The following is a 47,242-nucleotide window of genomic DNA, read 5'->3' as shown; positions in this document are numbered from 1 at the left end:
CGTATCGGTGCCATATTAGATAGTTATGGAGACGGACTATTTAATATTGAGTTTAGTCTAGATCAAATGTTAAGATAATATTGTCCGGGTACTTATATAGTTGTAATGTGCCACCAAGACATCAGACATTAGACCGATTACGACATTACTTTCAATTTAGTTTGATGTCGGCGGCGAACCACCGGCATCAGTCTTTCTATGTTTCCAACTAATTTAATTGAAAAGGCGCCTTACACATCTAAGAGTATTAGCATATTAAAGTCACACAGCAAGGTTCTACTTCCATCGCCCTCCTAACAAATAATCTCTCCGCCTGGCCAGCAAGCTGTCCGACTTCTACCTAATCGTAAATCCATACGTAAAGGGCGCCCGCTCCCACGTCAACAAGTGCTCGTCGTAAGGCGCCGCACTTTCCGTCCAACTATTATCACCACCCACCCCGATTTGTCCGTAATCAAGGTTCAGGGTTAGGTACTTAGCCAGCGTCAGTTCATTCGTGTGTTGCGCGGCTTCGAGGGTGGCCTGCGTGTAGGGCCAGACGCTGAAGTTGAAAGTATCGTAGCGGCCTTCGATCTTCAGCGTATCACCCGTCGCGCTGATTAAGCTTAGCCTTTCCACGCCCATCCGGTTACCGGTTTCAGCCGGTTTGATGTAGGGTTCGTTCATCTCCGCAACGTCGAGCGTGTACCGACCGACGCGCGCGGCCCGGAACTTATCGGCGTACGACTCAAAAGGACCCCGGCCGTAATAACTCACGGTCCGGTAATCAGCCGCGACGGTCGTTTGGTGTCCGTACCGGAACACCCCGGGCACTTCGTCGGCCGCGCCGGGCTTTTGGATCTCATTGAGAAAGTGAATGCCACCGCTCGCGCCGGCCGAGATGACGACGGTCTCGGTAATTTTGCCCGCCAGGTAGGTGCGGTGGAGGTGGAGTTTGTTGTTCACGTATTCGTAGCTGGCTAGGGTGGGGCTGGCGTCTTTCCAGGGCGCGTACCGTGCCGCCAATCCCGCTGGCTTATCGTTGTCCGTAGGTGCCCGCCAGAAGTTGGGTTTGAGTGGGGACTCCAGTAGATCCTCCTCATCCCTCATGATCTTTTCCACGATTCCGGTAGCAGGATTTACGTACACCGCAAACGCGCCGCTAATGAACACCAGGCTCGTTGGAGATTCCTGAAAACTAGTTTCGGCCTTCCACGCGGTATTATCGTACGTGTCGTTGAAAATGGTTAAAGTCTGAAATTGATCGAAAGCGACTTCGTGTCCGGCGGGCTTACCGAATGCGGGCGTTCGCTGCAGGAACGCAACCTCGAAGTAGCTGATGCTCCCGACCTTTTCCCCGGGAAGAACATCGTCCTCCATCAGCATTTCTACGATGTTGATCGCAGCGGTCGCGCCTGGCGCAAGGCTGGGGGCGGTGGCGCGGTACAGCTCTTCCGTCCCCGCGTCGGTCACGTGCCGGATGACGAGGTCGAGCGCGTCCAGATTGGTGTGGCTAAACCAGTTGCGCACGCTCACGGAGTCAACCGTTCCGGTCAGTTGCACCGGTTGGTAGGCGTGTTTGACTTCGTACAGCGACGGTTGCGGCGTCCGGTCCGAATATACCAGTCCGTTCGCGAGAAAGTTATTGTCGTTCAGGTCTTCGCCGAAGTCCCCGCCGTACTTATAGTATTTGGTTCCGGTCGAATCCGTCGCTTCCAAGCCCTGGTCGATCCAGTCCCAGATGAAACCCCCGACGAACCGGGGGTAGTCGCGGAACATGTCGACGAAGGTATCCATGTGCCCCGAAGAATTACCCATCGCGTGGGCGTACTCGGCGTACATCACCGGGCGGTCGTCGGCGGGGTCGGTCGCGATGGCACGCATGGTTTCTTTGTGTGCGTACATGCGGCTGCGGACGTCGACGTACGCGGTTTCGGCGTTCAGTTTGCCGTTCGGGGGGATGTCGTAATCGCCGTCCGACGCGCCTTCGTTGTGGAGAAAGCGGCTGCCGTCGCGGTTTTTAATCCAGGCGGCCATGGCGGCGTGGTTCGGCCCCGTCCCGGCTTCGTTACCGAGCGACCAGCTGATGATGCTGGCGTGGTTCTTGTCGCGCTCCACCATCCGGATGGCACGGTCCAGCATCGCGTTCGCGAACATCGGCATCCCGCTGATCATGCTGCCGACCTTGTGGGTTTCGACGTTGGTCTCGTCCATCACGTACACGCCGACGGAATCAGCTAGTTCGTAGAGGTAGGGATCGTTGGGGTAGTGGCTCGTCCGAATGGCGTTGATGTTGAAGGCCTTCATGAGTCGCAGGTCTTCCCGGATCTCGGCGCGGGTGACCGCCTTACCGTTGGTGGCGCTGTGGTCGTGACGGTTGACGCCGTAGAGGATGACTTCTTTGCCGTTCACTTGCAGGCCCTCGCCGCCCCAGGTGACGTTGCGGAAACCGACGTGCAAACTTACGTGGTCGACCGCGGTCCCCGTGGCGTCCAGTACGCTGACGACCAGGCGGTAAAGGTGGGGCGTCTCGCCGGTCCACTGCCGGACGTCCGGTACTTCCATCTCCAGGTTGTAGAACTGGTGCACGCCGTACGGATTGTGGTACGCCCCGCGCTCGAAGTACTCCGTCACGGGGTTCAGCGACTTGCCGACGGTTTGCCCAATCTGCTCGTTACCGGCCCCGTACAACCGCATCTCCACGCGCCAGTCACGGATAGCCGCCGGGTCACGGTATTCGACACGGGGCTCGATACGGAGGTGGCCGGTCGTGCCGTCGGCCATGATCGTGGGCTTGGCGAATAGGTCGGACAGGTAATTCTGCGGCGTACTCTGCACATACACTTGTCGGTGCAGTCCGCTCATCCGCCAGTGGTCCTGGTCCTCCAGGTAGGAGCCCGCGGAGTAGCGGTACACTTCGGCGTAGACTTCGTTCTCGCCATCAGTAGCTAAGTCGGTAATATCGAACTCGGCGGGCGTACGGCTGCCCTGGTTGAAGCCCACGTAGGTTCCGTTCACCCACACGTGAAACGCCGAGCTCACCGCGCCGAAGTGCAGCACCTGCCGGTCGCCCGCCCGGTAATCGTCGATCGTAAAGGTCCGGTAGTACTGGCCCAGCGGGTTGCTATCGTGTTCGGTCGGCCCCGCGCTGCTTGGTACGTAAGGGAGCGCGACGGGCCGCCACGGGTATTCCCAGTTTAAGTAAATCGGCATCCCGAACCCCTGCATTTCCCAGTTGCCCGGGACCCGGATGTCCGACCAAGCCCGCGCATCCACCGACCTCTGCACCCGCGGCCGCGCATTATCCCCGTGGGCCTTGAATTGGAACTTCCAGGTGCCGTTCAGGTCCGTCCGCCCCGCCAGTTCGCCGTTATTTGCCGCGTCGTCGAGCCCGTCATAATGGTAAAGCGTCGCGTGGGCCGGCAGCCGGTTCACACCGAACGTCCCCGGGTTCTGCACGTAATGTTGCTGGGCGCGGACGCTGGTGAAGGGGAGATTCAGTAAGAGCAAAAGTAACGTGGCGAGCGGAAGACGCATGGGTAGAAATTTATTGTCGAAAATATACCGGGGCACAATTGGTTAGTTCCGCCAAGTTAGTGGCTTGGCCCGGCTTACCGGTCAGGTTGTGAGGTGCAGTGGCTTCCCCACCGCGAAATCAATCAATTTCTATTCTCTTACCGCCGGCCCGGCCGCCGATTGATGTCGTCGGCTACGTACACCCGCGCGCCGGCGCTCCGGTTGCGGAAGCAGCTACGAAGTAGCAGGGGCTGGGGGAAAAGGATTTAGTGCGTCGGGGATGTGCTGTCAACCAAAATATTTCAAAAAGGGGGGTAGTCAGCTGCGGTGGTAATTTATCCCGAACGATTAATTTATGCGTCGGTAGCCCAATCCTCGCAACCGATTGCCAACCATTTCGGAACGTCGCTCGGTAGCTCCGGGCATCACTACTGAGAAAAAGATTGCAACCGATTGTATTTTACCCCTTTTGCGGGTAAAATGTGGATGTTTGGTAGTAATTTGTCCCACGGAAGCCGTGACCACCTCCCTGGATTACACTTGAGAAAACGCCCCGGGTCAGACACTGACGGCAGGGTAGCTGCGCCAGTGCACGAGGAGGTTAGTTTTTGCCGTATTTACCCCCCGGTCATCTGGTTCGTAGTTTTTCACATTAGGTCACGCAATTTCTCCCGTACCACATGGAATTATTAGATAAAATTACGATCGACCGGCACGCGCCACAACCCAAGTACCGGCAGCTCGTCGACAGTATTTCCGAAAATATTTCGGTGGGGAATTTTCAGCTCAACGCAAAACTACCTTCCATTAACAAGCTCTCGGAGCAGTTTATGCTCTCCCGCGATACCGTGGAGAAGGCTTATAAAGTTCTCAAGGACAAACGCATTATCATATCCGTCAAGGGTAAAGGGTTTTACATTAGTAGTACGCCGTTGGACAGTCAACTCAAGGTGCTTTTCTTACTCAATAAATTGAGTGCGTACAAAATGCGGATGTACCATTCTTTCCTGGCTGCGGTCGGTCCGGAGTTTCACGTCGATTTACAAGTTTATCACTGCGATGAAGGCTTATTTCTGGACATACTCAAGAAGAATCAAAAGACGTACGATCATTACGTAATCATGCCGCACTTCGCGAATGCCCGCCAGCGGCACACCAGTGCTACCGAACCGGTGCTGAACGCCATGCGGCGTATCCCCGACAACAAACTCATCATCCTGGATAATTACCTGGAGGCACTAGCGGAGAACCACGCGGGGGTGTACCAAGATTTTGAGAACGATCTTTACGAAGCCCTGAAAATGAGTCGGGAGAAAATCGCTCGCTACCAGAAGTTCGTCATCACCTTTCCCTCGCGTTCCGTCTACCCCTACCCGAAGCGAATCGTACGTGGGTTCAACCGCTTCTGCGTCGAAGCCAAAATTCAGTTTCAGGTTATTGAGGAAATAGAAGAGCATATGACGCTCGAACCCGGTACGCTTTACCTCACCATCCCGGAAACGGACCTCGTTAACCTCGTCAAGGCCGCCCGGGACCAGGGGTTCACCCTGGGGGAAGACATCGGGGTTATTTCGTACAACGAAACGCCGCTCAAGGATTTGTTGGGCATAACGACCGTCTCCACCGACTTTGACGAGATGGGGCGGCTTGCCGCCGATCTCCTCAGGCAGCGCGGAAAAGAGAAGACCAAGAACCGTTTCGTGTTTACCGATCGGAATTCTCACTAATACCTGACCCTGCGCAACCTGATTTCACTACATTGCGCGAAGTACTACCAAGCTAACTACGGCGTACGAATTACCGAGAGGCAAACCACAAAGGCGCGGGTAATACACGTCTCGACGTAGTTGCAAAGCGTTTCTCTGTGTTTTTTAGCTAAAAATCCGCGTTACGTTATTTAATACTGATTTCATTGGGGCCTGGTCTTCGGGTTCCTACTCACTGAAGGCGGGGTCGCTCAGCTTTCACCTAAGTAAGAGCATGTTGGGACTTCAGCTTCCGGCCTTGTTTTGGCCACTTTTGCGGTGGTTAGTCAGTAGTCTAGGACCCTTTACCCAGACTACTGAAGAGCAAAATCCTCATTCCCCGATAGCTATCGGGGCGGCTAAACTCCGGTTTACCTTCGGTGCTACTTCGTGGTTGCTGCCTTAACCATCACAAAACTGCCTTAAAACCGGCCAGGAACCCAAGGTCCCAACATGCTCTTAGGTATATTTATAAAATATTATTGTATCGTTTATGAGATTACTTCCGCTCGCTCCCCTGTTCCTCCTTTGCACCTGCGACCGCGCCGCCGATACCCCACCACCCGCCGCGGAAATGCCCAACGTAGTTTTCATCCTCGCCGACGACTTCGGAATAACCGACGCGCAGGGCTACGCGGAGAAATTCACGGGCTCCACCAACGCCGAAACCTTTTACGAAACCCCCAACCTGAACCGCCTCATGGCCGGTGGCGTCTCCTTCAGCCAGGCCTACGCGACCCAGCTCTGTTCGCCCACGCGCGCCGGCATCCTGAGCGGTAAATACGCGCCCCGCGTCGGCTTCATGACCGCCATGCCCCCGCGCGAAACCTACTACAACCAGGCGCTCCCCGTGCCGGCAGGCTACTACGCCCACGACGTGCTCGACCACCACGACGACATCAAAATCGAGCAAGCCTGGACCAACGCGACGTCCAACTCGGCGCTACCAACCGGCGCGCCCGACGACGACGGACGAGACATGCTGAGCATCGCGGAAGCCATGCCGGGCCACCATTCCGCCTTCATCGGCAAGTGGCACCTGGGCGGCTTCGGCGCGGCCGGCCACCAGCCCGCGGATCAGGGTTTCGCAACCCTCGCCTGGTTCGACGCGGGCGGCTCTACCTACTTCAACTGGCGCGCGCCCTGGAATAACAACGCGAAGAACCAATTCCCCGACATTCCGCAAGCGCAGATGGAAATGGGTAACGCCGGCCCGGAAACCGGCGAAGACTACCTGACCGACGACCTCACCGCGCAGGCCCTCAACTTCCTGGACGAACGAGCCGCGGCGGACGACGGGAAGCCTTTCTTCCTATACTTTTCCCACTTCGCGGTCCATTCCCCCTACCAGGGAAAACCGGACGAAGTTGCCTACTTCGAGGACCGACCCACCCGTGGCGCGAATGGCCACAAGGACCCGATTTATGCGTCCATGGTCAAGAGTATGGACCGCTCCGTCGGGGCCGTGCTCAATAAACTGGATAGCTTGGGAATAGCGGAAAATACCCTCGTAATCTTCATGTCGGACAACGGCGGCATCGACAGCAAGATCACCCCCCGGGGCGACGGCACGGACAACGCACCTTTTCTCGGCGGCAAGGCCTGCCTGACGGAAGGCGGCATCCGCGTACCGCTAATCGCCTACTGGAAAGGGAAAACCGACGGCGGCACCTGGGTCAACGAGCCCGTCGATTACACGGATATTTACCCCACCATCCTGGCCGCGGCGGGCTACGACGCCGGCGCGGTCATCACCGCCGAGGACCTGGACGGGCAGAGCATCCTCCCACTGATCGACGCCGGCTACGCGGGGAGCTACGCTAAGCAAACCCGGTACTGGCACTATCCCTTCAACGTCATCTACAACAGCCCCTACGACGGGCAGGCCCTGACGCCCCATTCCGCCATCCGCAGAGATGAACACAAACTGATCTTCGACTGGCACGGGCGCCTCCACCTCTACGACATCGAAAAAGATCCTTACGAGCAAAACGATTTAGCGGAAGCGCAGCCCGAACTCCGCGAGGAATTATTCGCGGAACTCATCGAGTGGCTGGAGGAGAACGTGGATGAGCGGTACTGGCCGGTGATTAATGCGGAATACGAAGCGGGTAAGGAGGTTCGGGACGCGGGGTTTGTTAATTTGATTAAATAAATATCGTGGTTGGTTGCTAGGTTTTATTCGCAATGGCCAGCCGGGAGGATGGTTATGAGTATAGAGTATAGACCAAAGACCAGAGACTCTAGACCACCTACCTACCTACCTACCTACCTACCTTCTTCCGCAAAAAGCTCAAAAGGCGACTGCGTATAATTATACATCCAAGTCTCCTCCGGTCGAATGCGCAAGAACTCCTCCACCCCCCAAAACTGATCGTTGTACTTCCGCATCCAGGCGAATGTTTTTTGCCGCAGTTCCTCGCGGACGTCGTGGTGCGCCGGGTCGTGAAACAAGTTATTTAATTGATTAGGATCTGCGTTACGATCGAACAGCACGTTGGTGATTTCGAGTGAATCTACGCCCCGGCCCATGGAAAAAGTATATTCCGGGGTAATGACGCCGCGCCAGTTCTGGTTTTTGGCGACGCCGCGCTTGTAGACCCAGATGGGTAGCTCATCCACGGCATCCTCGTTGCCGGTCAGGATTTCGTTAGCGAGGTTCTTGCCGTCATATTCCTGGGGGGTATCTACGTCCAGCAAGCCCAGTAAAGTCGGCATGATGTCGAGGGCGCCAAACAGCAGATCGGTCGACTGCCCGGCCTCGATCTTCGCGGGGTAGCGCACCAGGAAGGGGATACGGGTGGAATAGTCGTGGGGGTACTGTTTCGGGAGGATGGCGTGGTGGCTTTCGAGCATATCGCCGTGGTCGGCGCTGAAGAGCGCGAGCGTATTTTCTTCCATTCCCTTTTCCCTGAGTTTGTCCATTAGTTGTCCGAAGGCTTTATCCACGCCGGTGGTGGCGGCCATGTAGCCGTGGTACATGTGCAGGCGGTCCGGCGTACGCTCGATACCGGGGCGCAGTTGGATGGAGTCCCGGTCGTAAACCGCCATCATTTCTTCGTCCGTGTCGTAGCGGTAGTGCATCTTTCCGTCCACGCCTTTGAACTTACCCCAGTCGTGGGGCGGGTGCCAGGAGACGACCAGGGCGAAGGGTTTGTCCGTGTCAACGGTGTCAAGGTAGGCTAAGGCCTGGTCCGTTTGTCCGTACACTTCCCACTTATCGAAGAATTCTTTTTCATCCTTTTCATTCCAGAAAAAGGCTTTGCCGGCGCGGAAGTCGACGTGGCAATTATTGGTCAATACTTTATCGAAACCGTAGCGCAGATCACCTTCGGGGATGGGTCGGTCGCGTTCCCCACCGAGGAGGTGCCATTTACCGATGTAGGCGGTCTGATAGCCTTTATCCTTCAATACTTGCGCCAGCAGTTTCGTCTTATTCGGGAGTAGGGGAGCGTCATTTATGAACGCCCCATTCTTCAGTGGCTGCATCCCACTCATGATCATCCCCCGATAGGGCGTGCAGACGGGTTGGTTGGTGAAGGCGCGGTCGAAGCGGATGCCTTCGGCCGCGAACCGATCGAGGTTGGGCGTTTTTATTTGTGTATTTCCGTAGGTACCGAGCATGTCGTAGCTGTGCTGGTCGGAGAGGACGATTAGTAGGTTGGGTAGTTTTTCTTCATCATTAGCATTATTTTCATCTTTTGGGGCGCTGTCGCAGGTGCAAACAAAAAGGGGAAGGAGCAGGGCAAACAGGTAGCGATGGGCCATGTGCGTCGGGGTATAAAAATGGAGAGCCGCGGTGTTGATGCCCCGGCTCCCCTGTAAAACAAGTAGTAGTAAATTATGAGCTGTCACCGGCTGGTCTGAGCCGGAAGCAGTTTTTAGTACCCGGGGTTTTGCGTTAGGTTCTCATTATTTTCAAGTACGCCCCGGGGAAGCGGGTAGAGTTCTAGCTTAGGTTCGTAGGCAACATTTCTCAGAATTGCATCCGGATTAACGGCCATGGAAGCTTCTAAATCACCCCAGCGTTGTAGATCGAAGTATTCGTGGAATTCTCCGGCCAATTCCTTTTTTCGTTCCAATTTGATGAGTTCACGAAGTGAGTTCTGGTCCGCTTCATTCTCGTCATCCAGCCCAGCCCGTTGCAGGACCTCATTGAGGTAATCCCGGGAGGTGCCACCTTCTCCCATCTCATTATGAGCTTCCGCCAGCATGAGTAAAACATCGGCGTAACGCAAATAAATTAAATCGTTACCGTGGCCGAACGGATTTAGTTGATTAGAAGGATCTTTCAACTTACCGATTGGGATGCCGTTAGGCTTGCGTGGCCCACCAAATTGTAGACCTGCCGTTGGCTCGCCGCCGGGGTTGTAGCGAATCGTGTCACCTGTGTTAATGTGAGTATATTCGTAGAGAAAAGTCACGTCGCGCCGAAGATCCATTGAATCGAAACTATTATAAAGCAGCTCGGTAAAAGCCAGCTGATACTGACCTATGGGGAATGAAAACGGGGTGTTTGGCGCTCCCTGAAAGAACGTCATGACCGTCCCGCTACCTTCTACGTTCGACAAATTAGGACGTGCGAAAATAATCTCATTGTTACCCTCGGTAGCAATATCAAACACGTCACTATACTTCTCCTGAAGGCTGTGTACTCCGATTACTTTTTCAAGAGTCGAGATGGCCTTGCTGTACTGTTCGGTTTGCTGGAGTGGAAGACCCGCCATCTGTAAGTATACCTTACCAAGTAAGGTGTTTGCCACCGCTACACTAGCGCGGCCAAACTGGTTAGCGGGTCGAGTGAGCGGAAGATTAGCCGCGGCAAAATCTAAATCCGCAATAATTACGGCGTAGACTTCCGTAAGCGGTGCGCGTGGCTTACGGATCGCCTCGTCGCTAAAATCTTCGGTTGGTTCAAGCTGTAATGGAACGTCTCCGAACATCCGCGCCAAATGAAAATAAAAGAAAGCACGTAAGAAACGAGCTTCCGCTATTTTTGCATTTTCTAGTCCATCCTCCAAGCCCACGCTAGGTGTAATCTTAATTACGTTGTTGGCTCGGTTGATGCCGCGATAAAAATGACTCCAAAACTGCCCATGGGGTGAAGTTTCGTTAAAATCGACCGAGGACATTTGTCCTTGTCCTCCACCTTTCAATCTCACGGTGATCATTTCTGAAGGGCCGGACGTAGACAACGTGTACCACAAATCGGAGACCCCGGGAAAAAATAGGGTTTCGTAGACACCCAGCAGCGCCTTGTCTACGTCATCTTCGTTCTGGTAAATATTATCAACACCGATGAAGGAAAAAGGCTTTTCTTCCAGGCTCTCGCAGGCCGATAGGCCGATAAAAAGCGATAGCAACAGGCAAGTTTTATAGAAATATTTCATCATCATTATTATTTTGAGGGTAGTGACCAACTTCGGACGTTTGGACTACCGGCCGGTCAATTACCTTTTTTGCGAGTGGTAAAGGTTATACTTTAAAAGCCGGCGGTCAGCCCGAGCGTAACCGCCCGTTGACGGGGGTAGACGCCTAAATCGACCCCAGGAGCGAGCGCACTGCCTACGGAACTAACCTCAGGATCAAAGCCCGTATAGTTAGTGAGGGTTATTAGGTTGGTACCGGTTACATAAAATTGGACCGATTTAATCGTCTCGGTATTAACGGGTAGGCGATACCGTAGCGATACATTCTTAAGTCGAACGTAAGTACCGTCCTCAATCATGAAATCGGCCACTGGTGCGGAAATACTATTGATCGAAGGATAGCGGGGATCGTTTGTGGGGTTTTCTGGCGTCCAGCGATTTTCGTACCAATCTACAGTCTGATTTTTATAGGACTGATTACTTAAAAATCCGGAGTTTAGTACCGGGTGGATCGCGTTGAGAATGTCGTTGCCAAATGAACCTTGAATGAATACATTTAGACTAAAGTTGCCGAGGGTGAAGTCGTTATTCCAACCCAGGAGAAAGTCAGGATTAGATTTACCGATTACTTGGCGGTCGAGCCCGTTGATACGGCCATCGGATGGGTTCGTTACATTTCCGTCAGCATCAACTACGTCCGGGCCGCTGAGGTCACGAAATTTCCAGTGCCCTAGTACCCGGTCGTTATTAAATGCCGGGAGTGGCACGCCGCTCTCCGTAGCTGCGTCCAAATCGCTTTGCTGAATAAGTCCGTCAGTTACGTAACCGTAAAAAAGACCAAATTCTTCTCCCTCCCGATAAATGTGCGCATTGCCACCGAAATTACTCGCAATGCCAGGGCCAAATAGTTCACCGTTTCCACCAAGTTCTACTACGGTTGTTTTAAATGTGGTATAGTTCAAACCCGTATTCCAAGTAAACCCAGGTCTGTCCATAATGAAGGCATTGATGCTCAATTCAACACCTTTGTTTTCTATACTACCGAGGTTGTCGATCGTTCCACCAAAACCGGACTGTTGCGATAAGGGAACATTAGCTAGCAAGTCCACGGTCGTTTTGATGAAGTAATCAGCGATGATCTCTAGTCTATTGTTCCACAACCCAAAATCAACTCCAGCATTGAACTGCCTGGTCGTTTCCCAGCTAAGGTTAGGATTCTCTACACTTGTCGGAATGAAAGCTAGCGCAGGTACGTTACCGATGGGGTACTGACCGGTACCGTAACGAGCCCGAGACTGGTAAGAACCAATGGACTGAGAACCCGTCGCACCGTAACTAACCCGCAACTTGAGATTGGAGATGGCATCATCGTCCTGCAAGAAATCTTCTTCAGTAACCCGCCACCCAATGGCTGCCGAAGGAAAGTAAGCCACCTTGTTGTTAGCCGCGAAGCGGGAAGAACCGTCCGCCCGACCGGTAAAGGTGAGTAGATACTTGTTTTGGTAAGCGTAGTTCGCCCGGAAGAAACCGGATTGTAAGACCGCTAAAGACCGACCTCCGCCAGGGCCGAAGAATGAAGTGCCAATGTTAGGTTGTTCGAGACCCAAGATTTCAAGTTCGAAATCACCCACTCGGCTGTTATAACTATAATTATTAAATTCGCTGTACTCAACGCCACCGGTGAAGTTGAGGGAATGATCCCCATTAATCACTTTCTTATAATTGAGGTAAGCACTTGAGATCAAATCATAACTCCGTCCGGTATTAGATGTGGCCAAGCCACGGGCGTTAATACCCGCACCAACAGTCGACGGTGTAAACACCTCCGTAAGGTCAATCCGAGCGTTGGTTCCACCATTAAAAGTAAAGGTGAGGTCGTCAGTAATTTTGGCGTCCATCTGGAAGTTAGCGAGTATGGATGTGCGAAAATTACGGTTGTTTTTTTCGGTTACTTCTAAGTAGGGGTTATAAAACTCCAATTTTTCCGCTGTTTCCCCGAAAAAATCACGGCTGGGAACCAGGGGTTCGGAAAGCAGGGCGTTAGTAATCGGACCGAGTGCGTTTGGAAAGCCTCCGACGCCAAAGCCAGCATTCCTGCCTTCTCGTTGTGTTAGGTTCATACCGACCTTGAAAGTAACTCGGTCATTGAGGGCGTCGATGTCGACATTCGCCCGAGCATTATAGCGCCGGAAATTGGAATTAATCACGATACCCTGGTCAAGTAGGTAGTCACCGGAAACGAAGAATCTAGCGTTATCGCCACCCCCGGTAATGTTAAGACCAATGTTCGTCCGTTGCCCGCTACCAATGATCTCATCCTGCCAGTTGATGCCCTGGCCGGCAAATTGAGCCGGGTCATCAAAAGGGGCTGCTTCACCCTGGTCGACGGCCGCTTCATTCCGAAACTCTGCGTACTGCTGACCGTTGAGCACGTCGATCTGCGTCAGTACGGATGAAGTAGTAGTGTTCGCATCAATCGAGATCTTTGTTTTACCGGAAGTACCCCGTTTCGTCGTCACTAAAATAACACCGTTTGCGCCCCGCGAGCCATAAATTGCCGTTGCGGAGGCGTCCTTAAGCACCTCGATGTTTGAAATGTCTTGTGGATTAAAATTTGGCGTGCCCGCAATGGGAATCCCGTCCACAACGTAGAGCGGGCCATTTCCAGCTAGAATGGAGTTGCTACCCCTAATCCGAATGGTAGAACCGCTTCCCGGTGCACCATTGCTGGAAGTGACCTGAACGCCCGCGGCCCGGCCCTGAAGCAGCTGGTCGACGGTATTGAATACGGCTGTTTCCAGCTCCGCACTGCCTACTGAAGTAACTGAGCCCGTGATGTCGGACCGCTTTTGCGAACCATAACCTACGACGACAATTTGCTCCAATGTTTCACTATCCTCTTGAAGAACAAAATTAATTGAAGATTGATTATTGACTTTCCGGCGGGCAGTCCGGTAGCCCGTATAGGTCACGGATACTTCGGCTTCCGGGCCGGAGACAGTTAGTGAATAAGCACCGTCCAGATCAGCCACCGTACCCGTTGTGGTGCCGGTCTCAGCGACGGTTGCCCCGATCAGTGGAGTCCCGTTGGGGCCGGTGACCGTGCCCGCTATCGTGACGGATTGTGCCATCAGCCCACCCGCAGTGAGCAGGGTTAATAAAATGAAATATAGTCGTGAGTTGGGTTGTTTCATGATCATAATTTTGCGTGTGACTTAGTGGACCGACCTAGGGCATTTCCTACCCTGCGGCGCTCCAATATTACAGCGCCCCACAAGCCTTAAGCATCCTGTACCTACCCGGAAAGCCGAATTTTCGTTGGCTTAGTTTGTACACTAAGTACCATATTTTGTCCTGACTGACCTGCCAGAATTTATTTTTGTAGCGTATCAAGGTGTTGTGCCATTATTCATACATTAATGGGCGGGATGGTACAGGATGGGATTCGACCCTAAGGAAGAGAAATTGGGCGCTGTCGCGGGTGCAAACATCCTTAGATACACAAACTATGAATATCCGTTACCGACTAATTACGCTATCCGTTTTGATGCTGCTGATGGCCTGCACGCGCCAGCCCACGAGCGGGCTGGGCAACACGGAACCAAGCCAATCACTGGCCGGCTCCTTCCAAAACCCACCCGACGAAACCAAGCCCTGGCTCTATTGGTACTGGATCAATAACCACATCTCCGAAGAAGGCATCACCCGCGATCTGGAAGCCATGGCGGACGTAGGCATCGGCGCGGCACTGATCGGCAACATCTATCTCGACCGGGTAAAGGAGGACGGGCCGGTCCCCATGCTCAGCCCGGAATGGAAACGACTCACCCAGCACGCCATCCGCGAAGGAGGCCGGCTTGGCGTAGACATAGGTATGTTCAACAGCCCGGGCTGGAGCCAGTCGGGCGGCCCCTGGAACACCACCGATAATTCAATGCGCTTTCTCGCCTCGCGGGAAACTCAAGTTACCGGTCCGCTTACCTTCAACGAGATCCTTCCCGCCCCGGTAGGAGACTTCGCCGACGTGGCCGTTCTGGCCTTCCCGAGTACGCCAACGGGCGAAGATATTTTGATCGAAGCGACAAATTTCACCAGTAAGGATACTGCTGTACTAAATTTCTCTGCACCAGCGTCCGCGCCAGCCCTTTACACAACGCTCTTACTGAAACCTGAAGGCACTTTCTTCGCAACCGTCGTGCTGCGTGCGGAAATAAAGGGGGAATGGCAAACGCTCCGCACATTCCGTTTCGACCGGAGCAACAACATGGATCAGATCGGTTTCTACGACGATCCACCGCTAACGATTTCGTTCCCGGCTACGGAAGCTCGAAAGTTCCGATTAGAATTTACCAAGATCAAAGCAACCCGCGGCAGCAAAAAGATCGGCCTAAAAACCGCCGCGCTCAGCACTTCCGCCCGCCTCGAGTACGGCCTCGAAAAGCAACTGGCCCTGATGCACCCGACGCCCTTACCGCTGGAAGGCGCTTACCAGTGGCCGGCCCAGGCGGAACCTACTCCGGAACAAGTAGTGCCGGTAGGTCAGGTAATTGACCTCAGCGACAAGCTCGATGAGGATGGTGTGTTGAACTGGGAAGTCCCACCCGGCAACTGGACGATCGTCCGCACCGGCATGCTGTCTACCGGCGTAAAGAACGGCCCCGCCGCGCCGGGTGCCACGGGCCTGGAGGTGGATAAAATGAACCGCGGCGCCCTACCGCAGCACTTCGATGCTTTCATCGGCGACCTCCTGAACTCTATGCCCGCATCGGAACGCGAAGCTTTCAAGTACGTGATCGCGGACAGCTACGAAATGGGTGGCCAGAACTGGACGGATGACCTTGAGGGACCTTTTAAGAAGAATTACGGTTACGACCCCTTGCCTTGGCTACCCGTACTTAGCGGTCACGTAGTTAGTTCCGTCGACGAAAGCAACCGTTTTTTGTGGGACCTTCGCCGGCTGGTCGCCGACCGTGTCGCGTACGAATACGTTGGCGGGTTACGGGACATGTGCGCGGAGAACGGGCTGAAACTATGGTTGGAAAATTACGGCCACTGGGGGTTTCCTTCCGAGTTCTTACTGTACGGTGGGCAGTCGGATTTCGTCGGTGGGGAATTCTGGAACGAGGGAACGCTGGGTAGCATCGAGTGCAAAGCGGCGGCTTCGGCGGCGCATATTTACGGTAAGGAGCAGGTCTCGGCCGAGTCTTTCACCGCTGCCGGTAAGGACTTCGAACGCTACCCGGCCATGCTGAAGAAAAAGGGAGATTGGAGTTTTACCGAAGGCATCAACCACCGGGTTTACCACGTCTACATCCAGCAGCCGTACGAAGACAAACAGCCGGGCGTGAATGCCTGGTTCGGGACGGAATTTAACCGCCACAATACCTGGTTCCCGAAAGCTAAATCGTGGATCGATTACGAACGACGTTGTGGTTACCTGCTCCGTCAGGGAGAATTCGTGGCCGACGTGGCCTACTTCATCGGGGAGGACGTACCGAAAATGACGGGTGTGACCGACCCGCCCGTGCCACCGGGCTATTCTTTTGATTACATCAACGCCGACGTGTTGCACAACCGGACGAGCGTAGTAGACGGTCGCATCACCGTAGCGGACGGGCCGAGTTACCGCATTCTGGTGCTGCCGAAATCCGAAACGATGCGGCCGGAAATGCTTCTCCGTATCGCGGAACTCGTAGCGGAAGGAGCAACGATTGTCGGTGCACCGCCTCGACGGTCTCCCAGCCTGACGGATTTCGGTGTCGCCGACGAAAACGTAACTGAGACTGCGGAAGCTCTGTGGCAGAACGAGCGAGTCGTGAATGATACAAGCTTGCAAAACATTTTATTAAAAATCGGGACCGTGGCCGATCTGGAGCTGCCTCCTAACAGTCCGGTTTTATGGATCCACCGGCGGACATCGGACCAAGAAATATACTTCCTGACCAACCAGAGTGAGGAAACGATCGACTTCGTAGCCGGCTTCCGGGCGAAAGGGTTACGGCCGGAATGGTGGGACCCGATTGATGGCGCTCATCGTCCCTTGCCCGAGTTCCGGGGCACGGCGGAGCACGTTCACGTTCCGCTACGGCTGGGTCCTTTGGAAAGTGGCTTTGTTGTTTTCAGCGAACCGGACGGGGCCGCGCCTACGGGTAAGAATTATCCACAGCCGAAAGTGCTGACGGAGTTAGCTGGTTCATGGTCCGTTCAGTTTCGGAATGATTACCTGGGTATGGACAAAACTATTGAGCTGGAGAATCTGATGGATTGGTCAGGTCATGCGGACGAAGATATTCGCTACTTCTCCGGTTCGGCTACTTACCGGAAGACGTTTGCTGCTCCGAAAGTGCCCGCAGGCCAGGAGGTTTGGTTGGAACTGGGGGACGTGGCGGTCGTTGCCAACGTCACGGTGAATGGGCGGTACGTAGGTGGGCTGTGGACCGCGCCGTGGCGAATTGAGGTTTCGGATTATTTAATTAAGGGTAATAACGAAATAGCGATCGAGGTGACCAACCTCTGGGTGAACCAACTGATCGAAGATGCCGAGCTTCCCGAGGGGGAGCAGCGACTGTGGACGCTTACGGGGGTTCGGCCGAAGCGTAAGGAATTGCAGCCTTCGGGGTTGTTGGGACCGGTGCGGTTGGTTACGAATGAGTGATGCGGAATGATGGGTTTTTGTAAGTGGACAAGCAAATATTATTGAAGTAACATTCTAAAGCCCTCTCCCCGGCCCCTCTCCAGAAGAGGAGAGGGGAGACGTGATTGACGTTGGAGCGTGAGTAGTGTCGTATTGAATTCTTTCAATGACTTAGTTTCAACGAATATGTAAGCACGCTCTGTGTCTTCTGTGCGCTGTGTGGTAAAAACAAAAGGTGCTAGAATTAAGAATAATCATATTATGAAAGCATACCAGTTTATACTTCCCCTGATCCTCACCATGCTCTTCACCACGTGCAACGCACCAGCTAGTCCCGCACTAAGTAGGGACGGCCGCGTGCCAGAGACCGTGGAGCGCAAACCTAACATCATTATGTTCCTGGTGGACGACATGGGTTGGATGGACACGAGCGTCAACGGCAGCGAATACTACGAAACCCCGAATATGGAGCGGCTGGCGAAGCTGGGGATGAATTTTACCCGCGCCTACGCCGCCAACCCGTTGTGCTCACCGACCCGCGCCAGCATCCTGAGTGGCAAGCACCCCGGTCGCTTCGGGATGACGACCCCGGCCGGTCACCTGCCGCCCAATCCGGAGGAGGACCTGACCCGCACGGAAGGCGCGCCGTGGCAAAAAATGGTGCAGCAGGGCATCCGCACGTTCTTCCCGCTGAAAGAATTTACGATCGCCGAAGCCCTGAAAACTAACGGCTACGTCACCGCACACATGGGTAAGTGGCACCTTGGCCAAAAAGGCTACTGGCCCGAGCAGCAGGGTTTTGACGTCAACGTTGGCGGAATGATGCACCCCGGTCCACCCAGTTTCTTCTCCCCTTACAAGATAGCTAACCTCCCCGACGGGGAACCGAAAGAATACATTACCGACCGCATCACGTACGAAGCGATGGACTTTATGGAAGCGCACAAGGACGAGCCTTTCTACCTGAATTTTTGGCAATTTGGCGTTCACGCGCCCTTCCAGGCTCCGCAGGATTTAATCGATAAGTACGCCGCCAAAACCGATCCGCGCGGGAAGCAAAACGCATCGATCATGGGTGGTATGATGGAAAAGGTGGATCAGAGCCTAGGGATGCTGCTGGATAAACTGGAGGAATTGGAATTGATGGATAATACCCTGATTGTATTCTTCAGCGACAACGGCGGTAATATGTACAATACGATCGACGGAGAATTCCCGACAAACAATTACCCGCTGCGCCACGGCAAGGGGAATATTCACGACGGGGGCATTCGGGTGCCGGCCATCGTTGTCTGGCCCGGGAAGATCGCGCCCGGCACGTCGTCCGACGAGTTAATTCAAAGTATTGATTTTTACCCCACGTTTTTGGAGGCTTCGAGAACGGTGGCTAACCCGGACCAAGCACTGGACGGGCTCAGCTTGCTCCCGGTACTGCGGGACGCAAAATCACTGAAACGGGACGCTATCTTCAGCCACTTTCCCCACTACGTCATCGCACCGGACAACCTGCCCTCCACGGCGGCGTGGTCCGGCGACTTCAAGTGCATCAAAGAGTACGGCGAAGGCACTGACCGGGGAGACGTCTACCGGCTTTACAACCTCGCCGAAGACCTGACGGAAACAAACGACGTGGCGGACCGTCACCCGGAAGTAGTTGCGCGGCTGGGGGCACTGATCGACGCGCACGTGGCGGAGATCGGCGGGCAGTTACCGGTGATTAACCCTAAGTACGATCCGGCGGCGAAGAGTCCGATGGGTAAGACGAAGGCGTTTCCCATGGATCGGTACCCTAGTTACTGAGTATGAAAGTAATTAAGGGGGTGGAAGGAGGGGAACACATGAGACACAAAAAAAGAAAGAAGAAAAGCACTGAAAACGCTTGGGTGCTTTTCTAGTTTTTTGTTGCTGTTTTGCGCTTTTTGTTCCTTCTGTGCTTTTGTGTTCAAATTTTGCGTCGCGACCGACAGGTCGTACCGATTTAGCCAGTACTCGGATAGCAACCTTTAATCCACCGCCCCGTTCCGCCCCCAAAGACCGCCATGAAAACTAAGATTTGCGCCACTTGCCAGGAAGAACACACAACCTTGTTCCGGGTGCAGATTCAGAAAGGGAAGGTTTGGATCTTTGTCTGTAAGCGGTGTTGTGAGGTGCACCGGGAGGGTGCTTTTTATCGATACGGAGGGACTTGGAAAGGATACCGGCACTAGGATAGCGGGGGGAAAGCCGAATAAATTTTCGCACTACAAATTTGACATAATTAACAATGCTGGCTCTCTGTTGAGTAACGCTATTCCTGCCGGATTCTCATTACCCAGCTTCTACCTATCCACGCACAACTGAACACCCCATGAAACTAGCCGCCATCGACATAGGCTCCAACGCCATCCGCCTCCAAATCGCCCAGGTGTACGACGAAGACGAGGAGTTCATCAGCTTCAAAAGCCTGGAGTATCTCCGTTTCCCCCTCCGCCTCGGTCAGGACGTTTTCAACGAGGGGAAACTCAGCCAGGCAACGATTGCTAAGTTTGGTAAGCTGATGCAGACGTTTCACTTACTGACCCAGCTCTACGACGTCAAGGCCAGCTTCGCCGTCGCCACCTCCGCCATGCGCGAGGCGGAGAACGGGGAGGACGTGCGCAACCTGATTCACGCGATGACCGGCGTCGACATTCAGATCATCTCGGGGGCGGACGAAGCCAGCATCCTCAACAAAGCCATCATTCCGTACTTAAGCGACCGGCCCTCCGTACACATCGACGTGGGCGGCGGTAGCACGGAGGTGAATTTATACCGGGGGAAGGAGCTCGTCAACGGCCGCTCGTTCAAAATCGGAACTGTCCGTAAGCTGAACGCCGAGCAGCGTGCCGGGGTCTTTAAGGAAATGGACCACTGGATTAAGGAAGGCGATTTCGGGAAGATGAAAAACGTTATCGGGATCGGAACCGGCGGCAACATCAACCGCTTGTACAAACTGTCCAGCCGGTCCGGCAAGGGTGCAATGTCCGTAGTCGAACTCAGAGCGTTGCGCGCCTACATCAAAGCGTTTACCCTCAAACAGCGTCACACCATCCTGAAACTGAACTCCGACCGGGCCGACGTCATTATCCCCGCCGCGGAAATCTACATTCACGTGCTGGAGCGGGTGGGGGCGGACGCCATCCTCGTGCCGCGCGTCGGGCTGAAGGATGGAATCGTTTACGAACTGTACGAGCGGACGTCCAAGCGCCACATTAACCAGTTGGAATATTTGTCAAACTTCTGATGGGGTGCAAGTAACGGCGCTACGTAGAACGCCGCTCGGTAGGTTCATCAAGCGCACTAATGGGGTACTTGTTCTTAGCGCTCGGTGCTGGCGAGCAGTGAAAAGGTGAATTCGTGGGTGCCCGGGCCAATTGCTTGTTCCCGCCGGTCCGTATCAGTGCTAAGTAGCAGAACCGTAGCGGTAGTGCCTTTGGGAATACTGACGGTTAGGTGCACTTCATCCCCGTCGATCTCCCAGGCGGACTCGATTAAACCACGGGTGGACAAGTAAGTCGCCACAAGCTCCCGCAGCGAGCCGTCGCCAAAATCGGGTTGAATTAGAATAGTTGCGAAACCCGGTTCCGCCGGACGAATCCCCGCCATTTCACTGAACAGAAACTGGCCCACCGCGCCAAAGGCGTAGTGATTAAAAGAATTCATCTTGGCGTTCCTGGCACCACCGAACCCCTCCTCGTGCGTGTAGCTATTCCAGCGTTCCCAGATGGTCGTAGCACCGTTGGCGATCTGAAAACCCCAGCCGGGGTAGCGCTCGTCGAGCAGCATCGCGTAGGCCAGGTCACCCCGACCGATCTTGGAAAGGGCCGGTAAGAGTTGTCGGATACCCAGGATGCCGGAGGTGGGTTTGCGGTCGGCAGCCTCCACCAGATCGACCAGGTGGCCCGCCGCCAGCGCCGCTAAGCTATCCGGTAAAATATCGAAGTAGATCGCCGAGGCGTAACCGGATTGGGTGTGGCCGGTGAAGCCTTTTTCGCCTTCGAAGTACCCCTTTCCGTCGCCGTATTTCGCTTCATCGATTAGGAAGCGACCGTCCGGCGCAACGTAGTGGCTTATAAAAGCAGCCTTGGACTTATCAAATAAGGCTCGGTAGCGGGATGCCTGGGTTGTTTTGTTTAGAGCAGAGCTCATTTCGGCCATGATATGAAAGGAATGCGCTAGGTAAATGGAGGCCAGGATGTCGTGCGCCAGGTGCTTATCCGTCAACGCCAGCCAATCACCGAAACCGCCTTTGGGGCCAATCTCTGTCCAGGAGTTCTCGGGGTAGAAATAGCCGAAGGGTTCGCTCTTGGCGATGACGAAATCCATGAATCCGGTCATCGATTCGTAGTGCTCGGCAATCAGGGAAGTATCTCCGGAAAACTGCCAGGCGTTGTAGGGTACCATCAGGCCGGCTTCCATCCAGCCGGGAGAATACCAGACGAGGTCGGGGTAAGGGCGGGGCGCGAAGTTGGCGTAGGCGCCGGAGTCGTACTGCGCATCACGTAAATCGGCGAACCACTTGCGGTAGAAGTCATTCAGGTCGGCGTTGTAGAGGGCGGAGCGGGAGAAGATCTGTGCGTCGCCGAGCCAGCCGAGGCGTTCGTCGCGCTGGGGACTGTCGGTCGGGACTTCGAGGAAATTGGAGCGCTGGGTCCAGACGATGTTCTCGTAGAGCCGGTTGAGGAGGGTGTCGGAGCTACTGAAAGTACTCGTCATGGGCGTCGAGGCACTGACGGCGACGCCGGTTAGTAGTTCCGGACCGGGCTTTTGTCGTAAGCCACTAACTTCTACGTACTGGAAACCGTGGTACGTGAAACGGGGCTCCCACACTTCCTCGCCATCCCCATTTAAAACATAAGTATCCGTCGCCCGGGCAAAACGTAGGTTCTCGGTCATTAGACTACCGTCCGTATTCAGCATTTCGCCGTGGCGGAGGCGGATGGTGTCACCTGCAGGGCCGCTTACGCTTAGCCGGACGTGGCCGGCGAAGTTTTGCCCCATATCGAAGAGGTAAGCACCACTTTCAGGCTCGGTAATCTTTACCGGTACTAGCTCGTCGTAGGTATTTATTTGATTTCCCGGATAAAGTTCGAGGCGCTGTGTCCACTGCGCTCCGTCCTGACCTTGCACCAGCGGCCGCGACTCGAAAGCTAGTCCCGTACTCTGTCGGGACGCCCAATTAATTGCATTAAAATTAGGTGCATCCCAGCCCGGGTTTTCCAACCGCGCGTCATAGAATTCCCCCATCAATAAATCAGCGTACCGCAGCGGTCCGGTACTAGCCCGCCAGCTGCTGTCGGATACTATGCTGACGGTCTCACCCTCAGGCTGCAGCAAATCCAACTGCACGATCAACGCCGTAGTATCGCCGTAGAGACCGCGATTTTCGGGATTCGACAAGGACTTGGGACCGACGTAACCCGCGTACCAACCGTCCGCCAAGGTGCAGCCGATGACGTTTTTACCCGCTCGCAGTAAGTCCGTCACGTCGTAAGCATGGTAATAAATGCGCTTATTATAGTCAGACCAACCGGGTAAGAAAAGGTCACCCGTAACGGCTTCCCCGTTAATCCGGGGCTCCACCAAGCCTAGCGCGGAAACGTACACAATCGCCCGTTCCGGCATTGCTTCGAGCTCAAAACTTTTGCGGAAATATGCGGCGGGCGGGAGAACGAGCGTGTCTACCAAGTCCGTATCCGTCGTCGGAAAAGACAACCATTCCGCCCGCCAATCACGTTGATCAGGAATAGGTAGCACCTCAATCGGCGTTTCCTCCGCGCAGCCAAGAAACGGAAGTAGGAACAACAAGACTGGATACCGCATGATGATTTTATTCTATAACCTCGAATGAATAAGTACCGGAGCCAATTTTTTCCGTTCTTTCGGGCAAGTGAACGGTCGCCGTAGTGTTGACGGGGATAGTGACATCAACGGTGACCGTATTTCCCGTTCGTTTCCACGAAGAAGCAATGGGGCCGTTGATGGAATTATAACTTCCGCTCATCTCGTCAATCTCCTTACTAATGGCCGGTTGAATCGTAATTTCCCGAAAGCCCGCTCCGTCCGTCTCGATACCCAAACCGTACCGATACATCCACTCCGCGACCGACCCGAAAGCGTAGTGGCTAAAGGAATTCATCGCGGCGTTGATCTTCTCGTTGCTGCCGGCATCCTTCGTGTAGCTATTCCACCGTTCCCAGATGGAGGTGCTGCCGTTGGCGACGGAAAAACCCCAACTCGGATAGTCCGTCTGCTGAAAAACACGGTACGCAAGATCGTGGTGGCCGAACTGCGATAAGACCAGCATGACGTGCTTCGTACCGAGGAAACCGGTGGAGAATTTGTCGCCGTTTTCGGTAATCGACTGCGCCAGCTGTTTGGCTCCCTCGGCTGCGAGATCGGCCGGATAAAGATCGAAATACAGCGCAAGTGCGTAAGCCGTCTGCGTACCTTCCGTGGTACTTCCGTCAGGTAGAATATATTTTTTACTGAAGGCTGTTTTAATGTTTTGAAACACATCACGATAATGATTCGCCCGTTCGGGTTTACCCAAAGCATCGGCCATTTTCGCCATTAACGTCGCATCGTAAGCGTAGTAAGCCGAAGCGATAAAATCATTACTCGTCGCAGCGCCGGTCGTCAACCAATCGCCCCAGTTTTTTCCGGCTCCGGGGCGGAGGTAATCCGTACTGGCGTCCGCCTGAAAATCCATAAATTTCTCCATTCCGTCCCACGCTTTTTCCAGCGCCCGCGTATCTCCGTAAACCTGGTGAATGGTGTAGGGGACGATCACGCCGGCGTCCATCCAGGCGGGCGAGTAGGAACCCGGGCGGCTGAAGGGGAAGGGCGCGAAATTGGGATAGGCACCGAACCACAATTGGCTGTCGTCGAGATCAATTAGCCACTTAGTGAAAAACGCCGCCACGTCCGCCGTGTAGGTGGCCGAGCGGACGAAGGCCTGCGCGTCGCCCGTCCAGCCGAGTCGCTCGTCGCGTTGGGGGCAGTCGGTGGGGACTTCGAAGAAATTGGCTGCCTGGGTGGTTTTGATGTTTTCGAAGAGCTGGTTGTTCATGGGGTTCGAACTGGTAAATTGGCCCGCATCCATTTCTATCGAGCTGAGTACCAATCCGGTAACGGCGTCCAAACCCGGGGCGGTCGGCAGGCCCGTCAGCTCCACGAATTGGAATCCGTGGTAGGTGAAGCGTGGTCGCCACACCTCGGTGCCGCCGCCCTTAGCGACGTACGTATCGGTCGCGCGGGCTTTGCGCAGGTTGCCGGTCATCATGCCGCCGTCCTCGTCGCGCAGCAGTTCGGCGTAGCGGATTTTGATCTCGGTGCCGGCCGGTACGTCGACTTTCAGTTCGATGATGCCGGCGAAGTTTTTGCCCAGGTCGTAGATATAAGTGCCCGGTTCCGGCTCAGTCATTTTCAGGGCGGGGAGGCTTTCGCGCACGCTGACGTACTCGCCGGGGTAGGCTTGCAGGCGGCCTTTAGCGAAGACGTAGGGGCGGGGTTTTTGCCAGCCGGTCGTGTCGGCGCCGGGGCTATCCCAGCCGTCCATTTCCAGGCGGGCGTCGTAGGTTTCGCCCATCAGGATGTCGGCTTCGAGGATGGGGCCGGTGTTGGCTTGCCAGGTTTCGTTGGAGGCGATTGTGTCGGTCGTTCCGTCCGTGTATTCGACGTGGATCTGGCCCATGAAGGCGGGGTTGACGCCGTAGAATTCCCGGACTTTATCCTGGCGGGTGAGCAGCGCGTAGCCTACGTAGCCGGCGTACCAGCCGTCGGCCAGGGTGACGCCGACGGTGTTGTCGCCGGCTTCTAAATAGGGTTTCACGTCGAAGGTTTGGTAGTAAAGTCGCTTGTCGTAATCCGTCCAGCCGGGGAGGAATAGTTCGTCGCCCACCTTCTCGCCGTTGATGCTCAGTTCGTATAGCCCGTGGGCGGTGGTGTAGGCCGTGGCGCGTTTGATGTCTTTTCCGGCCACCTCGAAATCTTTGCGCAAATAGCGGGCGGGCGGGAGGTATAATTCTTTGTATTTATCGGTGGTATCGTAGCCGACGTCGTGGCCGATAAATTCGCCTTTCCAGTCGGAGAAATGGAGGAGGCCGGTGCGAAACGTGCCGCCGTTTACGGTGGAGGCGCGGTCGTTTTCGTCGTAACTGGTGACGCCCCAGGTGTATTGTCGGTTGGATTGCAAGGTCGTCCCTTCGTACGCGATCTGATTCGTGGCGCGGGAGGTGATCTTGCCCGTGTTCCAGGTTTCTCCGCCGTCATCGTGTACGGTAATTCTGTAGGCGGATTGTTGGCGGTCCTGCCCTTCGCCGGTTAGTTCCCAACTGAAGCGGGGCTTGTCCACATCGACGGAAACGTTGCCGCTTTGGTACTCTACGCGGGGGTTGGTGACTTTTAGTGCCGTTTGGGCGTCCCGACTAAGTACGGGACTAACTTTCGCGTCGCGGACGCTGGTGCAGAGGAGTGACAGGAAGAGCAGAGTGAAGAACAGCCGGGTGGTCGTCATGTATAAAGTTGGTTTTGCAAGATCGAAACGGCAAGTAAAATAGGGTAGGGCGGTGGCTTTGGGCATCCTGCTCTTTCGGGGTGCGGGGGGGTGTTCGTACAAAATGGCGGGGTAGAGCGTAACGGAGCCGGTAGGTACAGGACGGGTGAAGTAGTCTGGGTCAATAACTTTAGAGTAGTTGATTACTAAACACAAACCATTCATGCAAACAAAATTTACCTTCCTCAGCCTGCTTTTACTGGCCATCCTCGGCACCGGCGTCCGCGCCCAAAGTTTCGACCTGGCCTTCGATACGAACGGCGCGCGGCGAATGACCATCACCGAGCCGACCCCCGGCACCTACGCCATTGCCGTTACCGGTAACGATGCTTTCGTACCTACGGCGGCCTTCTCGCCCGGCTCTTACGACCCCGACAACGTTTACGTCATCAGCTTCGAATACGATGCGCCGGCCGGGCTCGACTTCCTCGAGATCTTCTACGGGCCCGTTAACTCCGCCCGCCGGGTGACTTTTGCCGACCTGCCCGCCACCACCGGCTTCCAGACGTTTAAAGCATTCATGAAATTCGACGTCGATAATTGGGACAGTCCTTTCCAAAGCTTTCGCTTCGACTTTAGCCGGACGGGCCGCCCCAGCCTGAGCATCCGCAACCTGCAACTGCGCGCGCCGACGGCTACGGAAGTGATACCCCTTAACCTCGACCCCGCTCAGACCAACCCCAACGCGACTACGGTTACCCCGGACGGCAACGGTGGCTTCGACATCGTTACCTCCGGTGCCGACCCCTGGGTGGCCACCCAACCCTTTACGGATGCTTACGATCCGGCGACAACCTACGTCCTGCAGTATGACTACTTTGGTGACGCCCTGGACGATTTTCGCGTCTTTTTCGGCGAGCCCTGGACCCCGACGCGTATGGCCGAATTCGGACCGCTACCCGCGGCAGCCACCGCAACCCGCTTTACCGGGTTCATGCAGGAAGGCGACGTGGATTGGCTCGCCGACCCCGTTACTAAACTGCGCCTGGATTTCGGTCGCCAGCCGGGTAAGACGATCAACGTAAATGAGTTGTACTTACGCGAGCCCACGTTTTCCGAGGCCGCCGACGTGGAGCCGCCGGTGGTGCTGGAGACGGTCCCCCTGGAGTTCAACGTCGGAGCCACCAGTAGCGGATTAATTGCCACCGAGACCGGGCCCCGCGAATACGAATTTAACACCAGCGGTAACGACCCCTGGATTCGGACGAAATCGGTGACGGAGCTTTATAACATTGATTCCACCTACATCATCGAGTTCGAATACCAGGCGGCCGAGGGGTATAATCTGCTGGAAATTTTCTTCGGCCCACCCATCAACGGTACTCAACTCCTCAACGCGGGCGAACTTCCCGCCGCGACGGGGTGGACGACCTTTACCGTTAACCCCCGCTTGTTCCTGGATAATTTTCAGGACGATAAACGGACGGAATTTCGCTTCGATTTCGGTAAGAACGAGAATGTCGCTAAAACCATCTTGATCCGCAACCCCGTTCTGCGCAAGCCCACCGCTCAGGAAAAAATCGACGAGCGGAACAGCGACAAGTTCCTGAGCCAGGTCATTAACCAGCAGTTCAACCAGTACCGGACGACTACCTACGCGGATCGGGTAAGCGACGTGAAAATCGACGAGACCGAAGTGACCATCACCGGCACGCTAACCGGTGCCGGCCCGTACTTTTTGGCCGAAGTCGACCCCGAAGACTACGGCTTCAACCTGGACACCTACGAAAATCTGACCCCCATTACTGCGGTCGGCGGCGAATTTACCGTCACTCAAACCCGTTTCGCCCCCCTGGCCGACCGGGATAAGGACCGACTCTACGCCCGCTGGGTCGTGGTGACTGACGACGGAGACGGCACGTACACCAAAACCTCCCCGCTGAGTTGGGCGACCGACATCGTTGCCATTGCGGCGAATAACCTAGCGGAGGAGAAAGCGGAGACCGTCAAGGGCCTCGACGGCCTTTCGCCCTACGCCCTCGCCAACAACTTCGGTGACCTGACGGACCTCGGCGTCAAGAGCATGAAGATCAACTTGTTGCTCAACGGCGTTTTCGCGCTCAACGCAAACGCTAATACGACGACCTACCAGTTTAACGGCAAGAGCTACAACATCAATCAGAACTTCGTCGATAACCTCGACAGCCGCATCGTGGCGTGTACGAATGCTGGCATTAAGACTTCCTTCGTGCTGTTGATTCCCGTCCGATTTAACAACCCCGTCATCGACAGCATCTTCCGCCACCCGGACGCGAGCCTGGGGCTGTACAGTATGGCCAACGTGGCCACCCCCGCCGGCGTGGAGCACTACACCATGCTGGTCGATTTTCTGGCGAAGCGGTATTCGCGCCCGGACGGGCTGTACGGACGAATGGATCAGTGGATTATCCACAACGAAGTCGACGCCCACACTTCCTGGACGCACGCCGGCCAGAAACCAGCCCCACTCTACACGCAGATCTACGACCGGTCGATGCGCATGGTCCACTTTACGGCGCGTAAGTACAACCCGACGGCCAAAGTATTTAGCTCCTTTACCAAGCACTTCGCCAGCAAAGTCGGCGGCGAGAACGGACCCAACTTCCGCTCCAAAGAAATCCTGACCGTCCTCGGTGGCCTCATGAAACTGGAAAGTGACTACGAATGGGGCATCGGCTGGCATTCTTACCCGACTAACCTGTTCAATCCCAAGGTCTGGGAAGATAGCCCCGCCACAACGCCGCTCAACTTCAACGCCGCCCAGATCACGCCCCGGAATCTGGAGGTGATCGACGCCTACGTGCGCCAGGAAAGTGTGCTGTACAACGGTAAGAAGGTGCGGACAATCCTGCTGAGTGAAAACGGCTTCAGTTCCAATGCGGACCGGAACGCCAACGCGAACGAAACCACCCAGGCGGCCGCGCTGGCTTACTTCTGGAAGAAGACCTACCGGCGGTTACCGGCCATCGAGAACATTCAACTCCACCGCTGGGTGGATAACCCGAACGAAGCGGGCCTGGAGTTCGGTCTGTGGACGAACGTGCCGGGGACGGTCGAGGAGTTTAATACGAAAAAAGAAGGCTGGTTCGTCTGGGAAGCCGCCGGCACGAACCAGGAGGATGCCGTTCTTGATCCCTACCGGTCGACCATTGGTATCAGCGACTGGTCGGAGATTCAGTTCGCCTTCGCGAGTGAAACGACGCCGTGGCCGGTGACGATGTCGATTGCGTGTGACGACCCCACCACCGAAACGGTAGTGAGCTTTAACGGGGAAAAGAAAATGCCGCAGCCCGATGGCACCCTCGAATTCTACAACGTGGCCTCGGACGTGGACCAGCCCTACGAAGTCTACCGGGACGGTGCACTGGTGGCCTCCGACGTACTAATGGTCACCGAACCAACGACCGTTAACGTAAATCTCTGTACCCTACCGGTGGAATGGTTATCCTTCACGGCACGGGCGAAGAACGGTAAGCAAGCGGTACTGAATTGGGAAACGACGGTGGAGACGGAAAACGCCGGTTTCCGGGTCGAACGGTCCGGGAACGCCCGGTCGTGGGAGCTACTGGCCGACGTACCGGCCCTGCCGGCGAGCACGCAACAACGCTACGAATTGGTGGACGAAGCACCGCTAGGCGCATCCAACTACTACCGGATCACGCAGCGCGATTTTGACGGCACCGAATCCACTTCTCCGGTACGCCGCGTCCAATTTAGCGGAGCTGGTGCTGAATTATCCATCTCGCCAAATCCGAGTAACGGCATACTTAAGGTTCAACCGCCCGCCGGGGAGGTCGTGCGCGAGTTGGAACTCGTTGACGCTACCGGGCGGGTAAGCCTGATCGGGAAGCCCGATGCAGCGGGGAACATCAATCTCGGGGGTTACGCCACGGGCGTGTACGTGCTCCGCATGATTGCCGAGACGGGCGCGGTCTTCGCGACGAAGGTGGTACTGCGGTAGATTGAATGCATCGGTTGCGAACGTAATGCAGGACACCCACTGACGTAAGTCGGTGGGTGTCCTCGTACTTAGGGGATATCCACTGGGGGTAAAATATCTCTTGGCTCCCGCCGTCTTCTACACGGCACCAGCGACCGCGCCCAGAACTTTGGCACCCAGCGTATAAACATCATTGGTGCAGCAGGTCCGCTGGCACGGAGGTGGCCGGATGTGGGGATAAACTCAAATTTTTTAGGTGAAACTGGCGACTCGTTTACTTGTCAAAGATGATTTCAATCCCGTAACCTTTTACGTCAAGAACCCGCGCCGTTCCCCTGAGTTTATCGGTTAGTAGTTTGATCAGGTTGGTGCCGAAGGAGGTACTGTCGGAACGCTTTTCCGCGGCGAGTACGCCCACTCCGTTGTCGATAACGGACAGTCGGAGGTGGCCCTGATCGTGGTGGAGCCCGATGGCAATGGTACCCTCCCGACCCTGCGGGAAAGCATACTTGAGGGCGTTGGTGATCAATTCGTTGATGATGAGGCCGAGGGGAATGGCTACGTCCACGTCGAGCTTGATGTCCGCCACGTCATAGAATACTTCCACCTGCTCTTCCAGACTGTAGGCGTCGAGCAAGGTTTCTCCTAAGTTTTCGAGGTATTCGGGCATGTGCACCGAGGTGACTTCCGTGCCCTGGTAGAGCTTGTTGTGGATGAGCCCCATGGCGGCCACCCGGCTCTGGCTTTCCAGGAGGGCCTCGCGGCCTTTTTCGTTATCGGCACCCAGCCCGCGGCGCTGTAGTTGGAGCAGGCTGGAAATTACTTGAAGGTTGTTTTTCACCCGGTGGTGAATTTCACCAATTAGGGTTTCTTTATCCTTCAGCAGTTGTTCGTTCTCGGCGTTGCGTTTTTTGAGGCGCTGGCTCAGTAGGTAAAACACGCCTACCGCAACGAGCGCCAGCACTAGTCCACAGACCATGGCGTACAACTTTATTTGCTGACGACTGAGTCGCTCCTGTTGTAACTGAATTTCGTTTTCCTGCTCTTCCGCGTGGTACTTCTCCTCGAGCTCAAATAAGGTTTTGATATTTTTTTCGGTCTGGAGGGAGTCTTGCTGCTCCGCAATTAGTCTTTCGTACCTGACTACGCTGTCGTACTGCATTTGATTCAACCCCACCGTCTGGAGAGCGCGGTAGGTTTCGATTAGGTCGATGGGGTCCCGCGAGGTTGCCTGGACCATCCGGACGACCTCCAGTAAAATGGCGCGGGCTTCCGTGTGTTTGCCCGTGCGCTGGAGGAGGTTGCCCATGCTCGTCATGCGCCAAGTCGCCTTCTGTTCGCCTTGGCCAACTTTTAGCTTTTTGTAATCCGCCAGTGCTTCGTCGTAGTTGCCCAGTTCGACGTTTGCCGCGGCCCGCGCACTTAGCCCGTTCTTTATCCCTTTCGTGCTACCGATTTCTTGCGAGACCGCCAGTGCTTTTTCGGCGAGGTCGAGGCCGGCTACCGCGTTCCCCCGGTAAGTGCTGCTCATGGATGCAGTGAGATAGGAACGCTCGATGGTTTCCGGAGATTTACTGCGTAGAGCCAAGTCGATGGAGGTAGAGTCATAAATTACCGCCAAGTCGTAGTTTCCGAACCCAGAACTTAATGACGCCAAGATACCGTAGGCCTCAGATTCACCAATCAAGTTTCCCGACGTACGAAATTCCCTGGCCAGGGCGGAAGCTCTCGTGGCCGCTTCTTCCGTGTCACCGCTAACCATCAAAAACATTACTTCGGTCAGGTAGGCGGAACGAAGTAAATCATCGCGACCACTGGTGCGGGCGTATTCAATCGCCCGGGCGACGTGCCGTTGTCCTTCGGCTATTTTCCTGCCGTTCAGACAGTAGGCGTAGCGCTCGGTATAAAGCTCGGCCAGGCCGCGGTCATCGTCGAGGTCCCGCGCCAACTCAAGGGCTAGGTCGAACAAACTATCGGACACTTCCAGCATGTTGCCGGACAAACTATCCACGTATCTCGTCAGGGCACGCACCTGGTGCGTATCGGCGGGGCTAGCCAGTATGACGTCCAGTCGCTCGTTAATTTGTTGGCCGTAGAGCGAGGCCACCAGCGGCAAACAGAACAGCAGGAGGAAAACGCGTAAACGTTGCGGTGTGTGAGCCAAGGTTAGTGCTTGATGAGAGTAAGAACAGGGGGCGCTCCGGGATAATTGAAGCTAAAAATACAAAGCGGCGAGATTAAGGCCGGCGGAAAGATAGCTGGTAAATGTTATAACAACGACGCTAGAGCAAGCTTGTCCAACGATCCAGAAACATTGGGGTCGGTCATTTGCACGGGGAATACGCCATGAAAACCGGTTGTCTGGTGGGCTCGCTACCGCTCAAATCAATACGTCGCCGGTACGTCAGTGTTCGCCCACGTGGGGACGATAGCGGCGGCGTCTCGAATATTCCCGGGCCGCTCCGGGAGTGCCCTAACCCCGAAGGTACAGGACGCGGGCGGCCGTCGGCTTACTTACCTTCCAGTCATTATTCCAGCTTACCGATCGACACCATGCAAAATCTACTTTCGCTGCTCCTGACGCTTCTTCTCTGCACCTGCGTCCGCGCCCAAGAGACGACTCTTCCTCCCGTCTTTACCCAGGCGGAGATCGAAAACGCTTACCGTTCGCCGATGGTCAAAACTTACCTCACGCCGACGCGCATCGTCTGGCAGTCGGACGACACCGGAGAGTTCATCAAAAATTCTGAACTACTCCTGGAAAAGAGTAACGGACAGGTAGCCGTCAACGACCCGAAAAAGCTGCGGTTGATCAGTACCGCGGACCACAGACCGGGCATTCTCCTCGATTTTGGGCGCGAACTCCACGGCGGGCTCAAGATCAGTTCGGGCATCAAACCCAGTAAGGAACCGGTCAAACTCCGCGTCCGTTTTGGCGAGTCGGCCATGGAATGTATGTCCGAAGTGGGTGGCGACAAAAACGCAACCAACGAGCACAGCCTGCGGGACTTTGTTATCGAAGTGCCCTGGCTCGGTAGCGTGGAAGTGGGGGAGACGGGCTTCCGCTTCGTCCGGATCGACGTGGTGGACGCGGGCGTCAACATGCCGCTCTACGCCGTGCAGGCCGCCTTTGTCTACCGTGACGTGCCTTACCTGGGCTCCTTCGAGTGCAGCGACGAGCGCCTCAACGAAATCTGGAACGTCGGTGCCTACACCGTACACCTCAACATGCAGGATTATTTGTGGGACGGCATCAAGCGCGACCGCCTCGTCTGGGTCGGCGACCTCCACCCGGAGATCATGACCGTCGCGTCCGTATTCGGCAACAACGACGTCGTGCCGCGCAGCCTCGACCTCGCCCGCGACCAGCACCCACTGCCGCAGTGGATGAACACCATCAGCAGCTACTCCATGTGGTGGCTCATTATTCACAAACAGTGGTACGACAATTACGGCGACCTCGAATACTTGCAAGAACAGGAGACTTACATGGTGGACCTGCTGACGCAGCTCGAGACTTTTATCGACGAGAACGACAGCGAAATCCTGAACGGTGGCCGCTTCCTCGACTGGCCGACCAGCCCCGACCCGAAAGCCACCCACGCCGGTCTGCAGGCGATGATGATTCTCACCTTCGAGGCCGGCAGCGACATGATGGGCACGCTCGGCCGGCCCGAGTTGGTCACTAAGTACACCGACGTTGCCGCGCGCCTACGCAAGCACACGCCGGAAGGGAACACCACCAAACAAGCCGGTGCCATGATGGCCCTGGCCGGGCTGGCGGACGCCGCAACGATTAACCGCGACATCCTGAAAAAAGACGGCGTGCAAAACATGTCCACCTTTTATGGCTACTACATGCTCGAAGCGATGGCCGACGCGGGCGATCACGCGGGTGCCATGGACGTGATCAAGGAATACTGGGGCGGCATGCTCGACCTCGGCGCGACGACCTTTTGGGAAGACTTCGACATTAACGACAGCCGCAACGCTACGCCGATCACCGAGCTGACGCCGGAAGGCAAAGCGGATATCCACGGAGATTTCGGGGAGTTCTGCTACGTCGGCTACCGCCACAGTTTTTGCCACGGCTGGGCGAGTGGGCCGACGGCCTGGATGAGCCAGCACGTGCTGGGGATTAGCCTCGTGGAAGGGGGAGACGCGGTACGCATCGAGCCGCATCTCGGAGAATTAGACTATGCGAAGGGAACTTACCCTTCTAAGCACGGAATAATCAGCGTTACGCACTTTAAGACGGCTAGTGGTGAGGTGAAGTCGCTGATCGACGTGCCGCACGGGATGAAAATTATTGAAGTGGAGCGGAGTAGAAAATGATCGGGGGTTCTTGCCTTTGCTTAATGGCATTTAAATGAAGGTGGGAACACAAAAAATACATAAGTACTTGGAAAATATTGAACATACATCTTTTAACCCTCTCCCCAGGCCCCTCTCCAAAGGTAGAGGGGAGATGAGACAGCTCGCTGCGCTCGTCAAAATCTTAAAATAATATTGTCCGACTACTCAAGGGAAAAGAAAGCACAGAAAAGACAAGCAAGTGTGCTTTTCTTCTTTTCTTCTTCTGTGCCTTACGTGGTGAAGATTTCGTTCGCGCTCGTACCCTACCTAATGCACGTAAATTAATCCGTTAAATTAGATCAGCTCACCACCGTGAATATATTTCAATACTTCTGCGGATTGATGTTGTCGCTTCCCGCGCTCCTCAGCGCCCAAACCACCTCACCCCCCAACGTCTCCCCACAGGGCGCCGACACCTGGGCGGCGACGGACGCGCTGTACCGATCTTTACCCAGTAACGAAGAGGTGGGCGACCTCCGCCCGGATAAGCACGTAGGCATCTTCTACTTCACCTGGCTGGGCGCGCACGGGCACGACGAACATTCGGGACCGACGGCTACGGAAGGCGTCCACCCGAAACAAGCCGGCGTCAGTTACCGGAGCCCCTACGACATTAGTAAAATTCTACTCGACGACCCGGAAAATCCGCGGTACGGTCCCGACCACGCTTTCCACCACTGGGGCGAACCCTATTTTGGTTACTACCTCAGCGACGATGACTGGGTGATTGCCAAACACGCCCAATTACTGGGCGACGCGGGCGTCGACGTGATTGTCTTCGATATCACTAACGCGGTCGTGTACCAACCGATCGCACTGAAAGTCTGTACCGTATTCTCTCGTTTACAGCAGCTCGGGTGGGCGGTTCCCAAGGTGGCCTTTCTCACCAATTCTCGCCACGTCGCGACGACGGATAAACTCTTCGCGAGCTTTTACGACAAGGGGCTTTACGAAGACCTGTGGTTCCGGTGGAAGGGCAAGCCACTCCTGATGGGTAACCCGGAAGGTCTAAGTCCCGAAATCACCGAATTCTTCAATTTCCGCCGCTCCTGGGCCTGGACGGACGGTCAGGAATGGTTCGGCGACGGCAAGGATAAATGGCCCTGGATCGACCACTACCCGCAGAATTACGGCTGGCACGACGACCCGGATACGCCGGAACAGATCGTCGTCTCAACGGCCCAGCACCCGGTGTCCAACATTGGTCGAAGCTTCCGCGACGGTCACCAGCCCGCAGCCGACAGCACGGACGCCGGCGCCGGCTGGTTCTTCGCCGAGCAATGGGAGCGCGCGCTGGCGGTGGACCCAGAATTTATTTTCATTACCGGTTGGAACGAATGGGTAGCCATGCGCTTTACCGACGGGAAGGCCAAGCGGGTAATGGGTAAGCCGATTGCGACGGGGGAAACGTATTTTGTCGATCAGTACAACGAAGAATTTAGCCGGGACATCGAGCCGATGCGGGGCGGTTTTGGGGATAACTATTACTACCAGATGATCGACGGAATCCGTCGCTTCAAGGGCGCGCGCCCGGCGCCGGTTGTTTCGGACAACTCAATTATGCTGGATGGTGAATTCGACGATTGGGAAGCCGTGCGGGCAATTTATTACGATCACGCCGGCGACGTCGAGCACCGGGACGAAATAGGGTGGGGGGGCAGCAAAAATTACGTAAACACTTCGGGGCGCCACGATCTACTCGAAGCGAGAGTCGCCGCCGATGGTGAGGACTTAGCTTTCTACTTGCGCATCGCGGGCGAGCTTCCGGATGACGTAGTGCCGGAAGGATTAGAACTACTGCTCAGTAACCCGGGAAGCGAGCGCACCAATAATTTAGGTTATACCTACCGGCTAGTAGCGTCGACGGTAAAGGCGGACAATTCTGGCGCGGCCGCGGGTGCCATGTCATTACAAAGAGCAAATGGTGGTTGGGTCTGGACGGACGTGGCACAGATACCCGTTTCCGTCAATGTTAATCAACTCGAACTGAAGATTCCCCGCAAGTTGCTGGGTAAATTAGGAAAAGAGCTACAATTCAAATGGACCGATAACGCAGATTCGGGCGGCGACGCCATGCGCTTTCTCGAGCGGGGCGACAGCGCACCGAGCGCGAGATTTAATTACCGCTGCAAGTTGCGGTAACTTTTACAACACAAACGATTACGCGATGCAAAGAAAAGTATTTACCCTCCAAGTTTATCCGGATAAAGTCGCGGAGTACATCAAGCGCCATAATCCGATCTGGCCGGAAATGGCCACGATGCTGAAAGAGCACGGCGTCCACAATTACAGCACCCACCTGGGTGAGGATAATAAAACGCTGTTCGGCTACGCCGAGATCGAATCGGAGGAGAAGTGGGCGGCTGTTTCCACCACCGACGTTTGCAAGCGCTGGTGGGAAAGTATGGAGCCACTCATGCGTACGAACGCCGATGGTAGCCCGGAGTCGAAAAGTCTGCGCGAGGTGTTTCACCTGGCCTAACATCGAAGTACCTTGTGCCCTATACTTTTGTGGTTCCGTGCTTTTGTGGCAAAACCTGATTGCGTAAGGCCAGTAATTAAAAATATTGCTATCAAACGGTAGCTCGCCAAATTTATTGCGTGATTAAATCAATTAGAAACAACGTATCCATGCACTATTCAGCCTGCATTTTATTGCTACTTACGGGTTTACTCTGCACCTGCGACCGCGCCCAAACAAACGCTGAGGCGAGTACCACGGAAGTCGGGGAACAGCAGCGACCCAACGTCATTTTCATCATGGACGACCAGCACCGCTGGGATGCCATCGGTAAAATCAACCCACAGGTCATTACCCCCACGCTGGACGGCATGATGGCCGACGGGGTATCCTTTCAGCAAGCGGTTTGCCAGGCCCCGATGTGCGTGCCGAGCCGCAACTCGATCATGTTTGGTATGTACCCCAGCCAGACGGGCGTCTTTCGCAACAGTGGCGGCGTCAAGGACGGCGAGCTGCCCGGTAAAACCATGGCCCAGTACTTCCAGGAGGCCGGCTACGAAACGGCCGGCTTCGGTAAGGCGCACTGGGGCAAATACAAGACCGACACCCGCGGTTTCGAAACCCGCTACACCTCGGAGATCCCGGAAGTAGGCGGCGTCACGATGGCGCAGGTCGACGCCGAGAAAAAAGCCCGCTACGACGTCGAGGTCGAACCCATGGGCCCCGGAGAAGAAAATAACGTTGGCTACCTAGGCTTCACCAGTGAACTTCCCGAAGGCGACCACCGCGATGGCTGGATCAACGAAAAAGCCATCGAATACGTCCGGGGCCGCGAAGACGAGCGCCCCCTATTTTTCTACCTCAGCTACATGAAACCCCACGCCGGCCACAACCCCCCGGCGGGCTACGAAGGCAAGTACGATCTGGACGAGATTACCTACGCCGTCCAGCCCCCCTGGAGCGTCGATTACAGCCCCCACGCCAACGGTGTCAACCGCCGAGAAATGTACGAGGGCTTCTGGAAGGACGCTACGGAAGAGCAGTGGAAACTGATGACGATGCGTTACTACGCTAACATTACCTGGATCGACGACATGCTCGGCCGCACCCTGCGGGAACTCGAGAAGAAGGGTATTCTGGAGAACTCGATCATCGTCTACACCGCCGACCATGGCGAGATGCTCGGTGAGCACTACTACCGGTTCAATAAATATTGTCTGTACGACGCCAGTGTCCGCGTCCCGCTCATCATCACCGGAAGCGCACTCGCGGAGACGATGCAACGGGGAACGGTTGATAACCGCGCGGTGGATCTGGTCGACGTACTTCCGACCCTGCTGGAAGCAGCGGGCATCGCAGGGGCACCCGATCTACCCGGCCACAGCCTCCTGCAACCCGCCGCCCGGGAAGGTAGTTTCAGCGCCCTCCACGAACGGGAGGGTGAAGCGGCCTTCATGTGGCGGACCCAAAACGACAAACTGATTCTGGTCTTTAACCGCGACGCCGACCCGCATAATTACGGTCCCAATGATATTATCGCCGGTGAATTCTACGACCTGCGGGCGGACCCCAACGAATGGGTTGACCTGTACGGGAAAGATAAAATAAGTGAACTACAAGCTGCGTATACCGAGCAAATTCTCTCCACACTCGGAGCGATGTGAGCAGACTTTTTTGTGTCCGATTTGATTAGTTAGACAACAACCTAAAAAGTGCCCGCCCTCGAGTTTGAGAGCGGGCACTTTATGGTATCCTAGAATGTAATTTCAGTAATCATCAAGAGACACCCCTTTGTGCTTTTGTGTCTTTTGTGGTAAAAAAACATCACACCAAGCAGTTACTTAGTCATCACTATCCGGTCGGACCACCCCCTCCGAAGGGTCCACCATCCCGGGCACGTCCTTCCGGATCAACTTATCGATTCGGTTAGCCAACAACTGGTGGTCGTAAGCGGAGTTTCTGCCGAGTACGTTCGTCATCAGCGCCACGAGGTAACGGGCACCGTCCGGTTGCTCAACGATGGCGACGGAGTTCATATAGTTCATCCGGTTGCCTTTATACTTGCCACAACTCGTGCCCGCGCGGCAACCGTAGAGCGACCCCGATTTGAAGTACACGGCGGCGCTGTCCAGCACGGGCGAGTGGGCGTAACGAATCCGCCGGTCGGTCATGTACATCAGGCGCTTAATCTCCAGGCTCGTACGTGGGTCGATGACTTTGCCGGATTCGAGGGCCGTCATCCACTTCATCATCCCGCGGGGGGTACCCGTGCTGCCCTGCTGGGGCGGGACGATCGCCGAAGCACCCCGCGTAAACATCGTGCCCAACCGCCACTCGTCGCGGCTGATGCCCATGTCGCGCAGGGGTTGGTTAACGACTTCGTGGGAGATGTCGCTCAGTTTGCGGCGGTTCGTCGTGCGGAAGTACTCATTGGCTTGCTCCTCCGTCAGGTCCGGGTAATCCTGGCCGAAAGCGTGCATCAACATCGCTTCCCGCCAGACCACCGACGCCGCTCCGTTGTTGGACACGGACATCATGTGGTCGATCCATTCGTAGAGCGAGAAGACGTGCTGCTGGTTGACGCGCGGGCGGCTGTACTGCTCCGTTTCCGGGTCGTATTCCGGGATGGTGTGGTGGTCGTAGACGGCGAAGGCACCGCCGCGTACCTTTTTCGTCCGGAGTAGCTCCCAGCGTTTTTCGATGCTGTCGACGTACACGTTCTCCAGCTCGCACATGATGCCGGTAATCACGGCTAACTTGCCGACGCTGCCCGGCTGGTAGCCGAGGTCGGCGTTCCGTTCGACGTAACGGGGTTCCCGCCCCTCGGTGATGTCCATGATGGCCAAAGAATAGGCACGGCCCCGGTTGGGGATGAGGTCTTCGAGCTCTTCTTCCAGCGCCGCATCGCGGGCAACGAGATTAGAGTCCAGGGGCCGGCCCATCAGGTTAAGCCGCACATAATCGATGCCGTGGCGGCTTCCGTAGGGGAGGGTGCGGACCAACTTCGCGCTATCCATGCGCTCCAACCGCACGAGTCGGCGGATGTCGGTGCGCTCCACGCCGCCGAGAATGGGGTAGCCTTCGGCGGGGCGCCAGGGGATTAGGATGGTCAGGAGTAGGGTTAGGGTGGCTAGTAGTAGGTAATGTTTAGTTTTCATGTTAGTGGTGTTGCCGTCCAGTTACACATCTGATGAACTTTTGCACAGGGCGCCGTCGCGTCCTGTGCAAAAGATACATCCGATGAGAACCGGACTATGATCATGGTAGTATTCCTAGACGTACTGTTTACTTTAAATTAAGTCAGTTCTAGCTGCGCTGCTGCCAACGGCGGTCATCGGATGCATCTTTCGAGAAACGTAGCGTAGCGAAGTTTTCGAAAGTTCATCAGATGTGTAACTGACGCGTAGTGCGTGACTTATCTTAATTAATCAAATCCTCAAATAGCCGCCTCCAAATCCAAATTAATATCCTCCTCCGGCCGCGGGCTAATCTTCTCCAAATAATCAGAAGACTGCGCCCGCTGATTCTCCACGAAGGGGCGAATCTGGAAAAGGAAGATTTTATCGTTCTGGAAGCCAAGCTCAACGTCCCAGTGCGTACCGCCCGTCTCCCCCGTGCTCTCGGGCATGATGCTCTCCACCTTCACCGAGATGTCGCGCAGGTCACGTAGGTTCTGCTCGGTCAGGACGCGTTTGTCGAAACCGGCGGGCACCATCACCGAACCACCCGCAACGGGCAGGCGGCGGTGCAGGCGTTCGCGGGCGGGGGAGAGCAAAGTACTTCCGCCCGCGTAGGGCAGCAACCAAGCTTCGGCGGCCTGGCCGTCGACGGCACCGCCGGCACCCCGGCTAAAGGCCACCGTTACGTCGCCCGCCCAACCAGTGCTTACCCCCTTTGTGATCATGACACCAGAATAATCCACGTCGACACTGGGGATGATCAGAATGCTTGGGAACACGTTCTCGGGGTTCAGCAGTAACCGCTGCCGCCACTTGAAGCTCCGCTCGGTGTAGGGGCTCGCCCAGACCTTACGGATGCCCTCCATGATCTTCTCTTCCTCGACGACGTTGAAGACCGTCAGGTTGAGGCCCGCACCGGTGAAGTCGGACAGGTCCTCCATGTTAGTGTCTGACCGCAAAAAGACAGGCACCTTACCGAGGTCATCCCCCAATACACTTTTGAAGTCATTCCGTAGCGCGTTCACCAGTTCCGGCTGAATGGGAATCTGCATAATGGCCTCCCGCAACGTAGCAAGATTGCGAAGTGAAAAAGACTCCACGGTAGCCGGGTCGGTGCCATTGTCTTCCATCCCCTTCGCTTCCTTAAAGCGCTGGTTCAAAAACTCCCAGTAGCTCCCGCGTTGCCCCGGCATGGGTTGGTCCATGTGCGCGCGGAACACGCCGAAGGGAATGACCAAACCCTCGACGACTTCGTCCGGAAATAAAGCCTTCAACTGACCGAGGTTAGCCGCTTTCGGACCGGCCAATTTCCCACTGTCTTTACTCCGGATCTCCCGCATGTTGACCAGCCGGTTCACGTCGAGGCGTAACTGATCGGTCGGCACGGTAATGCGGTCGTTGCCCCGTTCGCGCACGGCAAAGAGTTCGTTTTCCTCGTCCGTCATTTCGCTGGCCGGTTTCATGTTGACCGTTCCGCGGTTGCTTACGGCGTAAAAAACGTCGTCGCCGTCGTAGCTTTTCAGGGCGGCGAATTGCTCGTCGGTTAGCACGGCGTTCGGGATGCCAAGGTTACGGGCGAGCAACTGGACGTGACTGACCATGTTGCCTTCGTTCACCGTGGCGATCCCTCCGACCGGCTTAAGGTCGGCCGGTGGGGTAGCGAAAATGAAAATATCGTTCGGGTTGACTTCCACGTGCTCCGGGTTGCCTTCGATCACCCGGAGTCTACCACGGGCGTAGCCGGGGTTAAGGCCGCGCATGGAGCCCTGGTTCGGGAGGTCGAGCACGGCGTTGCGTAGGTTGCCGACCGTGGCTACCCAGTCGCCCAGTTCGCCGACTTCGTTACCGAGTGGTAGGAGGACGGAACCGCGAATGCGGTTGTCCAGAAAGGTGATGGCTTTCGGCTCGAACTCCACGTAACGCTCGACGACTTTGCCATAGGCGGCCCGGTTCGTGCTCACGCCCCACTCGACGAAGCGACGGGCCGCGTCGAGGTATTCGTTGGCGCTGCGGGGGAAGATATAGCGGTCGTTCGGGTCGGCCAGTTGGGGCAGGGCTTCGTCCCATTCCCACATCTCTACGTAGCCCGCGCCGGTGGCGGCCTGACCCAGGTAGCAGATCTTTTCCATCCGTTCGCGCGTCGTGGTCGGTTGCCACTCGCTGGCGGTGGAAAAGATGAGGTTTTCGAGGGCGACACTGATGTCTAGCGGTTCCAGGCGCCAGTACTTGCTCTCGCCGATGAGTTCTTCGCGGATGGTGAGCATGAGCTCGGTAGCGGCCGTCAGGCGGGCGATGGCCCCGGCGGCGGCGTCCCCCTGCACCATCGGGTGGGCGTCGGTGAAGGCGGTGATCTTGGCTTGTAGTTTACTGTTCGCGGATTTCGGGATCGTGCGGTTGATGGCGGCGATGTCGGCCACGTAGTCCCGGTCGACGTAGGCGGTGCGGATGTCGGCGGCCAGTTCACGTGCTTTCGCGGTCAGGTTCCGGTCGTTGAGTTCGCCCTCGTTCTCCGCGATGAATTGGTCGACGGCCAGTGCGTCCTTACCTTCCGGCGATCCGTGGATTTTGATGCGCAGCTCCATAAACTCACCGTAGCGGTCGGCGATGGCTTTGGAGTCGTTGCGAATTTTTTGGGTGAGGTCGTCGTCCTTACGGTGCGGAATGTCCTTCAGGCTCTGGCGGATCAGGTAAAAATTCTCGCGCAGTCCGTCCTCTTTACCCATCACCCAGTTGAGGAAATCGCGGCCCCAGGCCATTTCGTCTTCCACCTGAAAGGCACCCCGGTAATATTGCCCCTTGCGGTTCACCCAGCCGTCGTCAATCGCGGCGAGGTACTGACCCAGTTGGTACTGAATCATGCGGGAGTGGTCGTTCTCGGCGTCCCAAAAGTCTTTTTGGTCGGTATTGGTGAGGATCTGTGCGAGATAGATGTTCTCCTCCCGGCCGAGTTGGACGATCTCGGGCAGGTAGCGGGCGTGCTGGAAGTTGCGGTTGCTCTGCGTCGAGCAGCCCTCGCGCGGGTGGCGGTTGCTACCGTCGGCGCAGAACCAGCGGATGTCCTGGTAGGGACCCCGGTCGCGTTCCTGGAATTCTTGGATGAGGGCCGCCACGTCGGTCTGGGCGGCCAGGGGGAGAGCGAAAAGGAACAGGGAGAGAAACGGCAAAATACGGTTCAGCATCAGCGGGGCGGTGTTGTCTAAATCTGGGGAGAACGGAAAGTCACGTATGTTAAGGACTGCTGGTGGCTAAAGTTTGGTCGCCGGTGGGTAAAGTACGATTTGTTGCTTGCCTCACCGTGATTAACCGGGCGGGGGGGGCGATAGCTACCGGTGTTGGTGCCGGGGAAACACGTAAAAGCATGGCTTTTGGGAGCGTTGAGGAGCGAAGTTCTTTTCCGACGAGATGGTAATTTCGACCAAGCTGCCGGCCACCGTACCCAATCTCTCCAACCCTCCGCCGACGCCGCAACTACTGACTAACGGCCGACCCCAACGGGTTCCGTGGCGGAAAACGAGATGCTCGCCCTGCGACTTATCCAGGCAGCTGGCCGATGCTGAACAGATAATGCGGGAGCAGCACGGACAACACTTACCGCTTAATGAACCGTCCCGTACCCACGACGCCCTCAGCGCCGTACACCCGAAAAAAGTAAAGACCGGTTGCCAGACTTTCCGTATTAATCTCAAATTCCCCGGAATGCGTGGGCCCCCGCGTCACGACTTCGCCATTAGCAGTAAATACGTCAACGGAAACAAGACCGCGCCCCGGGTGATCGAACTTGACCACGGTATGAGTGGCGGCGGGGTTCGGGAAAGCCGTCAGGGCGTTCGCGGCCAGTGTAGTGCGGTTAATCTGGATTACGTCGCTCCGCTGCTCGGACCCGTCAAAATCAATACTGGATAACCGGTAAAAGGTAGTAGGTAGCGGATTCGGATCGGACAGTTGGTACCGCCGCTCCGCCGTACTCGACCCGGCACCCTGCGTCCGCGCCACCTCTTTCCAATTAGTGACACCGTCAGTGCTACGCCGCAAAAGATAGTACTCCGTATTTTCTTCCGCCGCGGTGCGCCAGGTTAATTCGTTGGATTTGTCCAGCGCGCGGCCGGTAAAGAACACCAGGTCGACGGGCAACGCCACCGAATAAGCCGGCAATTCCACTACGTACGAATCGACGGATTCGCCGTCGTCCGCGCCACTCCAGTCGGAGCCGAACAGCACCCGCGTGCCCGTCGGGCTAATCACCGCGTGCGGCTCGCCGTAATAATCAAATTGGTCCTCGTCGCTCCGGTGGTGGCCGATGCGGTACACTGCGACGTTGCCGCGCTCGACCCGGGCAATGACGAGTTCTTGGTCCAGTAACGCTTGCCCATCCCGGTCGTAACCAACCATGGATGCGGCCAGCCAGCCACCCTGGGTGTTTTTGTGGGCGAGGGCGGAAATGTGGGTACCGGATTGCGAATAGTCGTACCCCTGCGCCTGGCTGATGACGGGGAAGCAGTCGCCCGTCGTGAGGTCGTGCGCGATGATGTCGCCGAGGCAGCCACCCCGCGGACCCTCCGCAAAGGAAATCGCGAAGTAGGCGTCGTTGCCGTTAGCTAATTTTCCGAGACAGGCGTGTTCGCCCCCGGTCTCGTTGAGGTCGCCGGTCTTGGTGCCGTCGGCGGCGTACACGTCCGTCTGGTGGTAGTAGCGGTTGCCACTGGGCGCGGCCGCGGGTGCAACGTCGTTGACGGCGGAGATAGCAAAGGTGGTGAGCTCCGCCGTGGAAATACTGTAACTAAAGGCCGTTACCCCGTCGCAACGCCAGGTGAACACGTCGGAATCCCACGACATCATTTGTACGTCGTTACCCATTTCCGCCGTCCCGGTGCAATTCGAAATACCCTCTAGATTGACGATGGTTTCCTTAGCGCCGGTGGAAACGGTGTACCGAATAAAATCCCTCGTGTTACCCTCCGGATAGTAGAACACGTCCGGATCGTCAAAATCCCAAAAGATCTGTTCGACGTCGGCCGGCCGGACGTCATCCAACTGCCGCACGAACGCGTACGTCGTCCCGTCGAGCAGCACGTGCCGGTCGCGGGTCTGGTTGAGCAGGATCATGCGGGATTCGTCCGCGTTCCACGCCTGCACCGTGCTGTACATGGGCACGATCAGGTTACCCGGCCCGGCGTCGGAAATCCGGCGGATGGTGGTGCCGAAAGACGGGTCGGTAAAGGATTCGAGGTAGGCGGGTTTGGGGACGTCCCGCAGCGGTCGGAGCGTGAGGTCGTCGCGGAGGAGCCCTTCACCGAGGTTCTGGGCGGTGAGGAGGGCGGGCAAGGTGCAAATTGCCAGCAGCGAAAATAGCCTGGTCATGTTGGTGGTTGGTTGTGAAGTAGGTTTTTACGTAAAACGGCCTCCGTGCAAGGGGCCTAGTGGTTCGAAAGCGATGACAAGGTAGCGGGGTAGGGTGCCTGGACCGCTAGCAGTTGGCTACTTTAACCTTTAGCCGGACTGGTGCGGGTGCTTTCGGGCGGCCATTCCTTTCGGTTGTTAGGATCTATCTAGTTTGCCGGGGGATCGCCGGTGCGTACGAATCGTCCAGTGCCGAGCTCACCGCAGCCGGTCACCGCTAAATCCGGAGCTTGATTCCCTAAATTAGCTAAGCCCGGTTATCTTGGGGCATCTTCTAGTCGTCACTTCTTTGGATTGATCACGGCAATCAACCACAACGTTGCAACTGCCAGGGCGCGCGCGCTTCTCCGGAGTTGCGTGATGAGTCCGTGGAGCGCACGAATCTTAAACCGATGACTTAACTCTTCCGCTAGCTCACCTGCGGAGAACCGTCGCTCGGCGCACCTGGGTCGATTAGAATCACCAAAACCTGTACCATGTCAAACTACCACATCAAACACCTCGAAGAGTACTGGCAGGTGTACCGCAAATCCGTCCGCAACCCCGAAATGTTCTGGGAAGAAATCGCCGAAGAACACTTCCTGTGGCGTAAGAAGTGGGATAAGGTCCTGAGTTGGGATTTCAGCACCCCCGAAATCAAGTGGTTCGAAGGCGCAAAACTTAACATCACCGAGAACTGCCTCGACCGCCACTTGGCCACCCGTGCCGACAAAACGGCGATCCTCTTCGAGCCCAACGACCCCGGGGAAGCGGCCCAGCACATCACTTACCGCCAACTTCACGAGCGCGTCTGCCGCATGGCGAACGTGCTGGCGGACCACGGCGTCGGCAAGGGCGACCGCGTCTGCATCTACCTGCCCATGATTCCCGAACTGGCCGTTTCGCTGCTGGCGTGCGCCCGCCTCGGGGCCGTTCATTCCGTCGTGTTTGCCGGCTTCAGCGCCACCGCGTTGTCCACCCGCATCAACGACTGCGACTGCAAACTGGTCATCTGCTCCGACGGCTCCTACCGGGGCAAAAAAACGATTGACCTCAAGACGATCGTCGACGAAGCGCTGGAAGACTGCCCTGGCGTGGGCACCTCCCTCGTCGTCAGACGCACCGGCGGCAAAGTAAGCATGCAGGAGGGGCGCGATCGCTGGATGCAGAGCTTACTGGATGCAGCCGAGCCCGACCGGCCCGCCACCATTGTCGACGCCGAGGACCCACTTTTCATTCTCTATACCTCGGGTTCCACCGGCAAGCCAAAGGGCATGGTCCATACCACCGGCGGCTACATGGTCTACACTGCTTACACCTTTAAGAACGCTTTCCAATACCGCGAAGAAGACGTCTACTGGTGCACCGCCGACATTGGTTGGATTACTGGCCACAGCTACATCGTCTACGGCCCACTGGCCAACGGGGCCACTTCAGTCATGTTCGAGGGCGTGCCGTCTTACCCCGACTACGGACGTTTCTGGGAGATCGTTAAAAAGCACCAAGTAAGCCAGTTTTACACGGCCCCAACGGCCATCCGCGCCCTCGCCAAGGAGAACATCGACTTCGTCAACAAGCACGACCTCAGTAGTTTGAAAGTGCTCGGCACGGTCGGTGAACCCATTAACGAAGAAGCCTGGCACTGGTACAACGAGAACGTGGGGAAGAAAAACAGCCCCATCATCGACACCTGGTGGCAGACCGAAACGGGCGGCATCATGATCAGTCCCATTCCGTACTCCACACCGACCATCCCAACTTTCGCCACCCTCCCCATGCCGGGCATCCAACCGGTGCTAATGGATGAGAGTGGCCAGGAAATACAGGGCAACAGCGTTGAAGGCCGGCTGGCCATCAAGTTCCCCTGGCCCAGCATCGCCCGCACGATCTACGGCAACCACGAACGTTACCGCGAGACCTATTTCACCGCTTACCCCGGCAACTACTTCACCGGCGACGGCGCCCTACGTGACACCGTCGGCTACTACCGTATCACCGGCCGGGTGGACGACGTCATCATCGTCAGCGGCCACAACCTCGGCACCGCGCCCATCGAAGATGCCATCAACGAGCACCCCGCCGTGGCCGAAAGCGCAGTCGTCGGCTTCCCGCACGACATCAAGGGTAACGCAC

General features: G+C 56.1%; 21 protein-coding genes (1 of these 21 running past the window's edge). 11 read left to right on the top strand and 10 right to left on the bottom strand.

The window, feature by feature from the left end:
• Positions 1-336 precede the first annotated feature (336 nt).
• Positions 337-3,516, bottom strand: a complete 3,180-nt coding sequence (locus GGR27_RS18755; RefSeq protein WP_168040224.1) for a glycoside hydrolase family 2 TIM barrel-domain containing protein — start codon at positions 3,514-3,516, stop codon at positions 337-339.
• A 659-nt stretch (positions 3,517-4,175) separates the two neighbouring features.
• Here GGR27_RS18755 and GGR27_RS18750 point away from each other — a divergent pair.
• Positions 4,176-5,222, top strand: coding sequence for a GntR family transcriptional regulator (locus GGR27_RS18750; protein WP_168040222.1), 1,047 nt, complete (start codon positions 4,176-4,178; stop codon positions 5,220-5,222).
• A 511-nt stretch (positions 5,223-5,733) separates the two neighbouring features.
• Positions 5,734-7,395, top strand: coding sequence for a sulfatase (locus GGR27_RS18745; protein ID WP_168040220.1), 1,662 nt, complete (start codon positions 5,734-5,736; stop codon positions 7,393-7,395).
• 113 nt (positions 7,396-7,508) lie between these two features.
• Here the strand turns inward: GGR27_RS18745 and GGR27_RS18740 are convergent, their stop codons facing one another.
• The 3 genes from GGR27_RS18740 to GGR27_RS18730 form a co-directional block, all read right to left on the bottom strand.
• Positions 7,509-9,008, bottom strand: a complete 1,500-nt coding sequence (locus GGR27_RS18740) for a sulfatase-like hydrolase/transferase (protein ID WP_168040218.1) — start codon at positions 9,006-9,008, stop codon at positions 7,509-7,511.
• A gap of 113 nt (positions 9,009-9,121) precedes the next feature.
• Entirely contained in the window at positions 9,122-10,636 is a 1,515-nt protein-coding gene (locus GGR27_RS18735) for a RagB/SusD family nutrient uptake outer membrane protein (protein ID WP_168040216.1), read from the bottom strand.
• Positions 10,637-10,722: 86 nt separating this feature from the next.
• Positions 10,723-13,803 (bottom strand): SusC/RagA family TonB-linked outer membrane protein, encoded by a 3,081-nt coding sequence (locus tag GGR27_RS18730; protein WP_168040214.1) that lies wholly within the window; start codon positions 13,801-13,803, stop codon positions 10,723-10,725.
• A 314-nt stretch (positions 13,804-14,117) separates the two neighbouring features.
• Here GGR27_RS18730 and GGR27_RS18725 point away from each other — a divergent pair, with 314 nt between their 5' ends.
• From GGR27_RS18725 to GGR27_RS18715, 3 genes are all read left to right on the top strand, one after another.
• Positions 14,118-17,264, top strand: a complete 3,147-nt coding sequence (locus tag GGR27_RS18725) for a glycosyl hydrolase (RefSeq protein ID WP_168040212.1) — start codon at positions 14,118-14,120, stop codon at positions 17,262-17,264.
• Positions 17,265-17,504: 240 nt separating this feature from the next.
• Positions 17,505-19,043 (top strand): sulfatase, encoded by a 1,539-nt coding sequence (locus GGR27_RS18720; protein ID WP_168040210.1) that lies wholly within the window; start codon positions 17,505-17,507, stop codon positions 19,041-19,043.
• Between the two features lie 547 nt (positions 19,044-19,590).
• Positions 19,591-20,505: a Ppx/GppA phosphatase family protein gene (locus GGR27_RS18715; RefSeq protein WP_168040208.1), complete on the top strand. Its 915-nt coding sequence runs from the start codon at positions 19,591-19,593 to the stop codon at positions 20,503-20,505.
• Between the two features lie 74 nt (positions 20,506-20,579).
• Here GGR27_RS18715 and GGR27_RS18710 read toward each other — a convergent pair whose 3' ends face one another.
• Positions 20,580-23,084, bottom strand: a complete 2,505-nt coding sequence (locus GGR27_RS18710; protein WP_168040206.1) for an alpha-L-rhamnosidase — start codon at positions 23,082-23,084, stop codon at positions 20,580-20,582.
• Positions 23,085-23,091: 7 nt separating this feature from the next.
• On the bottom strand, positions 23,092-25,779 hold the full coding sequence (locus GGR27_RS18705) for a glycoside hydrolase family 78 protein (RefSeq protein ID WP_168040204.1): 2,688 nt from the start codon (positions 25,777-25,779) through the stop codon (positions 23,092-23,094).
• Positions 25,780-25,981: 202 nt separating this feature from the next.
• Here GGR27_RS18705 and GGR27_RS18700 point away from each other — a divergent pair, with 202 nt between their 5' ends.
• Positions 25,982-29,758 (top strand): DUF5722 domain-containing protein, encoded by a 3,777-nt coding sequence (locus GGR27_RS18700; RefSeq protein ID WP_168040202.1) that lies wholly within the window; start codon positions 25,982-25,984, stop codon positions 29,756-29,758.
• A gap of 253 nt (positions 29,759-30,011) precedes the next feature.
• On the opposite strand, the gene GGR27_RS18695 is transcribed toward GGR27_RS18700, so the two are convergent.
• Positions 30,012-31,901, bottom strand: coding sequence for a sensor histidine kinase (locus GGR27_RS18695; RefSeq protein WP_245184761.1), 1,890 nt, complete (start codon positions 31,899-31,901; stop codon positions 30,012-30,014).
• 389 nt (positions 31,902-32,290) lie between these two features.
• On the opposite strand from GGR27_RS18695, the gene GGR27_RS18690 reads away from it, so the two are divergent.
• From GGR27_RS18690 to GGR27_RS18675, 4 genes are all read left to right on the top strand, one after another.
• Positions 32,291-34,072 (top strand): alpha-L-rhamnosidase-related protein, encoded by a 1,782-nt coding sequence (locus tag GGR27_RS18690; protein WP_168040200.1) that lies wholly within the window; start codon positions 32,291-32,293, stop codon positions 34,070-34,072.
• Between the two features lie 333 nt (positions 34,073-34,405).
• On the top strand, positions 34,406-36,235 hold the full coding sequence (locus tag GGR27_RS18685; RefSeq protein ID WP_168040198.1) for a glycoside hydrolase family 71/99 protein: 1,830 nt from the start codon (positions 34,406-34,408) through the stop codon (positions 36,233-36,235).
• A gap of 25 nt (positions 36,236-36,260) precedes the next feature.
• Positions 36,261-36,575, top strand: a complete 315-nt coding sequence (rhaM, locus tag GGR27_RS18680; protein ID WP_168040196.1) for an L-rhamnose mutarotase — start codon at positions 36,261-36,263, stop codon at positions 36,573-36,575.
• Positions 36,576-36,724: 149 nt separating this feature from the next.
• Positions 36,725-38,218 carry a sulfatase family protein gene (locus GGR27_RS18675; protein ID WP_168040194.1) on the top strand — a complete coding sequence of 498 codons (1,494 nt, stop codon included), beginning with the start codon at positions 36,725-36,727 and terminating at the stop codon, positions 38,216-38,218.
• A 177-nt stretch (positions 38,219-38,395) separates the two neighbouring features.
• Here the strand turns inward: GGR27_RS18675 and GGR27_RS18670 are convergent, their stop codons facing one another.
• The 3 genes from GGR27_RS18670 to GGR27_RS18660 form a co-directional block, all read right to left on the bottom strand.
• On the bottom strand, positions 38,396-39,712 hold the full coding sequence (locus GGR27_RS18670; protein WP_168040192.1) for a serine hydrolase: 1,317 nt from the start codon (positions 39,710-39,712) through the stop codon (positions 38,396-38,398).
• Positions 39,713-39,990: 278 nt separating this feature from the next.
• Complete coding sequence (locus tag GGR27_RS18665) at positions 39,991-42,912, bottom strand: PEP/pyruvate-binding domain-containing protein (RefSeq protein ID WP_168040190.1); 2,922 nt, start codon at positions 42,910-42,912, stop codon at positions 39,991-39,993.
• Positions 42,913-43,321: 409 nt separating this feature from the next.
• Positions 43,322-45,091, bottom strand: coding sequence for a T9SS type A sorting domain-containing protein (locus GGR27_RS18660; RefSeq protein ID WP_168040188.1), 1,770 nt, complete (start codon positions 45,089-45,091; stop codon positions 43,322-43,324).
• Positions 45,092-45,606: 515 nt separating this feature from the next.
• Between GGR27_RS18660 and acs the strand changes: the two genes are divergently transcribed.
• Positions 45,607-47,242 carry the 5' portion of an acetate--CoA ligase gene (acs, locus tag GGR27_RS18655; protein ID WP_168040186.1) on the top strand. 275 nt of this gene lie beyond the right edge of the window, so the window shows 1,636 of its 1,911 coding nt (coding positions 1-1,636); the start codon lies at positions 45,607-45,609; its stop codon lies off the right edge, out of view.

Source organism: Neolewinella antarctica, from assembly GCF_011927835.1.
Taxonomy (GTDB): Bacteria; Bacteroidota; Bacteroidia; order Chitinophagales; family Saprospiraceae; genus Neolewinella; species Neolewinella antarctica.
Note: the sequence above shows the minus strand (reverse complement) of the source record. Positions and strands in the feature narration are given on the sequence as shown.

What these genes read in the sequence shown, in the direction of transcription:
- GGR27_RS18755 (WP_168040224.1), bottom strand. Translation starts at nt 3,516, where the DNA reads ATGCGTCTTCCGCTCGCCACGTTACTTTTGCTCTTACTGAATCTCCCC.
- GGR27_RS18750 (WP_168040222.1), top strand. Translation starts at nt 4,176, where the DNA reads ATGGAATTATTAGATAAAATTACGATCGACCGGCACGCGCCACAACCC.
- GGR27_RS18745 (WP_168040220.1), top strand. Translation starts at nt 5,734, where the DNA reads ATGAGATTACTTCCGCTCGCTCCCCTGTTCCTCCTTTGCACCTGCGAC.
- GGR27_RS18740 (WP_168040218.1), bottom strand. Translation starts at nt 9,008, where the DNA reads ATGGCCCATCGCTACCTGTTTGCCCTGCTCCTTCCCCTTTTTGTTTGC.
- GGR27_RS18735 (WP_168040216.1), bottom strand. Translation starts at nt 10,636, where the DNA reads ATGATGATGAAATATTTCTATAAAACTTGCCTGTTGCTATCGCTTTTT.
- GGR27_RS18730 (WP_168040214.1), bottom strand. Translation starts at nt 13,803, where the DNA reads ATGAAACAACCCAACTCACGACTATATTTCATTTTATTAACCCTGCTC.
- GGR27_RS18725 (WP_168040212.1), top strand. Translation starts at nt 14,118, where the DNA reads ATGAATATCCGTTACCGACTAATTACGCTATCCGTTTTGATGCTGCTG.
- GGR27_RS18720 (WP_168040210.1), top strand. Translation starts at nt 17,505, where the DNA reads ATGAAAGCATACCAGTTTATACTTCCCCTGATCCTCACCATGCTCTTC.
- GGR27_RS18715 (WP_168040208.1), top strand. Translation starts at nt 19,591, where the DNA reads ATGAAACTAGCCGCCATCGACATAGGCTCCAACGCCATCCGCCTCCAA.
- GGR27_RS18710 (WP_168040206.1), bottom strand. Translation starts at nt 23,084, where the DNA reads ATGCGGTATCCAGTCTTGTTGTTCCTACTTCCGTTTCTTGGCTGCGCG.
- GGR27_RS18705 (WP_168040204.1), bottom strand. Translation starts at nt 25,779, where the DNA reads ATGACGACCACCCGGCTGTTCTTCACTCTGCTCTTCCTGTCACTCCTC.
- GGR27_RS18700 (WP_168040202.1), top strand. Translation starts at nt 25,982, where the DNA reads ATGCAAACAAAATTTACCTTCCTCAGCCTGCTTTTACTGGCCATCCTC.
- GGR27_RS18690 (WP_168040200.1), top strand. Translation starts at nt 32,291, where the DNA reads ATGCAAAATCTACTTTCGCTGCTCCTGACGCTTCTTCTCTGCACCTGC.
- rhaM (WP_168040196.1), top strand. Translation starts at nt 36,261, where the DNA reads ATGCAAAGAAAAGTATTTACCCTCCAAGTTTATCCGGATAAAGTCGCG.
- GGR27_RS18675 (WP_168040194.1), top strand. Translation starts at nt 36,725, where the DNA reads ATGCACTATTCAGCCTGCATTTTATTGCTACTTACGGGTTTACTCTGC.
- GGR27_RS18670 (WP_168040192.1), bottom strand. Translation starts at nt 39,712, where the DNA reads ATGAAAACTAAACATTACCTACTACTAGCCACCCTAACCCTACTCCTG.
- GGR27_RS18665 (WP_168040190.1), bottom strand. Translation starts at nt 42,912, where the DNA reads ATGCTGAACCGTATTTTGCCGTTTCTCTCCCTGTTCCTTTTCGCTCTC.
- GGR27_RS18660 (WP_168040188.1), bottom strand. Translation starts at nt 45,091, where the DNA reads ATGACCAGGCTATTTTCGCTGCTGGCAATTTGCACCTTGCCCGCCCTC.